The 53,868-nt window shown below is 66.5% G+C and carries 56 protein-coding genes and 2 tRNA genes (1 of these 58 running past the window's edge); 29 read left to right on the forward strand and 29 right to left on the reverse strand.

The window, feature by feature from the left end:
• The 4 genes from HFGMBDPB_RS26025 to HFGMBDPB_RS26040 all read right to left on the reverse strand — a co-directional run.
• Positions 1-182: the beginning of an NADPH-dependent FMN reductase gene (locus HFGMBDPB_RS26025; RefSeq protein ID WP_160853550.1), read on the reverse strand. Its footprint begins 367 nt before the window's first position; only the first 182 of its 549 coding nucleotides appear in the window; its start codon is at positions 180-182; its stop codon lies beyond the left edge, outside the window.
• 84 nt (positions 183-266) lie between these two features.
• Positions 267-1,097, reverse strand: coding sequence for a MetQ/NlpA family ABC transporter substrate-binding protein (locus tag HFGMBDPB_RS26030; protein ID WP_017407338.1), 831 nt, complete (start codon positions 1,095-1,097; stop codon positions 267-269).
• 62 nt (positions 1,098-1,159) lie between these two features.
• Complete coding sequence (locus tag HFGMBDPB_RS26035; RefSeq protein WP_012206396.1) at positions 1,160-1,825, reverse strand: methionine ABC transporter permease; 666 nt, start codon at positions 1,823-1,825, stop codon at positions 1,160-1,162.
• A gap of 51 nt (positions 1,826-1,876) precedes the next feature.
• Positions 1,877-2,758, reverse strand: a complete 882-nt coding sequence (locus tag HFGMBDPB_RS26040; protein WP_212646563.1) for a methionine ABC transporter ATP-binding protein — start codon at positions 2,756-2,758, stop codon at positions 1,877-1,879.
• A gap of 386 nt (positions 2,759-3,144) precedes the next feature.
• Here HFGMBDPB_RS26040 and HFGMBDPB_RS26045 point away from each other — a divergent pair, with 386 nt between their 5' ends.
• From HFGMBDPB_RS26045 to HFGMBDPB_RS26070, 6 genes are all read left to right on the forward strand, one after another.
• Positions 3,145-3,885: an energy-coupling factor ABC transporter ATP-binding protein gene (locus tag HFGMBDPB_RS26045; protein WP_212646564.1), complete on the forward strand. Its 741-nt coding sequence runs from the start codon at positions 3,145-3,147 to the stop codon at positions 3,883-3,885.
• A 17-nt stretch (positions 3,886-3,902) separates the two neighbouring features.
• A complete protein-coding gene (locus tag HFGMBDPB_RS26050; protein WP_016453289.1) occupies positions 3,903-4,496 on the forward strand; it encodes an energy-coupling factor transporter transmembrane component T family protein in 594 nt (197 codons plus the stop codon).
• 74 nt (positions 4,497-4,570) lie between these two features.
• Positions 4,571-5,164 (forward strand): biotin transporter BioY, encoded by a 594-nt coding sequence (locus HFGMBDPB_RS26055; protein WP_016448270.1) that lies wholly within the window; start codon positions 4,571-4,573, stop codon positions 5,162-5,164.
• Entirely contained in the window at positions 5,157-6,659 is a 1,503-nt protein-coding gene (locus HFGMBDPB_RS26060; RefSeq protein ID WP_212646565.1) for an AMP-binding protein, read from the forward strand. Before HFGMBDPB_RS26055 ends, HFGMBDPB_RS26060 begins: the two co-directional genes overlap by 8 nt.
• The gene (locus HFGMBDPB_RS26065) at positions 6,656-7,855 is read left to right on the forward strand and encodes a thiolase family protein (RefSeq protein WP_212646566.1); all 1,200 of its coding nucleotides are present in this window, start codon (positions 6,656-6,658) and stop codon (positions 7,853-7,855) included. The genes HFGMBDPB_RS26060 and HFGMBDPB_RS26065 overlap by 4 nt, the downstream gene beginning before the upstream one ends.
• A 4-nt stretch (positions 7,856-7,859) precedes the next feature.
• Positions 7,860-8,585 (forward strand): nitroreductase, encoded by a 726-nt coding sequence (locus tag HFGMBDPB_RS26070; RefSeq protein WP_154833997.1) that lies wholly within the window; start codon positions 7,860-7,862, stop codon positions 8,583-8,585.
• Positions 8,586-8,769: 184 nt separating this feature from the next.
• On the opposite strand, the gene HFGMBDPB_RS26075 is transcribed toward HFGMBDPB_RS26070, so the two are convergent.
• The 4 genes from HFGMBDPB_RS26075 to ydiJ all read right to left on the reverse strand — a co-directional run bounded on the left by HFGMBDPB_RS26075 (position 8,770) and on the right by ydiJ (position 13,518).
• Complete coding sequence (locus HFGMBDPB_RS26075) at positions 8,770-9,588, reverse strand: MetQ/NlpA family ABC transporter substrate-binding protein (RefSeq protein ID WP_016448274.1); 819 nt, start codon at positions 9,586-9,588, stop codon at positions 8,770-8,772.
• A gap of 134 nt (positions 9,589-9,722) precedes the next feature.
• Positions 9,723-10,073 carry a single-stranded DNA-binding protein gene (locus HFGMBDPB_RS26080; RefSeq protein ID WP_012206405.1) on the reverse strand — a complete coding sequence of 117 codons (351 nt, stop codon included), beginning with the start codon at positions 10,071-10,073 and terminating at the stop codon, positions 9,723-9,725.
• 201 nt (positions 10,074-10,274) lie between these two features.
• A tRNA-Pro gene (locus tag HFGMBDPB_RS26085) sits at positions 10,275-10,351 on the reverse strand.
• A gap of 107 nt (positions 10,352-10,458) precedes the next feature.
• Positions 10,459-13,518, reverse strand: a complete 3,060-nt coding sequence (gene ydiJ, locus HFGMBDPB_RS26090) for a D-2-hydroxyglutarate dehydrogenase YdiJ (RefSeq protein WP_212646567.1) — start codon at positions 13,516-13,518, stop codon at positions 10,459-10,461.
• A gap of 53 nt (positions 13,519-13,571) precedes the next feature.
• Between ydiJ and HFGMBDPB_RS26095 the strand changes: the two genes are divergently transcribed.
• The gene (locus HFGMBDPB_RS26095; protein WP_212646568.1) at positions 13,572-14,570 is read left to right on the forward strand and encodes a LysR substrate-binding domain-containing protein; all 999 of its coding nucleotides are present in this window, start codon (positions 13,572-13,574) and stop codon (positions 14,568-14,570) included.
• 100 nt (positions 14,571-14,670) lie between these two features.
• Here the strand turns inward: HFGMBDPB_RS26095 and HFGMBDPB_RS26100 are convergent.
• The 10 genes from HFGMBDPB_RS26100 to aceA all read right to left on the reverse strand — a co-directional run bounded on the left by HFGMBDPB_RS26100 (position 14,671) and on the right by aceA (position 24,618).
• Positions 14,671-14,747: transfer RNA gene (locus HFGMBDPB_RS26100), tRNA-Pro, on the reverse strand.
• A 30-nt stretch (positions 14,748-14,777) separates the two neighbouring features.
• On the reverse strand, positions 14,778-15,188 hold the full coding sequence (locus HFGMBDPB_RS26105) for a MerR family transcriptional regulator (RefSeq protein ID WP_016453295.1): 411 nt from the start codon (positions 15,186-15,188) through the stop codon (positions 14,778-14,780).
• Between the two features lie 181 nt (positions 15,189-15,369).
• A complete protein-coding gene (locus HFGMBDPB_RS26110) occupies positions 15,370-15,702 on the reverse strand; it encodes an integration host factor subunit alpha (protein WP_016448314.1) in 333 nt (110 codons plus the stop codon).
• Between the two features lie 33 nt (positions 15,703-15,735).
• Positions 15,736-18,183 carry a phenylalanine--tRNA ligase subunit beta gene (pheT, locus tag HFGMBDPB_RS26115; RefSeq protein ID WP_212646569.1) on the reverse strand — a complete coding sequence of 816 codons (2,448 nt, stop codon included), beginning with the start codon at positions 18,181-18,183 and terminating at the stop codon, positions 15,736-15,738.
• A gap of 212 nt (positions 18,184-18,395) precedes the next feature.
• Entirely contained in the window at positions 18,396-19,448 is a 1,053-nt protein-coding gene (gene pheS / locus HFGMBDPB_RS26120) for a phenylalanine--tRNA ligase subunit alpha (RefSeq protein WP_012206411.1), read from the reverse strand.
• A gap of 110 nt (positions 19,449-19,558) precedes the next feature.
• The gene (rplT, locus tag HFGMBDPB_RS26125) at positions 19,559-19,918 is read right to left on the reverse strand and encodes a 50S ribosomal protein L20 (protein ID WP_012206412.1); all 360 of its coding nucleotides are present in this window, start codon (positions 19,916-19,918) and stop codon (positions 19,559-19,561) included.
• 26 nt (positions 19,919-19,944) lie between these two features.
• Positions 19,945-20,148, reverse strand: a complete 204-nt coding sequence (gene rpmI, locus HFGMBDPB_RS26130; RefSeq protein WP_046240115.1) for a 50S ribosomal protein L35 — start codon at positions 20,146-20,148, stop codon at positions 19,945-19,947.
• 203 nt (positions 20,149-20,351) lie between these two features.
• Entirely contained in the window at positions 20,352-20,972 is a 621-nt protein-coding gene (gene infC, locus HFGMBDPB_RS26135; RefSeq protein ID WP_074923479.1) for a translation initiation factor IF-3, read from the reverse strand.
• A gap of 81 nt (positions 20,973-21,053) precedes the next feature.
• Positions 21,054-22,985: a threonine--tRNA ligase gene (gene thrS, locus HFGMBDPB_RS26140; RefSeq protein ID WP_016448317.1), complete on the reverse strand. Its 1,932-nt coding sequence runs from the start codon at positions 22,983-22,985 to the stop codon at positions 21,054-21,056.
• A 301-nt stretch (positions 22,986-23,286) separates the two neighbouring features.
• Positions 23,287-24,618 (reverse strand): isocitrate lyase, encoded by a 1,332-nt coding sequence (gene aceA, locus HFGMBDPB_RS26145; protein WP_016448318.1) that lies wholly within the window; start codon positions 24,616-24,618, stop codon positions 23,287-23,289.
• Positions 24,619-24,980: 362 nt separating this feature from the next.
• On the opposite strand from aceA, the gene HFGMBDPB_RS26150 reads away from it, so the two are divergent.
• From HFGMBDPB_RS26150 to HFGMBDPB_RS26185, 8 genes are all read left to right on the forward strand, one after another.
• A complete protein-coding gene (locus HFGMBDPB_RS26150; protein ID WP_034364552.1) occupies positions 24,981-25,931 on the forward strand; it encodes a DMT family transporter in 951 nt (316 codons plus the stop codon).
• A gap of 216 nt (positions 25,932-26,147) precedes the next feature.
• Positions 26,148-26,447: an SWIB/MDM2 domain-containing protein gene (locus tag HFGMBDPB_RS26155; RefSeq protein WP_012206418.1), complete on the forward strand. Its 300-nt coding sequence runs from the start codon at positions 26,148-26,150 to the stop codon at positions 26,445-26,447.
• A gap of 101 nt (positions 26,448-26,548) precedes the next feature.
• Positions 26,549-27,676 carry an alpha-hydroxy acid oxidase gene (locus HFGMBDPB_RS26160; RefSeq protein ID WP_034364670.1) on the forward strand — a complete coding sequence of 376 codons (1,128 nt, stop codon included), beginning with the start codon at positions 26,549-26,551 and terminating at the stop codon, positions 27,674-27,676.
• A gap of 106 nt (positions 27,677-27,782) precedes the next feature.
• Entirely contained in the window at positions 27,783-28,055 is a 273-nt protein-coding gene (locus tag HFGMBDPB_RS26165; protein WP_016448321.1) for a (2Fe-2S)-binding protein, read from the forward strand.
• A 101-nt stretch (positions 28,056-28,156) separates the two neighbouring features.
• Positions 28,157-28,861, forward strand: coding sequence for an energy transducer TonB (locus HFGMBDPB_RS26170; RefSeq protein WP_016448322.1), 705 nt, complete (start codon positions 28,157-28,159; stop codon positions 28,859-28,861).
• 15 nt (positions 28,862-28,876) lie between these two features.
• Positions 28,877-29,599 carry a MotA/TolQ/ExbB proton channel family protein gene (locus tag HFGMBDPB_RS26175; protein WP_016448323.1) on the forward strand — a complete coding sequence of 241 codons (723 nt, stop codon included), beginning with the start codon at positions 28,877-28,879 and terminating at the stop codon, positions 29,597-29,599.
• A gap of 3 nt (positions 29,600-29,602) precedes the next feature.
• The gene (locus HFGMBDPB_RS26180; protein WP_016448324.1) at positions 29,603-30,016 is read left to right on the forward strand and encodes an ExbD/TolR family protein; all 414 of its coding nucleotides are present in this window, start codon (positions 29,603-29,605) and stop codon (positions 30,014-30,016) included.
• A 212-nt stretch (positions 30,017-30,228) separates the two neighbouring features.
• Complete coding sequence (locus HFGMBDPB_RS26185) at positions 30,229-30,450, forward strand: hemin uptake protein HemP (protein WP_016448325.1); 222 nt, start codon at positions 30,229-30,231, stop codon at positions 30,448-30,450.
• Between the two features lie 265 nt (positions 30,451-30,715).
• Here the strand turns inward: HFGMBDPB_RS26185 and HFGMBDPB_RS26190 are convergent, their stop codons facing one another.
• Entirely contained in the window at positions 30,716-31,123 is a 408-nt protein-coding gene (locus tag HFGMBDPB_RS26190) for a GlcG/HbpS family heme-binding protein (protein ID WP_017405970.1), read from the reverse strand.
• 190 nt (positions 31,124-31,313) lie between these two features.
• Here HFGMBDPB_RS26190 and HFGMBDPB_RS26195 point away from each other — a divergent pair, with 190 nt between their 5' ends.
• The gene (locus HFGMBDPB_RS26195) at positions 31,314-32,006 is read left to right on the forward strand and encodes a Bax inhibitor-1/YccA family protein (RefSeq protein WP_012206426.1); all 693 of its coding nucleotides are present in this window, start codon (positions 31,314-31,316) and stop codon (positions 32,004-32,006) included.
• Positions 32,007-32,074: 68 nt separating this feature from the next.
• Complete coding sequence (locus HFGMBDPB_RS26200; protein WP_016448327.1) at positions 32,075-32,503, forward strand: hypothetical protein; 429 nt, start codon at positions 32,075-32,077, stop codon at positions 32,501-32,503.
• 88 nt (positions 32,504-32,591) lie between these two features.
• On the opposite strand, the gene rlmD is transcribed toward HFGMBDPB_RS26200, so the two are convergent.
• Positions 32,592-34,064 carry a 23S rRNA (uracil(1939)-C(5))-methyltransferase RlmD gene (gene rlmD, locus HFGMBDPB_RS26205; protein WP_046240686.1) on the reverse strand — a complete coding sequence of 491 codons (1,473 nt, stop codon included), beginning with the start codon at positions 34,062-34,064 and terminating at the stop codon, positions 32,592-32,594.
• A 76-nt stretch (positions 34,065-34,140) separates the two neighbouring features.
• Positions 34,141-34,458 (reverse strand): hypothetical protein, encoded by a 318-nt coding sequence (locus HFGMBDPB_RS26210; protein ID WP_013801667.1) that lies wholly within the window; start codon positions 34,456-34,458, stop codon positions 34,141-34,143.
• Between the two features lie 187 nt (positions 34,459-34,645).
• Between HFGMBDPB_RS26210 and HFGMBDPB_RS26215 the strand changes: the two genes are divergently transcribed.
• Genes HFGMBDPB_RS26215 through HFGMBDPB_RS26230 form a run of 4 tightly spaced genes read left to right on the forward strand, consistent with a single transcriptional unit; the run spans position 34,646 to position 36,981 of the window.
• Positions 34,646-35,200, forward strand: a complete 555-nt coding sequence (locus HFGMBDPB_RS26215) for a GbsR/MarR family transcriptional regulator (RefSeq protein ID WP_016453302.1) — start codon at positions 34,646-34,648, stop codon at positions 35,198-35,200.
• A gap of 38 nt (positions 35,201-35,238) precedes the next feature.
• Positions 35,239-36,108: an NAD-dependent epimerase/dehydratase family protein gene (locus tag HFGMBDPB_RS26220; RefSeq protein WP_070080296.1), complete on the forward strand. Its 870-nt coding sequence runs from the start codon at positions 35,239-35,241 to the stop codon at positions 36,106-36,108.
• Entirely contained in the window at positions 36,101-36,505 is a 405-nt protein-coding gene (locus tag HFGMBDPB_RS26225) for a DoxX-like family protein (RefSeq protein ID WP_212646570.1), read from the forward strand. Before HFGMBDPB_RS26220 ends, HFGMBDPB_RS26225 begins: the two co-directional genes overlap by 8 nt.
• Positions 36,502-36,981 carry a DUF2269 family protein gene (locus tag HFGMBDPB_RS26230; RefSeq protein WP_043791520.1) on the forward strand — a complete coding sequence of 160 codons (480 nt, stop codon included), beginning with the start codon at positions 36,502-36,504 and terminating at the stop codon, positions 36,979-36,981. The genes HFGMBDPB_RS26225 and HFGMBDPB_RS26230 overlap by 4 nt, the downstream gene beginning before the upstream one ends.
• 28 nt (positions 36,982-37,009) lie before the next feature.
• Here HFGMBDPB_RS26230 and HFGMBDPB_RS26235 read toward each other — a convergent pair whose 3' ends face one another.
• The 7 genes from HFGMBDPB_RS26235 to HFGMBDPB_RS26265 all read right to left on the reverse strand — a co-directional run bounded on the left by HFGMBDPB_RS26235 (position 37,010) and on the right by HFGMBDPB_RS26265 (position 43,818).
• Positions 37,010-37,225, reverse strand: coding sequence for a TOBE domain-containing protein (locus tag HFGMBDPB_RS26235; protein WP_012206434.1), 216 nt, complete (start codon positions 37,223-37,225; stop codon positions 37,010-37,012).
• A gap of 54 nt (positions 37,226-37,279) precedes the next feature.
• Complete coding sequence (locus HFGMBDPB_RS26240) at positions 37,280-38,260, reverse strand: ATP-binding cassette domain-containing protein (protein ID WP_047218081.1); 981 nt, start codon at positions 38,258-38,260, stop codon at positions 37,280-37,282.
• A gap of 15 nt (positions 38,261-38,275) precedes the next feature.
• The gene (gene ssuC, locus HFGMBDPB_RS26245) at positions 38,276-39,127 is read right to left on the reverse strand and encodes an aliphatic sulfonate ABC transporter permease SsuC (protein WP_074924182.1); all 852 of its coding nucleotides are present in this window, start codon (positions 39,125-39,127) and stop codon (positions 38,276-38,278) included.
• Positions 39,128-39,138: 11 nt separating this feature from the next.
• The gene (ssuD, locus tag HFGMBDPB_RS26250) at positions 39,139-40,299 is read right to left on the reverse strand and encodes an FMNH2-dependent alkanesulfonate monooxygenase (protein ID WP_209672325.1); all 1,161 of its coding nucleotides are present in this window, start codon (positions 40,297-40,299) and stop codon (positions 39,139-39,141) included.
• A 38-nt stretch (positions 40,300-40,337) separates the two neighbouring features.
• A complete protein-coding gene (locus HFGMBDPB_RS26255) occupies positions 40,338-41,393 on the reverse strand; it encodes an aliphatic sulfonate ABC transporter substrate-binding protein (RefSeq protein ID WP_212646571.1) in 1,056 nt (351 codons plus the stop codon).
• Positions 41,394-41,416: 23 nt separating this feature from the next.
• Complete coding sequence (locus HFGMBDPB_RS26260) at positions 41,417-42,418, reverse strand: sulfonate ABC transporter substrate-binding protein (RefSeq protein WP_193615968.1); 1,002 nt, start codon at positions 42,416-42,418, stop codon at positions 41,417-41,419.
• A gap of 377 nt (positions 42,419-42,795) precedes the next feature.
• Positions 42,796-43,818 carry a sulfate ABC transporter substrate-binding protein gene (locus HFGMBDPB_RS26265; protein ID WP_212646572.1) on the reverse strand — a complete coding sequence of 341 codons (1,023 nt, stop codon included), beginning with the start codon at positions 43,816-43,818 and terminating at the stop codon, positions 42,796-42,798.
• 144 nt (positions 43,819-43,962) lie between these two features.
• Here HFGMBDPB_RS26265 and HFGMBDPB_RS26270 point away from each other — a divergent pair, with 144 nt between their 5' ends.
• From HFGMBDPB_RS26270 to HFGMBDPB_RS26305, 8 genes are all read left to right on the forward strand, one after another.
• Complete coding sequence (locus HFGMBDPB_RS26270; RefSeq protein ID WP_012206441.1) at positions 43,963-44,235, forward strand: oxidative damage protection protein; 273 nt, start codon at positions 43,963-43,965, stop codon at positions 44,233-44,235.
• Between the two features lie 172 nt (positions 44,236-44,407).
• Positions 44,408-45,076 carry a trimeric intracellular cation channel family protein gene (locus HFGMBDPB_RS26275; protein ID WP_012206442.1) on the forward strand — a complete coding sequence of 223 codons (669 nt, stop codon included), beginning with the start codon at positions 44,408-44,410 and terminating at the stop codon, positions 45,074-45,076.
• Positions 45,077-45,091: 15 nt separating this feature from the next.
• The gene (gene mnmC, locus HFGMBDPB_RS26280) at positions 45,092-47,041 is read left to right on the forward strand and encodes a bifunctional tRNA (5-methylaminomethyl-2-thiouridine)(34)-methyltransferase MnmC2/FAD-dependent 5-carboxymethylaminomethyl-2-thiouridine(34) oxidoreductase MnmC1 (RefSeq protein WP_212646573.1); all 1,950 of its coding nucleotides are present in this window, start codon (positions 45,092-45,094) and stop codon (positions 47,039-47,041) included.
• Between the two features lie 189 nt (positions 47,042-47,230).
• Entirely contained in the window at positions 47,231-49,285 is a 2,055-nt protein-coding gene (locus tag HFGMBDPB_RS26285; protein WP_212646574.1) for a TonB-dependent receptor plug domain-containing protein, read from the forward strand.
• Between the two features lie 132 nt (positions 49,286-49,417).
• Positions 49,418-49,969 carry a DUF2478 domain-containing protein gene (locus HFGMBDPB_RS26290; protein WP_212646575.1) on the forward strand — a complete coding sequence of 184 codons (552 nt, stop codon included), beginning with the start codon at positions 49,418-49,420 and terminating at the stop codon, positions 49,967-49,969.
• 5 nt (positions 49,970-49,974) lie between these two features.
• Positions 49,975-51,036, forward strand: coding sequence for an iron ABC transporter substrate-binding protein (locus HFGMBDPB_RS26295; protein ID WP_212646576.1), 1,062 nt, complete (start codon positions 49,975-49,977; stop codon positions 51,034-51,036).
• Positions 51,036-52,049, forward strand: a complete 1,014-nt coding sequence (locus HFGMBDPB_RS26300) for a FecCD family ABC transporter permease (protein ID WP_212646577.1) — start codon at positions 51,036-51,038, stop codon at positions 52,047-52,049. Before HFGMBDPB_RS26295 ends, HFGMBDPB_RS26300 begins: the two co-directional genes overlap by 1 nt.
• Positions 52,042-52,875: an ABC transporter ATP-binding protein gene (locus HFGMBDPB_RS26305; protein WP_212646578.1), complete on the forward strand. Its 834-nt coding sequence runs from the start codon at positions 52,042-52,044 to the stop codon at positions 52,873-52,875. Before HFGMBDPB_RS26300 ends, HFGMBDPB_RS26305 begins: the two co-directional genes overlap by 8 nt.
• On the opposite strand, the gene HFGMBDPB_RS26310 is transcribed toward HFGMBDPB_RS26305, so the two are convergent.
• The gene (locus HFGMBDPB_RS26310; RefSeq protein WP_249343714.1) at positions 52,811-53,659 is read right to left on the reverse strand and encodes a hypothetical protein; all 849 of its coding nucleotides are present in this window, start codon (positions 53,657-53,659) and stop codon (positions 52,811-52,813) included. The genes HFGMBDPB_RS26305 and HFGMBDPB_RS26310 overlap by 65 nt on opposite strands.
• Positions 53,660-53,868: the final 209 nt, after the last annotated feature.

Consider the following 53,868-nt stretch of genomic DNA (forward strand, 5'->3'; position numbering starts at 1 on the left):
TGCTTGACCACGTCCGCCTCATTGCCGTCATGGTCCTGGTTGTACAGGGGCAGGTTGTCGATGGCGACCTGCTCGAAGACCAGGCCCTCGGGTGCCAGGCGCGCAATGGCGTCGGCGAATTTGCGGTTGAAGGAATCCTTGCGCAGGCTGCCCACGATGACAGCGACCTTGATCTGGCTCATGCATTGCTCCTGGAGGAAGTGGCGAAAAACGGGCGGGAGGCGTACCTCCCGCAGGCAGCCATTATGTGGCTGCCTGCACGGCGCTTACTGTAGGAAAGTGGGCTTGGCATAGCCCTGGAACTTGCTGTCCACCACGGCCTTGAACTCCGCCGAACGGTAGACCTCGGCCAGGTCCTTGGCCCATGCCGCGCCCTGGTCCTTCTTCTTGATGGCCACCACGTTCAGGTAGTGGTCGGGGGTCTTTTCCAGCGAGACGGCCTCGGTCAGCTTCAGGCCCGAGGAAATGGCGAAGTTGCCGTTGATGATGGCGTATTCGGTATCGCCCAGCGAGCGCGGCAGCTGCGCGGCTTCCAGCGGGATGAACTTGAGCTTGCGCGGGTTCTCGGCCAGGTCCTTTTCGGACACGCGCAGCGGGTCGATGCCGGGCTTGGCCTTGATCAGCCCGGCCTGCTCCAGCAGCACCAGCGCGCGGGCCAGGTTGCTCGGGTCGTTGGGCAGGGTCACGCGGTCGCCTTCCTTGGCCTCGGCCAGGGTCTTGCGGGTCTTGGAATACACGCCCAGGGGGGCGATGGGGCCTTGCACCAGCTCCACCAGGTCCAGCTTCTGGTCGGCCGCGAACTTCTGCAGGTAGACACGGTGCTGGAAGAAGTTGGCATCCAGCGAGCCCTGGGCCAGCGCCAGGTTGGGCTGCACGTAGTCGTTGAACTCCACCAGCTTGACCTGGTAGCCCTTCTTTTGCAGCAGCGGCACGATGCCCTGCTTGAGCTGGTCGATGTTGGAGCCTGCCGTGCCGCCGATCACCAGCTGCTTCTTGTCGGCCTGGGCATGGGCGGGCAGCGCCAGCACGCTGACGGCGGCAAGGGCGGCGGCCGAGGCCAGCAGGTGGCGGCGCACGAAGGAAAGGGATGCGGTCATGTCGGAATCCTTTTTTTGGGAGGGAGCGGGAAGAAAGAAGAAAGCGGGTCTGGACAGCGCGCTCAGCCGCGCTTGTCCAGGCGGCGGGCCGCCGTGTTGCCCACGAACTGGATGACCTGGACCATGGCCACGAGGATGGTCACGGTGAGCACCATCACATCGGTCTGGAAGCGGTAGTAGCCGTAGCGGATGGCCAGATCGCCAATGCCGCCGCCGCCCACCACGCCGGCAATGGCCGAGTACGACAGAAAGCTCACGGCCAGCACGGTCAGCGCCAGCACCAGGCCCGAGCGCGCCTCGACGATGAGCACGCGCCAGACGATCTGCAGCTCCGAGGCGCCCATGGCGTGCGCGGCCTCGATCACGCCGCGCGGCACGTCGCGCAGGCACTGGTCCACAAGGCGTGCCAGGTAGGGAATGGCCGCCACGGACAGCGGCACGGCCGCAGCCAGCGGGCCGATGGAGGTGCCGGCCAGCCAGCGCGTGAAGGGCACCAGCGCGACCAGCAAGATGATGAAGGGGAAGGACCGCACGGTATTGACCGTCCAGTTCAGCACGGCAAAGGCCGGGCGGTTGTCCAGCGACTGGCCGGGGCCCAGCAGGAACAGCAGCACGCCCAGCGGGCCGCCGATCAGCACGGCGGCCGACAGGCCGATGCCCAGCATCAAAAGGGTCTGGCCCATGGCCAGCCACAGCTCGGGCAGGATTTCGACGATGTTTTCAGACATGGGAATGCGGAATCGAAAAGAAGGGGAAAACGGGAAGGGGTGAAGACCCCATCAGTGCTCGGAGCCGCCCACGGCGCGCAGCACCACGGGGCGGGTGGCGCCGCGCTCGCGCAGGGCCTTGTCGGCACGCTCCACGCGCAGGGCCTCGAGTTCGCTGCCCAGCAGCGTGGCGCGCTGCGGCGCCTCGTAGGCACGGCCCTGCGGCAGGGCGGGCAGCGTGAAGCGCTCGGCCACCTGACCCTGCTCGATGATGGCCACCTCGCTGCACAGCGCATCGACCACGGCCAGCTCGTGCGTGACGATGACGATGGTCACGCCCAGGCGGCTGTTGATGTCGGCCAGCGTGGCCAGGATGGAGCGCGTGGTCTCGCTGTCCAGCGCCGAGGTGGGCTCGTCGCACAGCAGCACCTGCGGGCGCGGCGCCAGGGCACGCGCAATCGCCACGCGCTGCTTCTGACCTCCGGACAACTGGGCCGGATAGCTGCCGGCCTTGTCGGCCAGGCCCACGATGTCCAGGCATTCGCGCACGCGCTGCTCGATCTGGGCGCGCAAGTGGCCGCCATGGATGCGCAGCGGAAAGGCCACGTTCTCGAACACGCTGGCGTTCTGCAGCAGGTTGAACTGCTGAAAAATCATGCCGATGTTCTGGCGCGCCTCGCGCAGCGCGCGGCGGCCCAGATCGGTCAGGCGCTGGCCTGCCACCACCACCTCGCCGCTGTCGGGACGCTCGAGCAGGTTGATCAGGCGCAGCAGCGTGGACTTGCCCGCGCCGCTCTTGCCGATCAGGCCGAAGACCGTGCCCTGGCCGATGTCCAACGACACCGAACGCACGGCATCGAAGTGCTTGCCATCGGCTGTTACAAATTTCTTTTGCAGGTCGCGCAGGCGGATCAGCGCGTTTTCCGGGGCGAAATCGGCGGTCTGGACGGTCATGGAGTCTCGGTTCGGCAGTGAAAACGGTCCTGGGATCGACAACGGCAGCCTTTGCACCGCCATCTCCAGGCAATGGCGCGCAATTTCCGGGTCCTGTGCTGAGGAGTTGGACGCAGTTGCAAGCCGATGGGCATGCGTTGTCTTGCGTCGTCGCCAAGCACAGGCGAATCCCCAGGATCTGCCGTCATTAGTGTTCTAACGAGTGTGTTGCAAAACGTTGTTCAAACAAAAGAATAAAAAATACGGTGCTTATATCGATTGCCGTCTTTCAAGCCTTGATGTACGGCCTGGACGGCATTGCTAGAATCCGCCCCCGACAGGCCTGTACAACGGCAAGATTCCTTGTGGTTGCGTGCATTACAGGTAAGTACCCGCTTTCATTCGCCATGCCTGAATCCTCCCGAACTGCCGACTGCCCCGCCTGCGCCGCCAGCCTGCGCGTGGAAGCGGTGCGCCTGCGGCGTGGCATCACAACCGTCTTTGATGGCCTGGACCTGCAGCTGGACGAGCCGCGCGTGGGACTCATCGGCGACAACGGCGCGGGCAAGACCAGTCTGTTCCGGCTGCTGTGCGGCCTGGATGCGCCGCAGGCCGGGCGCGTGCTACTGGACGGCACCGAACTGCACGAGGCCCGCGCCAGGCGGCCGGGCCAGGTCGGGCTGATGTTCCAGAACCCCGACGACCAGATCATCTTCCCCACCGTGGAGGAAGAGCTGGCCCTGGGTCTGCGCCCTTCGGGCATCTCGCGGCGCGAGGCCACGGAGCGCGCCCGCGCCCTGCTGGCCAGCCGCGGCCTGGCCGACTGGGCACCGCGCGCCGTGGCCGGGCTCAGCCAGGGCCAGCGCCAGCAGGTGTGCTGGCTGGCCCTGCTCATTGCCGCGCCGCGCGTGCTGCTGCTGGACGAGCCCTTCGCCAGCCTGGACCTGCCGGGCCAGGCGCGGCTGGCCAGGGACATCGCGGCCGCCGAGCAGCAGGTGCTGGTCTCCACCCATGTGCTGGACCACGTGCGCAGCTTTGGCCGCGTGCTCTGGCTGGAGCGCGGCCAGGTGCGCGCAGACGGCCCCGGCCATGAGGTCTGCGCGGCCTATGAAGCCGACGTGGCCCGCCGGCTGCAAGCGCAGTCCTGACGCAGGAGCCGGCCGCCATGGGAAGCCTCTACAGCGAATACACCAGCTGGCTCCATGCCTGGAGTGCGGGCCGCAAGCTGCTGCTCATGGCGCTGCTGGGAACGGGCCTGTTCCTCATCGATTCACCGTGGCTGCTGGCCATGGCCGGCGCCGCCTGCGGCCTGCTGTGGCTGTCGCTGGGCCGCGCCACCGAGGGCGCACGGCGGCTCATGCTGTCGGTCACCGTGGCCGCCCTGCTGGTGGCTGCCTTCCATGTGTGGATGCAGCATTACGCCCTGGCCGCCGCCAGCGCGCTGCGCCTGGTCTGCGCCTCCACGCTGGGCATGGCGCTGACCGTGAGCACGCGCCCCAGCGATCTGGTCGATGTGCTGGAGCGGCTGCTGGCGCCGCTGGAGCGCATCGGCATCTCCCCCGAACAGGTGGCCCTGCAGCTGGCATTGATGCTGCGTTTCACCGAGCATTTCTTCGTGCAGTGGAAGCGCATGGACGATGCCCACCGGCTGCGCACGGGCCGCGCCGGCGGCCTGCGCCTGATTGCGCCGCTGACCATCCACATGCTGCAGGCCACGCGCCGCGTGTCCGATGCGCTGTGGGCGCGCCTGGGCCGCTGAGGCCCGCCCTGCCGATTTGCCCTTTCGATTTGCCCTGCTGAACTGCCCTTCCTGACCGACAGCGAGAACTCTCCATGACCGCTCCCTCCACCGTCTCACGCGCCTCGGCGCGCTCCATGGCCCAGGTCTCGCTGTTCGCGGCACTGATGGCCGTCATGGGCCTGATTCCCAAGATCGACCTGCCGCTGGGCGTGCCCATCACCATCCAGTCGCTGGGCGTGATGCTGGCCGGCGTGATGCTCGGCCCCTGGCGCGGCATGCAGTCCATGCTGCTGTTCCTTGCGGCCGTGGCCGTGGGCCTGCCCCTGCTGTCGGGCGGGCGCGGCGGCATTGCCGTCTTCATGGCGCCCTCGGCCGGCTACCTGCTGGGCTACCCGCTGGCGGCCTGCATTGCCGGCCTGGTCATGCGTGCGCTGCCCCAGGGCTCTCCCCGGCGCGCGGCGCTCAGCGCCTTTGCGGCCTCGGCGCTGGGCGGGCTGGTGGCCCTGCATGCCTTTGGCGTGCTGGGCCTCATGCTGATGGCCAAGCTCAGCCTGTCGCAGGCCTTCATGGCCACCTTGCTGTTCGTGCCCGGCGATCTGGTCAAGTGCGTGCTGTGCGCCCTGGTGGTGCACACGGTGGCGCGCGGCATGCCGGACTGGCCGTTCGGAGGCCGCCAGCATGGCTGAGCCATCCGCGCGTCATCCGCTGGCCGCGCCGCTGCAGCACCCATGGACCCTGGTCCATGGCCCGCTGGAGCATTGGGCGCGGCAGCGCCCCGATGCGATGGCGCTGCAAAGCGAGGCCGGCCAATGGAGCTTTGCCGCGCTGCATGCCGCCGTGCTGCAGCGCTCGGCCGCGCTGGTGGCCGGCCAGGCGCCAGAGATGCTGCTGGTGGACACGGGCGGCAGCGCCAGCACCGTGGATGCCATCGTCGAATTCCTCGCCATCCTGCACAGCGGCCGCTGCGCCGCCGTGGCCGATCCTGATTGGCCCGATGCCGTGCGCAGCCGTATCGAGGGCTGGCTGCCCACGGCGCCCAGCGCTCTGGCCGAGGCCACGGCCACCGGCGCCTTCTACACCGGCTTCACCTCGGGCAGCACCGGGCTGCCCAAGGGCTTCATGCGCCACCACCGTTCGTGGACAGAGAGCTTTCGCGTCTGCCTGCAGGACTTCGGCGCCGTGGCCGCGCAGCGCACCATGGCGCCCGGGCGCATCTCGCATTCGCTGTTCCTGTTCGGCGTGATGCAGGGCCTGTGGTGCGGCGAAGGCGCCGTGGTGCAGGAGCGGTTCTCGGCAGCACGCTGCCTGGCCAGCCTGGCGCGCGGCGAAGCCCCCTGCCTGGTCGCCGTGCCCAGCCAGCTGCTGCTGATGCTGCAATGGGCCGCACACCGCGCGCTGGCGCCCATCCCCGAGGTGGAGCTGATCATGATCAGCGGCGCGCGCTGGATGCGCGCCCAGACCCCGGCCCTGCGCGCGCTGTTTCCGCGCGCACGCATCATCGAGTTCTACGGTGCCTCGGAGGCCAGCTTCATCGCCTGGATGGAGGCCGACGAACAGGCCCCGCCCCAGGCCGTGGGCCGGCCCTTCAGCAATGTGCAGCTGCAGATCCGCCCCGCCACGCAGCAGCCCGGCGACCAGCCCCTGCAGCCGGGCGAGGACGGCCTGATCTACATGCGCAGCCCCATGCTGTTCATGGACTATGTGGGCGAGGCGCGCGATGGCACGGCCGCGCTGCGCGATGGCGAGTGGCTGTCCGTGCGCGACATGGGCCATATCGATGCCGGCGGCCAGCTGTGCCTGGCCGGGCGCCAGAGCCGCATGCTCGTCACCCAGGGCAAGAACCTGTTCCCCGAGGAAGTCGAAACCCTGCTGGCCGCGCACCCGGGCGTCGCCCAGGTCTCCATCCAAGGCCTGCCCGACGCGCTGCGCGGCATGCAGGTGCACGCCGTCGTGCAATGGCACGGCGCCGCGCCCGCAGGCTCCGCACAGGCGCTGGCGGCCTGGCTGCGCGACCGGCTGGAAAGCTACAAGCTGCCGCGCCAATGGTGGAGCTGCACCGACTGGCCGCAGACCGCCAGCGGCAAGACCGACCACGGCCGGCTGGCGCGTGCACTGGCCGCCACCGCCACGGACACTGGCCGGGCACTGCCCGGCGAACCCGCGCTGCTGCCCCTGCCATGAACCCGCACGACGCCCCCGTCATCCTGGCCTGGGCGCGCAGCCCCGTCGCCCCCGTGGGCGGTGCGCTGCGCGAGCTTGCGGCGCACGAGCTGGGCGCGCCCGTGCTCCAGGCCCTGCTGGCACGCGCTGGCCTGCCGGCCCAGGCCGTGGATGCCGTGGTCTTAGGCAACGCCCTGGGCGCAGGCGGCAACCCGGCCCGCATGCAGGCCCTGGCTGCGGGCCTGCCGGAGCGCTGCGCGGCCCACAGCGTGGATACCCAGTGCTGCTCGGGCCTGGACAGCGTGGCCCTGGCTGCAGGCCTGCTGCTGTCGGGCCAGGCCGATATCGTGGTGGCCGGTGGTGCCGAGGCCTGGAGCCGCGCCCCCATCCGCCAGACACGCCCGCGCCATGCAGACGAGTTGCCCGTGCCCTATGAACGCCCCGCGTTCGCTCCCGACCCCGCACGTGACCCGGACCTGCTGCAATCGGCCGCCGACCACGCGCTGGCCCATGGCATCACCCGCGCCGTTCAGGAGGCCCATGCCATCCACAGCCACGCGCTGGCGCTCGCGCACCGCGACCGGCTGGCCCAAGAGATCGTGCCCCTGGCCGGGCTGGACCACGACGCCTATCCGCGCGCCTTGAACCCGGCCCGCGTTGCCCGCATGCCCGTGGTGGCCGAAGCAGGCGGCGCCGTTGACGCCCATGCACGCCAGCGCCATGCGCTGAGCACGCCCACCATCTCGCCCAAGGCCGATGGTGCCGCCCTGGTGCTGCTGGCCACGCCGCAGGCCTGTGCACGCCTGGGCCTGCAGCCACGCGCCCGCTGGGTGGCCAGTGCCTCGCTGGGCCATGCGCCCGAAACACCGCTGGTCGCCGCCGCACTGGCGGCCCAGCAGGTGCTGGAGCGTGCAGCCGCAGCGCTGCAGCTGCCTGGCCTGACTGCGGCAGAGCTCCAGGCTGTGGAGTTGCACGATGCCTTCGCAGTGCAGGCCCTGGCCTTTGCAGAAAGCCTGGGCCTGCCACTGCAGCAACTCAACACCGGCGGCGGTGGCCTGGCGCGCGGCCATCCCATTGGCGCATCGGGCGCGGTTGCGCTGGTGCGCATGCTCTCAGACCTGCACCGCACGCCAGCAGCCCACAGACCGGCCCTGGGCCTGGCCGCCATTGCAGGGGCTGGCGGCATAGGCGCGGCCTGCCTGGTGCAGGCGCTTTGAATCCATGGACTCCGCATTTCCCATGTCCGCCAACCCACCGTCCGACACCCTTCCCTTTGGCGATGCGCATGAGGCCCTGGTGCACGCGCGCCGCTCCGTGCGCGCCTACCGGTCCGATCCCGTGCCGGACGCGCTGCTGCACCATTTGCTGCAATCGGCCCGCCGGGCGCCCAGCGGCGGCAACCTGCAGCCCGGCCAGTTCATCCAGGTGCGCGGCAGCCTGCGCGGCGCACTCACACAGGCGCTGCTGGCCGACTGGCAAGGCGGAGCACCTGAGCGCGAGGACTACGGCTACTTCCCCCGCCCCATGCCCATGGCGCTACGCAAGCGCCAGGTGGCATCGGCCCAGGCCCTGTACAGCGCCCTGGGCGTGGCCCGCGAGGACCGCGCCGGGCGCGACGCGCAGTTCGGTCGCAACTACCGCTTCTTCGACGCGCCCGTGGCCCTGGTCGTGAGCATCGACGCCCGCTTCGGCGCAGGCGGCTACATGGACCTGGGCATGACCCTGTACGGCCTGCAAATGGCCGCAGCCGCCCAGGGCCTTGGCAGCTGCGCCATCGGCGCCCTGGCCTCCTACCCCGACACCGTGCGCCGCGTACTCGACCTGCCGCCCGGCGAGCACATCGTCTGCGGCCTGGCCCTGGGCTGGCCCGACGAGGCCGCCCCCGTCAACCGCACCCAGACCACCCGCGCACCGCTGACCGAATACTTCAGGGTACTGGGAGAATGAAAAAAAGCTGCCAATGGCAGCTTTTGCAATTCAGCCCTCGCTCGCACTGAACACGGCGACCGAAACCGGCGCAACACATAGCGAGGGACACCGAGCAAGGGCCGCCCCGCAGCGAGGGTGTCGTCCCCCTCCCGCGAAGCGAGAGAGGGGGAAGCGGCGTCAGCCGCTCAGGGGGTGCTTCCTATCAAAACGCAGGAATCACCGACCCCTTGAACTGCACATCAATGAACTGGCGCACTTCATCGGAGTGGTAGGCCTTGATCAGCTGCGCCACCCAGGGCTTGCCCTTGTCGGCATCGCGCGCGACCAGAATGTTCACATAGGGGTTCTTGGCGGCTTCCTGCGCAATGGCATCGGTCTTGGGGTTCAGGCCTGCCGAGATCGCGAAGTTGGTGTTGATGGCCGAGGCATCCAGGTCATCCAGCGAGCGTGGCAGCTGGGCTGCGTCCAGCTCCACGAAGCGCAGCTTCTTGGGGTTGGAGACCACGTCCAGCGGCGTGGCCTTCAGGCCCGCGCTTTCCTTGAGCTTGATCAGGCCCTGGGCCTGCAGCAGCAGCAGCACGCGGCCACCGTTGGTGGGGTCGTTGGGGATGCCGAACTTGGCGCCCTGGGGCAGGTCGGCCAGCTGCTTGATCTTCTTGGAATAGATGCCGATGGGGAAATTCACCGTGTCGGCCACCCAGCCGATCTTGTAGCCGCGGTCGCGCACCTGGGCGTCGAGGTAGGGGCGGTGCTGGTAGCTGTTGGCGTCCAGGTCACCGGCAGACAGCGCGGCATTGGGCTGCACGTAGTCGCCGAATTCAACGATCTGGATCTTCAGGCCGTTCTTCTCGGCGACCTTCTTGACCTGCTCCATGATCTGGGCGTGCGGGCCGGCCGTGACGCCGACCTTGATGGGCTTGTCCTGCGCCTGCGCGGGCATGGCCAGCAGGGTCATGGCGGCGGTGCTGGCAATCGCGGCGGCCGTGAGCGTGCGGCGGAGGAAATGGCGCTTGGTGGGCATGGATGCGGTTCCTTGTAACCTGTCAAAAACACAGGCGCACACTGTAGCGCCAACACAGCGCGCGGCGACCGTACCGGCACACTGCGGCTAGACAGTTTTTTCAGTAGCTCACAACCGGCGCCGCAGCGCGGGCGTCAGCGGTCCTGGAACTCGGGCGTTGCCATGACCTGGTGGGCCACGACATCCAGTACGGGATGGGGTTGCTCCTGGCGGTCTATCCAGACCTTGGGCGTGAAGCTGCCACGCAGCGCCACGGCATCGCCTTCGATCAGATTGCGCAGCACCTCGCAGGCCTGGGCGTCGAATGCAACCACGTTGACCGGGATGGAAGTGCCATCGGATGCCTCGGAACGCACGCGGGCCACCATGAAGGGGCGCCGATTGCGGTCGCTGCGGTGTTCGGGCGTACCGGTGAGTCTGCCGGTAATCAGTCCATCCATCATGTGCGAGACCAGGAAGAAATCGTCAGTTACAAAAGACGCCATTGTAGGTGCAGGTCTTACGCATCCAGACCTGGCGGCGCATCTTCACGGTGCATGGAGTTTTCTGCGCTGGCTGCCCTCGCCATCCGCGAGGGAGCCGCCTGGCGGAACTGCACCCGCCCTTCGCCGCAAGGCACAATCGCGCGCAAAATCGAACGTACAAAGCAAAAAGCTCCTGACGTTTCCGTCAGGAGCTTTGCGTTGTGGTCGGCGTGGCGGGATTCGAACTCGCGACCCCTTGCACCCCATGCAAGTGCGCTACCAGGCTGCGCTACACGCCGAAGCATTGAATTATAGGGACTAAAAACGGGCCTTCAGGGAAAACGCAGAGATTTTTCAAAAATGTCTGCAAATTCCTGAAATGGCGACGATCAGCCCCCGCATCTTCTCACCCCTGATGCGTGGCGCGCACGTGGTCCAGCAAGGCCTCCAACGGATGGCGCAGCTGCCGTGCAGACAGTCGCTTGACCTGGCTGCGGCAGGAGTAGCCGGTGGCCAGCGGCTCGCCCAGCTCCTGCTTGCCTTCGATCTGCCGGGCCCATGACTGGGCATAGATCGTCTTGGAGGTTTCGAGGTTGCGCGCCTCATGCCCGTAGGTGCCCGACATGCCGCAGCAGCCCGTGGCCTCCACGCTCAGGCGCAGGCCCCGTCGCTCGAAGAGCTGTGCCCACTGCTTGCCGCTGTCGGGCGCGTTGGTCTTTTCGGTGCAATGGGGCAGCAGGCGGTACGCAGTGCCTGCACTGCCCTCGTTCGTGCGCGCCTCGGGCAGCACCTGCTGCAGCCATTCCTGGGGCAGCGCCACCTTGGGCACCTCGCCCATGCCCGGCACCTTGAGGTATTCCTGCCGATAGGCCAGCGTCATGGCCGGGTCCAGCCCCACCAGCGCCACACCGGGCTGAGCCAGTTGCGCCAGCTGCGCGGCATTGCGGATGGCCGCCTTGGCAAAGGCGCCCATGAATCCCTGCACATGCAGCGGCTTGCCATTGGGCAGCAGCGGCGCCAGCCAGACCTGGAACCCCAGGCGCGCCGCCAGCTCGATCAGCACCTGCAGCTGGCCGGTCTCGAAGTAGCGGGTGAAGCTGTCCTGCACGATGACCACGCTGCGCGCACGCTGCTCGGGCGAAAGCGCGGCCAGCGCCTGCGCATCGGCCGCGCGCACCTTCCATTGCCGCAAGGTGGCTGCCAGGTCCAGCCGGCTCAGCAGCGGGCCGTCGACCATGCCGATGCGCCGGCTGAGCACATCGCGCATCCATGGCGAGCCCATCACCCCGTTGTAGAGCGCGGGCATGCGCGCCAGCCACGGCATGGTGAATTCCAGCGAGCCGATCAGGTAGTCGCGCACGGGCCGCAGGTAGCGGCGGTGGTACAGCTCCAGAAAGCGCGAGCGGAACTCGGGCACGTTGACCTTGACGGGGCACTGCCCGGCGCAGGACTTGCAGGCCAGGCAGCCGGCCATGGCGTCATAGACCTCGTGCGAGAAATCGGCCTCGCCGCGGCGCGCCGCGCGGCTGTTGCGCCAGCGCGCGGCCAGGCTGGACAGGAAGGGCTGGGGCCGCTGCGCGACCTCCAGCACATTCACGCCTGCCTGCCCCTGCAGGCGCAGCCATTCGCGCATCAGCGAGGCCCGGCCCTTGGGCGAATGCACGCGCTGGCGCGTGGCCTTCCAGGACGGGCACATGGCGTCGTCCGGGTCGAAGTTGTAGCAGGCGCCATTGCCGTTGCAGTGCATGGCCGCGCCATAGCTTTGCCATACGCGCTCGTCGATCTGCCGGTCCAGCTCGCCGCGCGTGGTGACGCCATCCACCTTGAGCAGCAAGGTCTTGCTGGCCGGCGGCGTGGCGATCTTGCCGGGGTTGAGCTGGTTGTGCGGGTCGAAGGCGGCCTTGAGCTGCTGCAGCGAGGGATACAGCTCGCCGAAGAAGGCCGGCACATATTCGGAGCGCAGGCCCTTGCCGTGCTCGCCCCACAGCAGGCCGCCGTGGCGCTGCGTGAGTTCGGCCACCGCGTCGGAGATGGGGCGCACCAGGGCGGCGTCCACGGGGTTCTTCATGTCCAGGATGGGGCGCACATGCAGCACGCCGGCATCGACGTGGCCGAACATGCCGTACTGCAGGCCGTGGCTGTCCAGCAGCGCGCGGAACTCGGCAATGAACTCGGGCAGGTTCTCGGGCGGCACGGCCGTGTCTTCGACAAAGGGCTGGGGCCGCGCCTCGCCCGCCACGTTGCCCAGCAGGCCCACGGCGCGCTTGCGCATGGCATAGACGCGGTGGACCGCTGCATTGCCCGCCGCCAGCGTATGGCCCAGCCGCTCCACGGAGGTATCCGCGCCCAGGTGCGCGATGAAGGCCTGCACGCGGCCGTCGACCTCCTGCGGATCGTCGCCGCTGAATTCCACCAGGTTGATGCCCAGCGTAGGGCGCTGGCCGTCCTGCGGAAAGTACTCGGCCACGCTGCTCCAGACGAAGTCCTTCATGGCCAGCAGCAGCACCTTGGAATCCACCGTCTCGATGGACAGCGGCCGGTGTGCCATCAGCGCGCGCGCATCGCGCAGCGCGTCCATGAAGCCCGCGTAGCACACGTTGACCAGCACCGAATAGCGGGGAATGGGCAGCACGTTGAGCCGCGCCTCCACCACGAAACCCAGCGAGCCTTCGGCGCCGCACAGCACGCTGTTGAGGTTGAAGCGCCCGTCGCCGTCGCGCAGATGGGCCAGGTCATAGCCGGTGAGGCAGCGGTTGAGCTTGGGGAATCTGGCCTCGATCAACTCCGCCTGGTCCTCGCTGATGCGCCGCGCCGTGCGGTGCACCTTGCCGATGCGCCCCGAATCGGCGCACATGCGCTCCAGCGCCTGAGCATCCAGCGGCGCGCTGTGCAGGCGCTCGCCGCCCAGCAGCACGAAGTCCAGCGCCAGCACGTGGTCGCGCGTCTTGCCATAGGTGCAGCTGCCCTGCCCGCTGGCATCGGTGTTGATCATGCCGCCGATGGTGGCGCGGTTGGAGGTGGACAGCTCGGGCGCAAAGAACAGTCCGTATGGCTTGAGCGCGGCGTTGAGCTGGTCCTTGACCACGCCTGCCTGCACGCGCACCCAGCGCTGCTCGGCATTGATTTCGAGGATGCCATTCATGTGCCGCGACAAGTCCATGGTCACGCCATGCGTGAGCGACTGCCCGTTCGTGCCCGTGCCGCCGCCGCGCGGTGTCAGCACCACATCGCGGAACTCAGGCCGCGCCAGCACCTGCGCCGCCCTGGCCACATCCTCGGCGTGACGCGGGTAGATGGCCGCCTGCGGCATGCGCTGGTAGATGGAGTTGTCCGTGGCCAGCACGGTGCGGCTGGCATGGTCCGTGTCCACGTCGCCCTCGAAGCCGGCGGCCTTCAACGCTTCAAGAAACTCAAGGTATTGGGCAGGCACGGGGGCGCTGGCGTGGGGCAGTGGGGCAATCGACATGGAAGGCAAGGTGGGGAGATTTGTTGCTGGCGATCAGCCCAGGAAACCCATGCATGCAATACACGGTTTCAGGCCGACCATGGCCGCAAGTATCTCTACACTCATCCTCTGGAACAAACGAAAATTGCAGCCGCGAACACTGCATAAAACTCATGAATTACCGACGCCTGACGCCCTCCATGTCCCTGCTGCTGGTCTTCGAGGCGGCCGCGCGCCACGAAAGCTATGCGCGAGCGGCCGAGGAGCTGTCGCTCAGCCAGAGCGCCATCAGCCGGCAGGTGCAGACACTGGAGGCGCAGCTGGGCATCAGCCTGTTCCGCCGCGAGGGCCGCACGGTGCGCCTGACTGATGTGGGGCGCCGCTACTTCATCGACCTGGGCGCCGCGCTGGGCCGCATACGCAGCGCCACCCTGCAGGCCATGTCACGCCAGTCCGGCGGTGGCACGCTCAACCTGGCCACCCTGCCCACCTTCGGCTCCAAATGGCTGCTGCCGCACCTGCATGGCTTCTACCAGGCGCAGCCCGGGGTGACCATGCACATCCATTCCCGCATAGGCGACATCGACTTCGACAGCGGCGAGATAGACGCCGCCATCACCGTGGGCACGGGAGACTGGCCCGGGCTGACCGCGCACCGCCTGTACCACGAGTTTCTGGTGGCGGTGGCCAGCCCGCAGGCGCTGCAGCAGGCCGGGCAGGCAGCAGCCTCGCCGGATTGGGTGGGCCAGCAGGTGCTGCTCACGGTGGCCAGCAACCGGCAGGCCTGGAGCGAGTGGTTCACGCACTATCGGCTCGATCACCGGCAGATGCGGATAGGGCCGAGCTTCGAGCTGACCTCGCACCTGATACAGGCCGTGCTGGCAGGCATGGGCGTGGGCCTGGTGCCACGGGTACTGGTGGAAGAGGAGATAGCGCGCGGTGAGCTGCACGTGGTGGGAGACGCCATCCCCAGCCAGCGCAGCTACTACCTGGTCTATCCCGAGAGGAACGCGACACTGCCGGCGCTGGCAGCCTTCCGGCAATGGCTGCTTGAGACCTGCGCCCAGGGTTGATTCCCGCGCAACGGCCGCTCCCCTTCAGCGGTTGGTAGCGGTTGGCGATGGCACAAAGAAAAACGGACCACAGCCAGAAGCTGTGGTCCGTATTCATTTATGGTCGGCGTGGCGGGATTCGAACTCGCGACCCCTTGCACCCCATGCAAGTGCGCTACCAGGCTGCGCTACACGCCGAAGAATTCAATTATATACAGCTTTTTGCTCTCAAATAGAAAGCAGCGCACGAATCTGCAAAAGCTCCTCGCGCACGGCCTCCGGCTCCAGCGGAACGCTGGCCGCGGCATCGCCACCGAGCAGCGGCGCGGCAGCCGGCGCCGACACCGCGACACCGGCCTGCAGCGCGGGAACCACGGCAGACCCCGAGGCCTCACGCAGGCGGTTGCGCGCGCCATTGATAGTGAAGCCCTGCTCGTAGAGCAGCTCGCGGATGCGCCGGATCATCAGCACTTCGTGGTGCTGGTAGTAGCGGCGGTTGCCGCGCCGCTTCATGGGGCGCAGCTGCGTGAACTCCTGCTCCCAGTAGCGCAGCACATGCGGCTTGACGTCGCACAGATCCGCGACCTCACCGATGGTGAAGTAGCGCTTGGCGGGAATCTGGGGCAGAAGTGAAGCCATGGCAAATGTGGATGAAGTCAGGATGTGCAATGCCGCTGGCGCGCGGACGCCGATCCGGGAAGAAGGCCGAGCCTACTGCACAGCTCGCCTGCAGGCCAGCACCCTGTCGTAAAAACAGCCCATCCACCGCGAGGCAGACAGGCTGGCGACAGCTGGCCATGCAGGCCCGGGCAGGCTTTCCTCAGGCCTGGGAGCCCGATGTGCCTTCCTGGATCTGCTCCTTGAGCTTGCTGCTCGCATGGAAGGTCACGACGCGGCGCGCCTCGATCGGAATGGCCTCGCCCGTGCGCGGATTGCGCCCCGGACGCGGCGCCTTGGTGCGGATCTGGAAGTTGCCGAAGCCCGACAGCTTCACATCCTCGCCCGACACCAGGCTTTGCGAGACCAGCTCGAAGAACGCATCCACCATTTCCTTGGATTCGCGCTTGTTCAGGCCGATCTCGTCGAACAGCAGATCCGCCAGCTGCGCCTTGGTCAGCGCAGGCGAATCAAGACTTTCCACCGCCAGTTCCATCACAGGATCTCCTTTCACGGCATGCACCCTCCATCATGCGCGCAGGCGCGCACCCAGACGCTGCTGCAGCTGCTCGAGCACGGCCTGCACGGCCTGCTCGATCTGCACATCCGTCAGCGAGCTGTCGTCATGGCCCAGCGTCAGGCGCACGGCCAGGCTCTTTTCGTCCTGCGCCAGCGCGCCCGGTGCCGCTGCCTCGCCGGCCTTGAGCGCCTTGGGACGGAATACATCGAACAGCACGGCAGAGCGCAGCAGGCCGCCGGTCTGGGCAGCCTCCACCGCCTGCATCAGCTGGGCATGCGTGGTCTTTTCGTTCACGACCACGGCAATGTCGCGCTCCACGGCCTGGTGCTTGGCCACGGGCTTGAACACCGGTACCTCGCGCGCCAGCACGGCATCGAGCTCCAACTCGAACAGCACGGGCGCCTGGGCCAGATCCCATTGCTGGCGCCACTGGGGATGCAGCTCGCCGATGAAGCCGATGGACTGGCCATCGAGCAGCACGCGTGCGCAGCGGCCCGGGTGCATGGCAGGATGCTCGGCCGGCTCGAACACGGGCTTGCGCGGCGCCAGCAGCGCCTCGACATCGCCCTTGACGTCGTAGAAGTCGACCTTGGTCTCGCCACGAGCCCATTGCAGCTGCTCGGCAGCTCCCCAGGCCAGGCCCGCCACGCGCATGGGCTGGTAGAAGCCCTTGACCGTGGTGTCGCTGTCAACAACGCTGTCATCCTTGAGGAAGACACGGCCCAGCTCGAACACGCGCACGCGCTCGGCCTTGCGGTCGGCATTGAACTTGAGCACCTGCATGAGCGAGCCGATGAGGCTGGAGCGCATCACGCTGAGCTGGCTTGCGATGGGGTTGAGCAGCTGGATGGGATTGGCGTTGCCAGCCAGATCCTTCTCCCACGCGGCTTCCACAAAGCTGAAGTTGATGGTTTCCTGGTAACCCAGATCGGCCAGCGCGCGGCGCACGGCGAACTGGCTGCGGCGGTTTTCGGCGCGCAGCTTGGGCGCAATGGGCGCCAGCGGCTTGGTCGTGGGCAGGTTCTCGTAACCCACCATGCGCGCCACTTCCTCGATCAGGTCTTCCTCGATGTTGATGTCGAAGCGGAAGCTGGGCGGCGTGACGGTGAGCACGCCATCGCCCTGCTCCACCGGCAGGCCCAGGCCGGCCAGCGCATCGTGGCATTGCTGCTGCGTGAGCGGCATGCCGATGACCTTGGCCGCACGCGCCACGCGCAGCGTGACGGGCTTGGGCTGGGGCATGTTGGACTTCTGGTCGTCGATGGGGCCGCAGACGGTCTCGGGCGTGCCGCAGATCTGCAGCACCAGCTCGGTGATGCGCTCGATGTGCTCGACCGTCAGTTCGGGATCGACGCCGCGCTCGAAGCGGTGGCCCGCATCGGTGGAGAAGTTGTAGCGGCGCGAACGGCCGGCAATCGACTTGGGCCACCAGAAGGCCGCCTCGATGTAGATGTGGCGCGTGTCGTCGGACACGGCCGTGGCGTCGCCGCCCATGATGCCGGCCAGCGATTCGACTTCGCGCTCATCGGCGATCACGCCCACCTGTCCATCGACGGTGACGGTGTTGCCGTTGAGCAGCTTGAGCTGCTCGCCTTCCTTGCCCCAGCGCACCTGCAGGCCGCCGTGGATCTTGTCCAGGTCAAAGATGTGGGAGGGGCGGCCCAGCTCGAACATCACATAGTTGGAGATGTCCACCAGCGGCGCCACGCTGCGCTGGCCGCAGCGCGCCAGGCGATCGACCATCCACTGCGGCGTCTTCGCCTGGGTGTTGACGTTGCGCACCACGCGGCCCGAGAAGCGGCCGCACAGGTCGGGCGCCTCGATCTTCACGGCCAGCCTGTCCTGCACATCCACCGCAGCAGGCGTGAACGACTGGGGCTTGAGCGGCGCACCGGTCAGCGCAGCCACTTCGCGCGCCACACCATAGACGCTCAGGCAATGCGCCAGGTTGGGCGTGAGCTTGAGCGTGAACAGGGTGTCATCCAGGTTCAGGTATTCGCGGATGTTCTGGCCCAGGGGCGCGTCCAGCGGCAGCTCCATCAGGCCGCCATGGTCCTCGGACAGCTTGAGTTCGCGTGCCGAGCACAGCATGCCGAAGCTCTCCACACCGCGCAGCTTGCCGATCTTGATGAGGAAGGGCTTGCCGTCTTCACCGGGCGGCAGCTCGGCGCCCACCGTGGCGCAGGGCACGCGGATGCCCACGCGCGCGTTGGGCGCGCCGCAGACGATGGTCAGCAGCTCGGGCCCGCCCGCATCGACCTGGCACACGCGCAGGCGATCGGCATTGGGATGCTGCTCGGCAGCCTTGATCTCGCCGACGACAATCTTGGTGAACGGCGGTGCCACGGGCTCCAGCTCCTCCACCTCCAGGCCGGCCATGGTCAGGGTGTCGGCCAGTTCTTGGGTGGTCAGCGGCGGATTGCAGAACTCGCGCAGCCAGGATTCGGGAAATTGCATATCAGACTCTTTGGCGTTGGTTCGGTCCGCGCGCCACGGCGCTGGCGGACCCCATGAACGTATTGACGACTCTCATTCCAAGCCCCCGAACAGCCTGACCATGCGACTGGCGTGGTTCAGGCCGGAGACGCCGAGCAAGAGCCGCCTCGCGGCGAGGGCGTCGTCCCCCTCCCAGGGGGATGGCGCGCAGCGCCTCAGGGGGCGATCCATTTCTAACGGAATTGCGACAGGAAGCGGATATCGCCGTCAAAAAACAGACGCAGATCGTTGACGCCATAGCGCAGCATGGTCAGGCGGTCAGGACCCATGCCAAAGGCAAAGCCGATGTACTTCTCGGGGTCCAGCCCCATGTTGCGCACCACGTTGGGGTGCACCTGGCCGGAGCCGGCCACCTCCAGCCAGCGGCCGGCCAGCGGGCCGCTCTGGAACTGGATATCGATCTCGGCGCTGGGCTCGGTGAAGGGGAAGAAGCTGGGACGGAAGCGCAGCACCAGGTCATCGCTCTCGAAGAAGGTCTTGCAGAAGTCGGTGAAGACCACCTTCAGATCCTTGAAGCTGACGTTCTCGCCGATCCACAGGCCTTCGCACTGGTGGAACATGGGCGAGTGCGTGGCATCGCTGTCCACGCGGTAGGTGCGGCCCGGCGCGATCACGCGGATCTCGGGCATGCCCTGGCCGGCGTCCAGCCGCTCACGGTATTTCTTGACGTGCTGCACGGCATGGCGCACCTGCATGGGGCTGGTGTGCGTGCGCAGCAGATTGGGGGCCTGTTCCGTGCCGCCTTCCACGTAGAAGGTGTCGTGCATGGAACGGGCGGGATGGTCTTCGGGCGTGTTCAGCGCCGTGAAGTTGAACCAGTCGGACTCGATCTCGGGGCCCTCGGCCACATCGAAGCCCATGGAGCCGAAGATGCCCTCGATGCGCTCCAGCGTCAGCGACACGGGGTGCAGGCCGCCCTGGCCACGGCGACGGCCCGGCAAGGTCACATCCAGCACCTCGGCCTTCAGGTGGGCCTGCAGTTCGGCATCGGCCAGGGCCTTGCGGCGCGCGGTCAGCGCGGCCTCGATGCCTTGCTTGGCCACGTTGATGGCGGCTCCGCGCGACTTCTTCTCTTCGACGGAAAGCTGCGCCATGCCCTTCATGAGCTCGGTCACCTTGCCCGACTTGCCCAGAAACTGCGCCTTGGCGTTTTCCAGATCAGCGGGGGTTTGTGCCTGCGCGAACAATTGCTGCGCGCTTTCGACCAGAGAATCCAACTCGTTCATATCGACTCTTTATCGACTGTGAAAAGAAACAAGGGCTAGCAGCCTTTTCAAGCCCTAGCCCTTGCTGTTTGCGCTGCAAGCCATCACGAGGATGGCCACAGACCGTTATCTCAAGCAGCCAGCTTGGCCTTGACTTGATCAACGATGCTGCTGAAAGCAGCCTTGTCGTGCACCGCGATATCGGCCAGCATCTTGCGGTCGATCTCGATGGCTGCCTTCTTCAGGCCGTTGGCGAACTGGCTGTAGGTCAGGCCCAGTTCACGTGCAGCGGCGTTGATACGGGCGATCCACAGACGGCGGAACACGCGCTTCTTGGCACGGCGGTCACGGTAGGCATATTGCCCAGCCTTCATCACCGCCTGCTTGGCGATGCGGAAGACATTGCCGCGGCGGCCGCGGAAACCCTTGGAAAGGGCCAGAACTTTTTTGTGACGGGCGCGGGCCGTTACACCACGTTTGACGCGAGGCATGTGTTTTCTCCTTGTTCGTCAGTGAATTACAGGCCAGCCATCGGCAGCATCTGTGCGATCGAGCCCATGTTGGTCTCATGCACAGCCACTGCACCACGCAGGTGACGCTTGTTCTTGGTGGTCTTCTTGGTCAAGATGTGACGCTTGAAGGCTTGACCGCGCTTGACGGTGCCACCGGGACGAACGCGAAAACGCTTCTTCGCGCTGCTCTTGGTCTTCATTTTGGGCATTTGAATGCTCCTGTTGTTTGTGCTCGTGAGGCGGCTCGCAACACTGCGCGCACTTGCTGGCCCCGAGACACTTCTGTGCCAGCCCGGAGGCCGGCAAGAACAAGGGACATGGATACCATGTCCCTTGCATCACACGCCCCGCGCAATCGACTAGCGCAAGGCCTGCAAATTCTGTCGCCCCTCAGCGAAGGGCGAAACCGCGATTATGCCTTATCAGCCACCGCAGGTGCAGCAGAAACCTCTGCTTGCGGTTTGCCACCGGTGGTGGGCTTCTTGCGCGCAGGGGCGATCATCATCACCATCTGGCGGCCTTCGAGCTTGGGGAACTGCTCCACCTGGATGGAGTCCGCCAGATCGTCACGCAGACGGTTCAGCAGGTCCAGACCGATCTGCTGGTGCGTGATTTCACGGCCGCGGAAACGCAGCGTGATCTTGCACTTGTCACCATCGGCCAGGAATCGGCGGATGTTGCGCAGCTTGATGTTGTAGTCGCCGTCGTCGGTACCAGGGCGGAATTTCACTTCCTTGATTTCGATGACGGTCTGCTTGGCCTTGGCTTCGGCAGCCTTCTTCTGTTCAAGGTACTTGAACTTGCCATAGTCCATCAACCGGCAGACAGGCGGAGTGGCCGTGGCGGCGATTTCCACCAGGTCCACGTCCAACTCGCCCGCCATGCGCAGCGCTTCCTGCAGAGGCACGATGCCCAGCGGCTCGTTCTCCGGGCCGGACAGACGCACTTCAGGCGCCATGATTTCACGGTTGAGACGATGCTTGCGCTCTTCACGGTGGCGCCGATCACGAAATTCAGTAGCTATGGTTCTCACCCTTGGATTTAAGTTGCTACAACAGCGTAGCCGCTTGTGTGCAGTACACGCCAAACGGCTAACGCCTTTGGAGATGCTCCGTCAGGCCTTCGCCGCGATGTCCTTGGCCACAAGTTCAATGAACGCGTCGACCGACATCACTCCGAGGTCCTTGTTGCCCCGTGCGCGCACTGCCACTGCACCAGCGGCCTTCTCCTTGTCGCCTGCAACAAGGATGTAAGGCAGCTTTTGCAACGAATGCTCCCGTATTTTATACGTAATCTTTTCGTTGCGCAGATCTGTCGCCACCCTAAGGCCTTGATTCGGAAATGCTTTTTGCAGCTTTTGCGCGACTTCCCGCACATAGTCCGCCTGCGCGTCAGTGATATTGAGCACGGCCGCCTGAACAGGAGCCAGCCATGTCGGCATGGCACCGGCATGCTGCTCGATGAGGATGCCGATGAAACGCTCAAGGCTGCCGACGATGGCACGGTGCAGCATCACGGGGCGATGGCGATCGCCGTCTTCGCCCACGTATTCCGCATCCAGGCGCTCGGGCATGGAGAAGTCGACCTGGATGGTGCCGCACTGCCACTGGCGACCGATGGCGTCCTTGAGCGTGTACTCGATCTTGGGACCGTAGAACGCGCCATCGCCGGGCGAGATCACGTACTCGCAGCCCGAAGCCTCCAGGCTGTTGATCAGCGCGGCCTCCGCCTTGTCCCAGCTTTCATCGGAGCCGATGCGCGCCTCGGGGCGCGTGGCAACCTTGTAGATGATGTCGCTGAAACCGAAGTCCGCGTAGACCTTTTGCAGCAGCGTGGTGAAGGCCAGCACTTCGGGCTGGATCTGGTCTTCGGTGCAGAAGACGTGGCCGTCATCCTGCGTGAAGCCGCGCACGCGCATGATGCCGTGCAGGCCGCCCGTGGGCTCGTTGCGGTGGCACTGGCCGAACTCGCCGTAGCGCAGCGGCAGGTCGCGGTAGCTCTTGATGCCCTGCTTGAAGATCAGGATGTGGCCGGGGCAGTTCATCGGCTTGAGCGCGTAGTCGCGCTTTTCCGACTCGGTCGTGAACATGTTCTCGCGGTACTTGTCCCAGTGGCCGGTCTTCTCCCACAGGGTCTTGTCCAGGATCTGCGGACCCTTGACCTCCTGGTAGCCGTTGTCGCGGTACACGCGGCGCATGTACTGCTCGACCTCTTGCCACAAAGCCCAACCCTTCGGATGCCAGAACACAGTGCCTGGCGAATGCTCGTCGATGTGGAACAGATCCAGTTCACGGCCCAGCTTGCGGTGGTCGCGCTTTTCGGCCTCCTCCAGCATGTGCAGGTACTGCTGCAGGTCGTCCTTGGTAGCCCAGGCCGTGCCGTACACGCGCTGCAGCATCTCGTTGCGATGGTCACCGCGCCAGTAGGCGCCAGCCACCTTCATCAGCTTGAAGAACTTGAGCTTGCCGGTGCTCGGCACGTGCGGGCCGCGGCACAGATCCTCGAAACCGCCTTCGCGGTACAGGCTCACATCCTCGTTCGAGGGGATGCTGGCGATGATCTCGGCCTTGTAGTTCTCGCCCATGCCCTTGAAGTAGGCCACGGCCTCGTCGCGCGGCAGCACGCGGCGCACCACGGGCTCGTCCTTGGCAGCCAGCTCGGCCATGCGTTTTTCGATGGCAACCAGGTCCTCGGGCGTGAAAGGACGCTTGTACGAGAAGTCGTAGTAGAAGCCATTCTCGATGACGGGGCCGATGGTGACCTGGGCGTCAGGAAACAGATCCTTGACGGCGTAGGCCAGCAAGTGGGCCGTCGAATGACGGATCACGTCCAGGCCATCTGCATCCTTGGCCGTCACGATGGACAGGGGCATGTCCTTGTCGATCACAAAGCTGGTGTCCACCACCTTGGCGTCGTCGCCCGTGCCAACCTTGCCAGCCAGTGCAGCCTTGGCAAGGCCCGTGCCTATCGATGCAGCCACTTCGGCCACGGTGACCGGACCGGGATACTCGCGTTGCGAACCATCGGGAAGCGTAATGTGGATCATGGGATTCCTAAAAATATTTCTCAGGGGGTGCGCCATCCCCCAAAAGCAAAAAAGCGCGGAGCCGGGTCCGCGCTTTGTTGGGGTCGAGTGAATCTCGTGCAGGCGCGAACCGCCAGCCGCTAGCGGCCGGTGTACATCTCCGATGTAGTTCGCGGTGTCATAACCATGATGCCTTTCTCGCCCTTGTCAGTTGAAAACTCCTTGCATTTTAACCCCAGCAAAGAAAAAGCGCCCGAAGCACAAGGCCCCGGACGCTTTCTCACCCCTATCTACCTGAAGTTGCACTTACCGAAGCCGCGCTTCAGTGGAATTGCTCCTCTTCCGTGGAGCCGGTCAGTGCCTTGACGCTGGACGAGCCACCCTGGATCACCGTGGTCACATCGTCGAAGTAGCCTGCACCCACTTCCTGCTGGTGCGACACGAAGGTGTAGCCTTGTTCGCGGGCTGCGAATTCGGGCTCCTGCACCATGTTCACGTAGTGCTTCATGCCTTCGCCGTTGGCGTAGGCGTGGGCAAACTTGAAGGTGTTGAACCAGTTGATGTGGATGCCGGCCAGCGTGATGAACTGGAACTTGTAGCCCAACGCAGACAGCTCTTCCTGGAAAGAGGCAATCTGGCTGTCGTTGAGGTTCTTCTTCCAGTTGAACGAGGGCGAGCAGTTGTAGCTCAGCAGCTTGCCTGGGCAGGCACCATGCACGGCCTGGGCGAACTCGCGGGCAAAGCCGATGTCAGGCACGCCGGTTTCGCACCACACCAAGTCTGCATAGGGTGCGTAGGCCACGCCGCGGCTGATGGATTGCTCCATGCCGTTCCTGACCCGGTAGAAGCCTTCCTGCGTGCGCTCGCCGGTCAGGAACGGCTTGTCGTTGGCGTCATGGTCGGAGGTGATCAGGTTGGCGGCTTCAGCATCGGTACGGGCCAACACGATTGTGGGCACGCCCATCACGTCGGCGGCAAAGCGTGCGGAGATGAGCTTCTCGACGGCTTCCTGGGTAGGCACTAGCACCTTGCCACCCATGTGGCCGCACTTCTTCACGGCGGCCAGTTGGTCCTCGAAGTGCACGCCTGCCGCGCCAGCGGCAATCATGTTCTTCATCAGCTCGAACGCGTTGAGCACGCCGCCGAAGCCGGCTTCGGCATCCGCCACGATAGGCAGGAAGTAGTCGATGAATTCCTTGTCGCCGGGGTTGATGCCACGGCTCCACTGGATTTCGTCGGCGCGCTTGAAGGTGTTGTTGATGCGGCGCACCATGGTGGGCACCGAGTCATAGGCGTACAGCGACTGGTCGGGGTACATGGTTTCGCTGGTGTTGCCGTCGGCAGCCACCTGCCAGCCCGACAGGTACACCGCTTCCAGGCCGGCCTTGGCCTGCTGCATGGCCTGGCCCGCAGAGATGGCGCCAAAGGCATTCACGTAGCCTTTCTTGGCACCGCCGTTGATCCTGTCCCAGAGCAGTTCCGCGCCGCGCTGGGCCAGCGTGTATTCAGGCTGCAGGCTGCCGCGAAGACGCACCACGTCAGCGGCGCTGTAGCCACGCTTGACACCCTTCCAACGGGGGTTCTGCGCCCAGTCTTTCTCAAGGGCGGAAATCTGTTGTTCGCGGCTCAGTTGCTGGGTCAGGGATTGGGGCATGTTGCTCTCCTGGGAGGTTGTTGAAACAAGCGGCTTTCTTGCGTCGGCCTTGGGATCAAATTTAAGTCTTATAGAAGACCCGATCAACATCTTGTGTCTTATACAAGACTAAATTTTTCGTCATAAAAATCAACAGCTTATTTTCATATTTTTCAATGTGAAATTGCATTTCTCGTATTGAGAAAAAATGGCGCAACGCAGCAATTCAATTTTTCATAATGCAAAACAAAGATTCCATGCAGTGAAAAATTGCCACAGCATGGCAAGCATTCGCGACACAGGTATGTCACGGGTGCCTGCCGTGCTCGCAGGTACCATCGCGCGTTCAGGCAGCGCCACCGCCGCCCCAAACTCCACAAGCCGTGAACACCTCCCATCGCAGATCTGCCTATGCCTGCCTGGCGCTGAGCATGTCCCTGGTCGGCAGCTATGTCGCCCTATCCAAGCCCTTGGCCGCCATTTTTCCGGTGCTGTTGCTGGCCTGGCTGCGCTTTGGCATAGGAGCCATCGCCATGCTGCGATGGCTGCGCAAGCCGGCCGACGAGGCTCCCTTGCCGCGCCGCACACAAGGACTGCTGTTCCTGGAATCGTTGTTCGGCAACTTCCTTTTCACCATCTGCATGGTTACCGGCGTCAGCCTGACCAGCGCCGTCACGGCAGGCGTGACCATGGCCGCCATTCCGGCCGCCGTGGCCTTGATGAGCTGGCTGTTCCTGCGCGAGCGCGTGGCCGCGCGCACCTGGCTGGCCATTGCACTGGCTGTGACCGGCATAGGCTTGTATGCACTGTCGCGCCCCGACGCGGGCACCGCGGCAGCCTCTTCGACCTCGTCGCAGGCATGGCTGGGGCAGATGCTGCTCGTCGGCGCCGTGCTTTGCGAGGCGTTTTACGCCGTGATCGGCAAGCGCCTGACCACATCCCTGGGGCCCAAACGCATCACATCCATCGTCAACCTCTGGGGATTTGCGCTGTCAACTCCCTTCGGGCTGTATCTGGCCTGGCACTTCGACTTCGGCAGCGTGCAATGGAGCATCTGGGGACTGCTGCTGTTCTACGCCCTGGCTGCCTGCGTGTGGACCGTATGGCTGTGGATGACGGGCCTGCGCAGCGTGCCAGCCTCGCAGGCGGGCACTTTCACGGTTTTGCTGCCGATCAGCGCCGCCTTGGTCGGCATGTGCGTGCTGGGCGAACGGGTCACATCCATGCAGGCACTGGCCTTCGCGATCGCCCTGCTGGGCATTTTTGTGGCTACCTGGCCCGCCCGAAAACTCTCTTCGGAACCTTCGTCCACAAGCGAAGTCCGCCCCCTCTGAAAGCGCTGGCTCCGACGGCCCTCCAGCCATGGCGGCCCCCGAAAGGGAGCAGGAATGCAAAAACTCTTCAAAAAACAGCGCCACAGCAACAAATCGAGGCAAAAATTTGACGGGTGAGCTTGGAAGACCGTTTTTTTCCCATTAGCATCAGCCTGCCAGTGGATAGCGACGGTTTTTCGCTGGTAAAGAATCCACTCCATACTAGGAACAAGCAACATGGCAACTGCAAAGAAGGCAACGGCTGCTCCGGCAGCTCCCGCAAAGAAGCGCACTCCCAACGCCGCCTTCATGAAACCCCTCACCCCCAGCCCCGCTCTGGCTGCCGTGGTGGGTTCCACCCCCCTGCCCCGCACCGAGATCATCAGCAAGCTGTGGGTCTACATCAAGGCCAACAAGCTGCAAGACGCTGCCAACAAGCGCATGATCAACGCTGATGCCAAGCTCAAGGAAGTGTTCGGCAAGCCCCAAGTCTCGATGTTCGAGATGGCTGGCCTGATCGGCAAGCACGTCAAGTAATCCCCGGGCCTGCCCCACGGATGAAAGCCGGCCCATGGGCCGGCTTTTCTTTTTTCCGGATGTCTGCCACCGGCGATGCGCCATCGCCCCCCTCCAATGCCATGAGCCAAGTGCCCGCACTGCAAGCCGTTCCCGACGGCATCATCAATCTGGCCGACCACGAGATCCAGGCGCGGCAGCGGTTGGACGACAACGCCTGGGCCTACTTCTCGGGCGGCGCGGCCGATGAGCACAGCCTTGCCGCCAACCGCAGCGCCTGGGATGCGCTCACGTTGTGGCCACGCGTACTCAGGCCTCTTGCAGGGGGAAACACACGGCTGCAACTGCTGGGGCGAGAGCTGGCCTGCCCCCTGCTGGTCGCCCCCATGGCCTTCCAGCAAATGGCGCATGCCGACGCAGAGCTTGCAACAGCCTATGCGGCTGCGGCGCTGGGCGCGGGCATGGTGCTCAGCACCCAGGCCAGCCTGCCGCTGGAGACTGTGGCGAAGGCCGCACAGCTCACGCCGACCCGCGGGCCGCTATGGTTCCAGCTGTACCTGCAGCACGACCGGGGCTTTACCAGGCAATTGATCGAACGGGCCGAGGCGGTAGGCTACGAAGCGCTGGTGCTGACGGTGGACGCCCCCGCCAGCGGCGTAAGGGACCGTGAACGCCGCGCGCGCTTTAGCCTTCCCGCCGGCATTTCTGCCGTCAATCTGCAGGGCCTGGCTCCATCTCCGGCCGTCCGGCTCACACCGGACCAGAGCGCACTGTTCGACGGCCTGCTGCAGCATGCGCCCACCTGGGATGACGTCGCCTGGCTGCAGCAGCAGACACGCCTGCCAGTGCTGCTCAAGGGGGTGCTGCATCCGGCTGACGCGCTGCAGGCGGCGAGATCGGGCGTGGCAGGCATCATTGTTTCCAACCACGGGGGACGCACGCTGGATACCGTTCCCGCAACGGCCACCGCACTGGCGCGCGTCACCAAGGCCTTGCGCAACTCGGGCCATGCGCTCCCTGTGCTCGCCGACGGCGGCATACGGCGAGGCACCGATGTGCTCAAGGCCATCGCTCTCGGTGCAACGGCTGTGCTGATAGGCCGCCCGATAATCTGGGGTCTGGCCAATGCAGGTGCCGCTGGCGTGGCCCACGTACTGAGGCTGCTGCGCGACGAACTGGAGGTCGCCATGGCCCTGACAGGCTGTGCAACCCTCGCGCAGGCCACTGTGGAGCTACTGGATACCGAGTAAAGCGCAAGGCCATACAGCCCTACAGACAACCAAGAATTGCAAATGCGATGAATTCTCATTTATAATTTTTCATCTCATCAATAGCCAGCCATTACTGCCTGTAGCCATGATCGTCTGTGTATGTCGCCGGGTTTCCGACCGTGAGATCGCACGCCACGCTCACGCTGGCATGAGCTTTGACGAAATCCAATTCGAATTGGGTATCGCCATGCAGTGCGGCCGGTGCGAGAGTTGTGCCCGGGATGTGGTGGCGCAATGCTGCGCAACCCAGCCCGTGGCGGCCATACACAACGAGATCGCGGCCCAGACCGTCCAGCTTGCCAACAATATCCTGGAGAGCAAAGCATGGTCCTCCTCTCAGCACTTGTCGGCAGCCTGATCCTCGTCGTTACATGCACCTGGTGGATCCTGCGCAGCTGATACTCCGTCTTCCGAGCGACAGCACCCGGCACCTATCCGCTGTCAGCTCCTTCTGTCTCTATGTCCCAGTCTGATCGTTTTGGCCCCCCCGGGGGCCTTGGCCGTAACGTGGCCATCGCGGGTTCGGTCGTGGTCTTGCATGCAGCAACCCTCTGGGCGATGCAGCATGGCCTGCTCCAGCGCGCCCCCGAAGAGGTCATCGTGCCAGCCCAGGTGATCGCGGAATTCATTTCGCCACCCGCGCCCGAGCCCGAGGCCCCCAAGCCACCTCCGCCGCCACCGCCCCCCCCCAAGCCACAGCCGGTCGTGAAGAAGGCGCCGCCTCTGCCCAAGGCCATTGCCGATCCCAAGCCGGCACCTGCGGCGCCGCGAGGCACGCTGGAAGACGAGCCCAAGCCCGTGGTGGAGGCGCCGCCGGCCCCCCCGGCACCGCCCGCCCCACCTGCCCCGCCCGCGCCTCCTGCCCCTCCGGCACCGCCCAAGATCGAGCTGCCATCCAACAATGCCGCCTACCTGAACAACCCGGCGCCCAACTACCCTGCCATCAGCCGGCGCATGGGCGAGCAGGGAACCGTGATGCTGCGCATCTTCGTGGATGCGCAAGGCCTGCCTCAGAAGATCGAGGTCAGCAAATCCAGCGGCTACGACCGTCTGGACCAGCAGGCCGTGGACGGCGTCAAGAACTGGAAGTTCGTCCCCGGCAAGAGCAACGGCACGCCAACCCCCATGTGGGTTACGGTCCCGGTCAAATTCACCCTCAATTGATTCTCAGGAGTATCCATGGATTCCCAATTCGGCATTGCCCACGTCTGGACGCAGGGAGACTTCGTCACCCGTGCCGTCGCCGTCATCCTGCTGGCCATGTCGGTGGCCTCTTGGCTGGTGATGATCATCAAGGCCCTGGACATCGTGAAGTTCAAGAAGTACGCCCGCAACGCCCAGGACTTCTGGCACAGCCCCGACCTGGCCAGCGGCCTGGAAAAGCTCGGCAATGACCGGTCTAACCCCTTCCGCTACCTGGTGCTCGAAGGCCGCGAAGCCACTGCCCACCACCGCAAGACCAGCGCCCACCTGCACGACACGCTTGACATCAGCGACTGGGTGACCCGCTGCATGCGCAACGGCATCAGCGAGTTCACGGCCCGCCTGCAATCGGGCCTGGCCATTCTGGCCTCCGTGGGCTCTACAGCTCCCTTCATCGGCCTGTTCGGCACCGTCTGGGGCATCTACCACGCACTGGTCGCCATCGGCCTGTCGGGCCAGTCCTCCATCGACAAGGTGGCAGGCCCCATCGGCGAGGCGCTGATCATGACGGCCCTGGGTCTGGCCGTGGCCATTCCGGCCGTGCTCGGCTACAACGCCGTGGTGCGTGGCAACAAGTCCATCCTCAACGCACTCAACAGCTTTGCCCACGACATGCACGCCTACTTCGTGACCGGCGCCCGTGTGTCCATCGACGGCAAGGAAGCCGGCAATGTGCTGCCGCTGAAGAAAGGCGCGTAAGCCATGGCATTCGGAACAATGGATGATGACGGCGAAGAGGTGATGAACGAGATCAACATGACGCCGCTGGTCGACGTCATGCTGGTGCTTCTGATCATCTTCATCATCACCGTGCCGGTGATGAAGCATTCGGTGAACGTGGACCTGCCCCGCGCCACCAACCAGCCCGAAGACGTCAAGCCCGCCACCGTGCGCCTGGCCGTGTCCGCTGATGGCCAGTACCACTGGAATGGCGTGGCCGTGAGCGATACGCAGTTCGAGGAAAACCTCAAGGCCGAGGCAGCCAAGGAGCCGCAACCCGACCTGCACATCCAGGGCGACAAGGAAGTGCGCTACGAGCGTGTTGCCCAGGCCATGGCCGCCGCCCAGCGTGCCGGCGTGCGCAAGATCGGCTTTGTGACGGACCCCGTCAAGTAGGCCGCGAGAGCGGCATTCGTTGCCTGGCGCTCAGCGACAACGGCCCTTCGGGGCCGTTTTCCATTGCGGCCCGCTCTTGGAACAAGCTCGCGAGGTGATCAGGCGTTCGGTCGTTCGGGGGCAGAAACCACAATGAGAGTAAGTCTCACTTGATTTTCAATTGAGAATTGTTATCATTCACAAAACTTTCCAATTTTTGAGGAATTCCCTGCATGTCTGCCACTTCCGCCGCCACCTCGCATCTGTCCGGCAACTCCACAGCCCAGGCCTTTGCAGCGCTGCAGGCCGCAGCATCCGCAGCCCTCAGCGGGGCCGCCAGCGGACTCGACAGCACCTTGCTGCTCAATGGGCAAAAGGCTGTGACCATCGTGCACAACGGCACACCCTATCGTCTGCAGGCCACCAAGCTGGGCAAGCTCATCCTGACCAAATAACCAAGATTGCAGCCGTCGGCGGGTCATGTTCGGGTCCGCTGACCGCTTCTTTGTTTCATCGTGGGGCGACCTTGGGGCTTCCAGTCCCAAAGGTCGATTAGCCAGCCAACAGAATCTTCGGATTTTGCGTAGCCAAGCATTTTTTCCCTGCGCTGCAATGTGGATCGCTTCAAAGAAAAAGCCCCTGTACCTCAGTACAGGGGCTTTTTCTTTGCCTCATGAATCGGCCCAAAAGGCAGATTCATGCAGGGTGCATCAGGGGCTTTTACAGACCCAGAGCCGCAATGCCGGCGCTGGCCACCTGGGCATCCTCATTGGCCTTGACGCCGCTGACGCCCACGGCGCCCAGGCACTGGCCGTCCTTCATGATGGCCACGCCGCCTTCGAGCAGGCCGTCCACCGTGGGGGCGCTCAGGAAGGCCGTACGGCCGTTGTTGATCATGTCTTCATAGCCCTTGGTGTCGCGGCGGCCCAGGGCAGCCGAACGGGCCTTGGACGGAGCGATATGGGCCGAGACTGCGGCGGCGCCATCGAGGCGCTGCAGCCACAGCAGGTGACCGCCGTCATCGACGATGGCAATGGTCACGGCCCACTTGTTCTTCAGCGCCTCGGCCTCTGCGGCGGCGGCAATGGCCTTCACGTCGGCCAGTTCGAGTTCATGCTTGGTCTTCATAAGATTGCAGTTATCCATTCCATCACAAATGTCCTATAAGCATAGCAATCGTATGAGGACTGACAATGCATGCGCAGAACAAAACATTCGAAACCAAACCATGGCAGCGGCTCGGGGTATTGCAAGCGGCGCGCGAGCCGCCACCTAGAATGGGCAAGTCGCAACAACACTCCTTCGGAGGACTGGCCACATGAATGATCAAGTCACCACACTGGGCTCTGCGGGCTACGGTGTCTCGCAGCAAGAGCGCAATCGCGTATTGCGCAACACCTACTGGCTGCTGGCCCTGAGTCTTCTCCCCACCGTGCTGGGCGCTTGGCTGGGCGTGGCCACGGGCATCACGCGCTCGCTGAGCGGCGGTCTGGGGCTCATCGTCTTCCTGGGCGGCGCCTTCGGCTTCATGTTCGCCATCGAGAAGACAAAGCACTCGGCAGCCGGCATTCCCGTGCTGCTGGGCTTTACCTTCTTCATGGGCCTGATGCTGTCGCGCATGATCGGCATGATCCTGGGCTTCAAGAACGGCTCCGAGCTGATCATGACCGCCTTTGCAGGCACGGCCGGCGTGTTCCTGGTCATGGCCTCGCTGGCCACGGTGATCAAGCGCGACCTGTCGGGCATGGGCAAGTTCCTGTTCGTGGGCGTGCTGGTGCTGTTCGTGGGCTCCATCATCAACGTCTTCATCGGCTCCACGGCCGGCATGATGGCGATCTCGGTGGCGGCCATCGGCATCTTCAGCGCCTACATGCTCTATGACCTCAAGCAGATCATGGACGGCGGCGAGACCAACTACATCAGCGCCACGCTGGCCCTGTACCTGGACCTGTTCAACGTGTTCCAGAGCCTGCTGGCCCTGCTGGGCATCATGGGCGGCGAACGCGACTGATGCCGCACGCGCCAAGGCTGCGCCTTGCGTGCTGCAACACCAAAGGCCTCCTTCGGGAGGCCTTTTGCATGTCCGGGATCATCATTCGTGCAAGGCGGGCTCAACTTTTTCCGGGTCGTGCCGATAATCTCGTCAAGATGACCATGCCTAATCTTCCCCGCACCTTCGCCATCCTGCTGCTGCCCACGCTGCTTGCCGGCTGCAAGCTGGATGATATTCCGGGCCTGGGGCCGGACCCCCGCGCCGTCGCCAAGGAGGCCGAGGCCAAGGCCATTGGCGGGGCCTGCCGCCATGCCCTGCGCGGGCTGGAGGATTGCTACACGCTCAACCCCAAATCGCCCAAGGCCCTGGTGTTCGCAGGCTGGAAGGATATGGACGAATACATGCGCGCCAACAAGATCGAGGGCACGCCTTCGGTCCTGGGCCAGAGTGACCGCCGCCGCAGCGACAAGGAAGATGTGCCTGCCGAGCCTTCGGCAGGACGCAATCGCAGCTGATCCGGCAGGCATCCGGATCCGGCCGCAAAAAAGCCGTGGCGCCCTCAGGCGGCCACGGCTTTTTCATGCAGGGCCTGAGGGGCCGCCGTCAGTCCACGCGACGCTCGAACACCGCCATGCTCTCCACATGGGCCGTGTGCGGGAACATGTTGACCACGCCGGCCGAAACACAGCGATAGCCGGCCAGGTGCACCAGCAGACCGGCATCGCGCGCCAGCGTGGCGGGATTGCAGCTGACATAGACGATGCGCTCTGGAAAGCGCCAGTCCTCATGCCCTGCCGGCAGGGGCTCGGCGCCTTCGGCGCCGATGCGCGCCTGGTGGATGTCGGCCAGGGCCTTGGACAGCGCAAACGCTCCTTCGCGCGGCGGATCGACCAGCCACTTGCCGGCGACGCCGTCGGCGAACAGCATCTCGGGCGTCATCTCGAACAGGTTGCGCGCCACAAAGCGCGTGGGCGCGAGCTTGTCGCCCTCCGCCCGCTGCGCGTTGTTGGCCGCGTAGTTTTCATGGGAACGCTTGACCAGGGTGTCGCTGCCCTCGATGCCCAGCACCTCGCGCGCCTGCGTGGCCAGGGGCAGGGTGAAGTTGCCCAGACCGCAGAACCAGTCGATCACCCGCTCATCCTTCTTGACATCCAGCAGTCGCAGCGCGCGCGTGACCAGCACGCGGTTGATGTGCGGATTGACCTGGGTGAAGTCCGTGGGCTTGAACGGCATGGTGATGCCGAAATCAGGCAGGCCGTAATCGAGCTGGGCGCCTCCCTGCTCCATGAGGTGCACGGTGTCCGGGCCCTTGGGTTGAAGCCACCACTGCACGTTGTGCTCGGCCGCGAAAGCGCGGAGCCGGGCCTGATCGTCCTCGGACAGCGGCTCCAGGTGGCGCAGCACCAGGGCCGTGACGGAGTCGCCGCAGGCGACCTCGATCTGCGGGCAGGTTTCGCGCGCATCCATGGAGGCGATCAGCGCGCGCATGGGCAGCAGCATGGCATCCACATGGGGCGGCAGTACCTTGCAGGTTTCCATGTCGGCGATGTAGCGGCTCTTGCGCTCGTGAAAGCCCACCAGCACCTTGCCCTTCTTGGCCACGTAGCGCACCGACAGGCGCGAGCGGAAGCGGTAGCCCCACGACGGACCTTCGATGGGGCGCAGCAGCGTCTCGGGCCTGACCTTGGCCAGATGCCAGAGGTTGTCCTCCAGCACGCGCTGCTTGATGGCCACCTGGGCAGCGACGTGCAGATGCTGCATCTTGCAGCCGCCGCAGGCGCCGGCATGCAAGCCGAAGTTGGGGCAGCCGGGGCGCACGCGCTGGGAGGATTCGCGGTGGATGGCCGTCAGGCTGGCGGCTTCCCAGTTGTTTTTCTTGCGATGGGTATTGGCGCTGACCAGCTCGGTCGGCAGTGCGCCGTCGATGAATACCACCTTGCCATCGCTCTTGCGGGCCACGCCCTGGGCGTCCATATCCATGGACAGCACCTGCAGCCAGCCTTCGGGCAGTGCAGGGGCGTCGGCGTCGGCTTCGGGCAGGTTGTCGGGGATCTTGTTGTCGCGGGGTTCACTCATGGGGCACGATTGTCTCAGGCTCTCCCCTTGCCCCGTTGGCGGCTCCCCAAAAAAGCCCCCAACTCGCTTTTGCCTCTCAGGACCGCGGAGTGCTGCTGCGGCCCAGGTCCCGCTGGCGCTCCTGGCGCGCCCGGGCCAGTTGCTCGCGTTCGGCCAGCAGGTTGATTTCGGTGATGCAGTTGAACTCGTCCAGCGTGAACACCATGGTGGCGCCGCGCTCGATCTTGTCCACGGTCTGGTGCAGCGGCAAGGTCAGGTCCACCGGCGGGCGGTTGGAGCGGTAGATCAGTTCCTGCTCGGGCGTGTAGACGGAATAGCAGGCGGCAGACGCGGCCTGCGCCAGCGCGCAGGCGGCCAGCACGGTGATGGCACGCAGGTTTTGCACAGCAGTCATGGTGTTCCCCTCAAAACGGCGGCCCGCCTGTGTATGTACTGGGTGGCAGGCCAGGCTGCCCAGCATTATGGAGCAGCACATGCCGCGCCCCGCCAGGTGCCGCCTCCGCGCTGCAGCCGGTTTTGATTTTTCAGTTTTCTCAAATTTCTCTCTTGACAGAAATTTCAGGCATGCAGACACTGAGGCCATGCAACTGAGTCCCATCGCACACCGTTTCATCCACCATTGGGGCGACATGGGCAGCTCCTGGGGAGTGAACCGCACGGTCGCCCAGATCCACGCCCTGCTGTTTTTCCATGGCCGCCCGCTCAACGCGGAAGAGATTGCCGACACGCTGGGCGCCGCTCGCTCCAACGTGAGCAACAGCCTCAAGGAACTGCAAGGCTGGGAGCTGATCCGCACCAGCCGCAGGCCTGGCGACCGCCGCGACTACTTCGAGACCTCGTCCGATGTCTGGGAGCTGCTGCGCACCATCGTGCGAGAGCGCAAGCAGCGCGAATTCGACCCGACCTCCGAGATGCTGCGCGAACTGATCGCCGAGCCCGGTTTCGATGCCGAATCCCCCGACACCCAGGACCGCGTGCACGAGACGCTGCGCCTCATGGAGTCGCTGGGCATCTGGACCGACGAGATGCTGCGGCTGTCGCCCTCCACGCTGGACAAGCTGCTGCGCCTGGGCGCCAGCGTGCAGCGCTTCGTGCGCTCAGAGGCCGCTGACACCCGTGTCAAGCGCGGACGCTGAGCCTGAAATTTCCGTCACAAGAGAAACTGGAGGTCACCATGCGCATTCTGGTCTGCGGCGGCAACGGCTTCATCGGCCGCCATATCGTCAACCTGCTGGCACTGGCCGGCCACGACCCCGTGGCGCGCAGCCGCCATTCACTGCCTGCGCTCGACTACGCCAAGGCCACCACGCCCGACGCCTGGCTGCCGCACCTGGCGGGCGTGGATGCCGTGGTCAATGCCGTGGGCGTGCTGCGCGACAGCGCCTCCCGGCCCATCGATGCCATGCATGCCAAGGCCCCCATCGCCCTGTTCGATGCCTGCGCGGCAGCCGGCGTGCGGCGCGTGGTGCAGATCTCTGCCCTGGGCATAGAAGGCAGTGCCACGCGCTACGCCACCACCAAGCGCGCCGCTGACGAGCATCTGCTGGCACTCACGGCAGCCGGACATCTGCAAGGCTGCGTGGTCCGCCCCAGCGTGGTGTTCGGCGCTGGCGGCGCCAGCAGCGAGATGTTCCTGTCCATGGCGCGCCTGCCGGCGCTGCTGCTGCCGCGCCCCGTGCTGCAGGCCCGCGTGCAGCCCGTGGCCGTGCGCGACCTGGCCGAGGCCGTGGCCGGCCTGGTGACGCGCCCCGAGCCCGTGGGCATGATCGAGATCGGTGGCCCCCTGCCTTTGCCGCTGGCCGCACTGATTGCCAGCCTGCGCGCGCAAATGGGCCGCGCCCCCGCCCGCGTGGGCACGCTGCCCGGCTGGCTCACCCGCGCCAGCGCACGCGCTGGCGACTGGGTCAGCGCCTCGCCCTGGTGCAGCGAGACACTGGCCATGCTGGCCAGCGACAACGTCACTGATCCGGCGGGATTGCAAACCCTGCTGGGCCGGCCCGGCATTGCACCAGCCCAGCTGCTGGCCACGCTGCGCCATGGGTGAGCACCGCCTGCGCCAGGTTCCCCCTTCACAGCGCACCATGCACTTGAGCCTGATCGCCGTCTGGCTGGGCACGGCCCTGGTCAGTGCCATCGAGCACCGGGGCCTGAGCGTGCAGGTGCTGGCCGACGCCGGCATCCACGATGCGCGCTGGCAGACGTTCCTGATCTGGAGCGGCCTGCTCGCCGACCTGGCCGTGGGCCTGGCGCTGTGGCTGCGGCCGGGCCGGGAGAGCTATCTGGCGGCCTTGCTGCTGATGGCTGCCATGACCGTGCTGGCCACGGCGCTGCAGCCCACGCTGTGGCTGCACCCGCTGGGGCCGCTGCTCAAGAACCTGCCGATCGCAGCCATGCTGCTGCACCTGATGCAGGCACCTGTCACGTCCAAGGAGTCCGCATGAATCTCTACCTGTTGCTCAAGACGCTGCATATCGCGTCCAGCGTGCTGCTGGTCGGCACCGGCCTGGGCTCGGCCTTCTACATGTTCTTCGCCAACCGCAGCGGCAGCGTCGCTGCCCAGGCCGTGGTCAGCCGCCTGGTGGTGCGTGCGGACTGGTGGTTTACCACGCCCTGCGTGGTCATACAGCCTGTGAGCGGCATTGCCCTGGCCCATATGGCGGGCTGGCCGTTGACCACGCCGTGGCTGGCACTGTCGCTGGGCCTGTACCTGCTGGCCGGCGTCTGCTGGCTGCCCGTGGTCTGGCTGCAGGTGCGCATGGCCGCCATGGCGCGCGGCGCGCACGCAGCGCAGGCCGCCCTGCCCGCGCTGTATGCCGTCTACGCCCGGCGCTGGGAGGCGCTGGGCTACCCGGCCTTCATCGCCATGGCCGTGACCTACTACCTCATGGTCAACAAGCCGATGCTCTGGGGCGGTTGAGCATCGGCAGTGCCTTCAGTGCCTGGCCTCAGAGCTTGGCAATGGACACTTCGGTGGATTTGACCAGGGCCACCACGTCGGAGCCCACGACCAGGCCCAGCTCGTCCACCGAGCGCGTGGTGATCACCGAAGTGACCACGCCCCAGGGCGTCTGCACATCGACTTCGGAGACGACATCGCCACGGATGATTTCGCGCACCTGGCCCTTGAACTGGTTGCGCACGTTGATGGCTTGAATGGACATGTTTTTCTCCTGGGGATCAAAAGGAATCAAAGGAAGGTGGGGGAAAACGAAAAGTCAGACCGCCCAGCGCAGGCCATGGGCCGGCACGCCGGGCCAGGCCGTGGTGTCGGTCAGGGGGTTGGAGTCGGGCTCGGCGGCGGGCTTTTGCAGCACGCGGTCGAGAATGCGTTGCTCGATGGCCGCCAGCGCCACGCTGCCGTGCACGCGCGGCCGTGGCAGGGCAATGCGTTCGTCCAGCGCGATACGGCCGTCCTCGATCAGCACTACGCGGTCGGCCAGGGCCACGGCCTCCTGCACGTCATGCGTGACCAGCAGGGCCGTGAAGCCGTGGCGCTGCCACAGGCCTTCGATCAGGCGGTGCATCTCTATGCGGGTGAGCGCATCGAGCGCGCCCAGCGGCTCGTCCAGCAGCAGCAGTTGCGGGCGATGCACCAGGGCGCGTGCCAGGGCCACGCGCTGGCGCTGGCCCCCGGACAGGCGCGCCGGCCATTCGCCCTCGCGGTCGGCCAGGCCGACCTGGGCCAGCACTTCGCGGCCACGTTCCTGGGCCGAGGCGGGCAGGCCCAGCGTCACGTTGGCCAGCACGCGCCGCCAGGGCAGCAGGCGCGCGTCCTGGAACATGATGCGCGTGCCGCCTTGCGCGCCCTGCACGGCGCGGGCGGGCTCGCCGTCCAGCAGCAAGGTGCCGGCCGTGGCCTGCTCCAGGCCTGCGACCAGGCGCAGCAAGGTGCTCTTGCCGCAGCCGCTGCGGCCCACGATGGCGACGAATTCGCCAGGCTCCACCTGCAGCTGCACTTCGTGCAGCACCTCGCGCTGGCCGTAGCGCTTGGTCAGCCCGCCGGCCTGCAGGCGCACGCCACGGCGCGGTGCGGATTGGGGGGATGCGGACTGCGGCGCATCGTCGTTCTGGGCCAGGCGGTCGCTGACGTCCAGGCCATCGGCGTCGAACGAGGCCTCCCAGGCCATCGCCGGCGCGGTGGTGTTCAGCTCCACGGCCTGTGCCAGCGTGGTCTTCATGCGGTTCCATCGGCTCATGTCGTGCTCCTTGTGTCACTTGGGCTGGTAGCCCGGATGCCAGCGCAGCCACCAGTGCTCCAGCGCACGCGCAAACCAGTCGGCCAGCTTGCCCAGCAGGGCGTACAGCAGGATGCCGACCAGCACCACGTCGGTCTGCAGGAACTCGCGGGCGTTCATGGTCAGGTAGCCGATGCCCGACTGCGCCGAGATGGTCTCGGCCACGATCAGGATCACCCACATCAGGCCCAGCGAAAAACGCAGGCCGACGAGGATGGAGGACAGCGCGCCCGGCAGGATGACCTCGCGGTACAGCTGCCAGCGCGTGAGGCCGTAGCTGCGCCCCATCTCGATCAGCGCGGGGTCCACATTGCGTATGCCGTGGAAGGTGTTCAGGTAGATGGGAAAGAACACCGACACGCTGATCAGGAACAGCTTGGCGCTCTCGTCGATGCCGAACCACAGGATGACCAGCGGAATCAGCGCCAGCGCGGGGATGTTGCGCACCATCTGGATGGTGGAGTCCAGCAGCGTCTCCGCCCAGCGCAGCGAGCCCGTGAGCAGGCCCAGCGCCAGGCCCAGCCCGCCGCCGATGGCCAGGCCACCCAGCGCGCGGCCCGCGCTCACCTGCACATGCTTGAGCAGCTCTCCCGACTCGGCCAGCGCCTGCGCGGCGCGCAGCACATCCAGCGGCGCGGGCAGCACCCGCGTGGACAGCCAGCCCCACGCCGAGGCGGCCTGCCAGACGGCGATCAGCGCCAGCGGCACCAGCCAGGGCACCAGGCGGCGGCCCACGCCGGCCGCAAAGCGCAGCAGCGGCGACCAGGAATCGCCGGCCGGGGGGGCCGAGGAGGCCGGCAGCGCAGAAACGGTACGTGCATCGGACATGCGTGACTCCCTCAGCTTTGCGACGCGCGCGGCGAGTACAGGTTGGCAACGGTCTCGCCCAGCGGCCCGCCCACGCCGCCAGCCAGCCTGTCGCGCACGGACAGTGGCAGCAGCGGGAAGACCAGTTCGGCAAAGCGGTAGGCCTCCTCCAGGTGCGGATAGCCGGACAGCACGAAGGTGTCTATGCCCAGGTCCGCGTACTCCTTGATGCGGTCGGCCACGGTCTGCGCATCGCCCACCAGGGCCGTGCCCGCGCCGCCGCGCACCAGACCCACGCCGGCCCAGAGGTTGGGGCTGATCTCCAGCTCGGCCCGCGTGCGGCGGCTGCCGCCGGCATGCAGGGCGGCCATGCGGCGCTGACCTTCCGAGTCCATGCGCGCGAAGGCGGCCTGGGCCTGGACCACGGTCTCGTCCTTGAGGCGGCTGATCAGGCGATCGGCATCGGCCCAGGCCTCCTCCTCGGTCTCGCGCACGATGACGTGCAGGCGGATGCCGAACTTCACGCTGCGGCCATGGCGCGCCGCCTTCTCGCGCACATCGGCAATCTTTTTGGCCACCTCGGCCGGGGGCTCGCCCCAGGTCAGGTAGGCATCGACCTGCTCGGCGGCCAGGTCGTGCGCGGCTTCGGACGAACCGCCGAAGTACACGGGCGGATACGGCTTTTGCAGCGGCGGGAACAACAGCTTGGCGCCCTTGACCGAGAGGTGTTCACCTTCGTAGTCGAGCGTGCCGCCTTCATGGCTGCGCTCAAGGATCTCGCGCCAGATGCGGATGAACTCGGCCGATTGCTCGTAGCGCTGGGCATGGTCGAGGAAGACGCCATCGCCCTCCAGCTCGGCGCGGTCGCCGCCCGTGACCAGGTTGATCAGCAGCCGCCCGCCCGACAGGCGGTCGAACGAGGCCGCCATGCGCGCCGCCAGGCTGGGCTGATGCAGGCCGGGCCGCACGGCGACCAGGAACTTCAGGCGCCTGGTGACCGGAATCAGGCTGGAGGCGACGACCCAGGGGTCCTCGCAGGAGCGGCCCGTGGGAATCAGCACGCCCTCGTAGCCCAGGCTGTCGGCCGCGATGGCGACCTGCTTGACATAGTCGTGGCTGAGCGGGCGGGCGCCCTCGGCCGTGCCGAGGTAGCGGCTGTCGCCGTGGGTGGGAATGAACCAGAAAACCTGCATGCGCTGCTCCAGTCAGGGGACGGAATCGAGGAAGGAAATCAAAGGGCGGAAGAAGGCCGCGCCGCCACCGGCTCGGCCAGCCGCGCGTACTCGGCCGCCGAGGGCCGCCAGACGATGTCGGCCACCTGCACCTGGCGCGGAATCAGGCCCAGCCGAAAAAACGCATCGGCCACGCGCTGCTGGTCCACCACGGTCTGCGCAGCCAGCAGGCCCACGGGGGAGCTGGGCCGGCGCGCAATGAAGCGGCTGACCACCGCCGCATCCAGGCCGCTGAAGCCGGCCACCAGGGCCACGGCCTCCTGGCGTGCGCTCTGGGCCAGGCGATCGGCGCGCGTGAGCTCGTCGAACAGCGCGCGCAGCACCTGCGGATGGCGCTCCACCAGGCCGCGCGCGGCTAGGTAGAACGAGGCGTTGCCCGACAGGCCTTCGCCATTGGCCAGCACGCGCGGGCGAATCGCCAGCTCGGTGGCCGCGTAGAACGGGTCCCAGATGGCCCAGGCGTCCACGCTCTTGCGCTCGAAGGCGGCGCGCGCATCGGCCGGGGCCAGGTACACGGGCTGGATCTCGTTCCAGGCCAGGCCCGCCTTGTCCAGCGCACGCACCAGCAGGTAATGGGCGCTGGAACCTTTTTGCAGCGCCACGCGCCGGCCCTTGAGGTCGGCCAGGGCGCGCAGCGGCGAGTCCGACGGCACGAGGATGGCCGAGCTTTCGGGCTTGGGCGGCTCGGCGCCCACGTACAGCAGGTCGCGGCCCGCGGCCTGGGCAAAGACCGGGGGTGAATCGCCGGTCAGGCCGAAATCCAGGCTGCCGGCGGCCAGGGCCTCCAGCAGCTGGGGGCCGGCCGGAAACTCCAGCCAGCTGACCTTGGTGCCCGCAAAGCGCTTTTCCAGCACGCCTTGCTGCTTGAGGATGACCAGGTTGACGGCCGACTTCTGGTAGCCGATGCGCAACTGCTCGGGCCCGGCCACGGCGGCCGGCGTCTCGGCGCGTGCGTACTGGCCGGCCAGGCTCCAGCTGAAGGCGGTGGTGCCCAGCAGTTGCAGGGCCTGGCGGCGCACGCGGTCCAGGCGGGGCTTCTTGGAATTGGCATTCATGGTGCGGACTCCTTGCAGTGGGCTCAGGGGCGCGACGCGATCAGGTCCACCGGCGCGGCATGCAGCAGGTTGAGCTTGCGGGGGATGAGCTTGAGCTCGAAGAAGGTGTCGGCGATCTGCTGCTGCTCGGCCAGGATCTCGCGCGTCACGGACGAGGTGCCGAAGCGGGCACGGCTCAGGTACAGCTCGGTAATGGACTTGTCCAGGCCCAGGATGCTGGACAGCTCGGCGGCCGCCGCCGTCTGGTTCTTCGAGGCCCAGCGGTCAATCCCATCGACCTCTTCGATGGCAATGCGCAGCACATCGGCATTGCGCGTGGCGAAATCGCGCGAGGTGAAGTAGTAGGCGCGGTTGTTGACTACGCCCGTGGCGTCGGCCAGCAGGCGGGCGTCCAGCGTCTTTTGCGCGGCAGCCAGGAAGGGGTCCCAGATCAGCCAGGCATCGACGGAGCCGCGCTCGAAGGCGGCACGCGCATCGGCCGGCGCCAGGAAGACGGACTGCACATCGCCGTACTTCAGGCCGTGCTTTTCCAGCAGCTTGACCAGGAAGTACTGCACGTTCGAGCCCTTGTTGTAGGCCACGCGCTTGCCCTTGAGGTCCTGCACGCTGCGGATGGGCGAGTCCTTGGGCACGATCACCGCCTCCAGCCCGGGGCGCGGCACGGTGGCGCCCGCATAGACCAGGGGTGCGCCTGCGGCCTGCGCAAAGATGGGCGGGGCCTCGCCCACATCGCCGAAGTCGATGGAGCCCACGTTCAGCGCCTCCAGCTGCACGGGGCCGGCGTTGAACTCTATCCAGCGCACGGATACGCCCAACGGCGCCAGCCGCTTTTCCAGCGTGCCCCGGCTCTTCAGGATGGACAGCCAGCCCTTTTGGTGGCCCACGCGCAGCACGCGGTCACCCGCCTTGTCCTGGGCCAGGGCCGGGCCGCCCAACGTGGCGGCTGCTGCGGCAAGGCCCGCGCCCAGCAGCTGGCGTCGGCGCCAGTTGGCTGTGTGTCGGGGGAAAGAATCAAACGAGACCATGACGGACATCCTTGGAAGAGTGGTGCGTGGTGCGTGGTGCGTGGCGCAGGCAAAGCGCTGCCCATGCATGCGCGCGGCATGCAGCCAGAAAACAAAAAAAGGGAAGGCGGAGCAAGGGGCAGCCGACTGCAGGGCCAGGCCTGCAGGCGCGCCGCACGGAGTCGTCAGGTGCTACATCGCCGGCTGGCGAAGGCCATGGTCTCGAAGCGAGGAAAAGAGCTGGATGCCACCACGCCTGCCTGCGCCGTGCGGCGCGGGGCCTGCAAAGAGTGGCGGGAAGTCAGCAAGATGGACATGGCGGATCGTGGTAGTTGGCAGAGATCTGGGAAAGCGGGTGAATTCAGTGGGTGGGCGCCGGCCAGGCCGGCGCGCCGCACTCACTTCTTGGTGTAGATCTGGTCGAAGCTGCCGCCGTCGGCAAAGTGGTCCTTGTCGGCCTTGGCCCAGCCGCCAAAGGCCTGGTCGATGGTGACCAGCTCCAGCTTGGGGAACTTGTCCGCGAACTCGGCCTTGACCTTGGCATCCGTGGGACGGTAGTAGTTGCGGCCGGCGATGCGCTGGCCTTCCTCGGAGTACAGGTACTTCAGGTACTCCTCGGCCACGGCGCGCGTGCCCTTCTTGTCCACGACCTTGTCGACCACGGCCACCGAAGGCTCGGCCAGGATGGACAGCGAAGGCACGACGATCTGGAATTTGTCGGGACCGAACTCCTTGAGTGCCAGGAAGGCCTCGTTCTCCCAGGCCAGCAGCACATCGCCCACGCCGCGCTGCACGAAGGTGATGGTGGCGCCGCGCGCGCCCGTGTCCAGCACGGGCACGTTCTTGAACAGCTTGCCGATGAAGTCCTTGGCCTGTACATCGCCGCCGTACTTGCGCTTGGCGAATTCCCAGGCGGCCAGGTAGTTCCAGCGCGCACCGCCGCTGGTCTTGGGGTTGGGCGTGATCACCTGCACGCCGGGCTTGACCAGGTCGTCCCAGTCCTTGAGGTTCTTGGGATTGCCCTTCTTCACCAGGAAGACGATGGTGGAGCTGTAGGGCGCCGAGTTGTGCGGCAGGCGCTTTTGCCAGTCGGCCTTGAGCAGGTTGCCGTTCTTGACCAGGGCGTCGATGTCGCCGGCCAGCGCCAGCGTGGCCACGTCGGCGTCGATGCCGTCGATGATGGAACGCGCCTGCTTGCCCGAGCCGCCATGCGACTGCTTGACGCTCACGTCCTGGCCGCTCTTGGCCTTCCAGTGCTTGGCGAAGGCCTGGTTGTATTCCACGTACAGCTCGCGCGTCGGATCGTAGGAGACATTGAGCAGTTGCACCGACTGGGCCAACGCCGGCAGAGCCGACAGGGTCAAGCCCGCGATCAGGCCGGCGGCGACAGGAAACTTGATAAAGTGGCGGCGAATTTTCATTGGAGTGTCGGTAGAGAGTGGAGACGACGGTCTGGTGCCGTGGAAAGCATTCTCAAAGCCAACTCTTAAAACTCAAACCAATAAGATTTCAGTTTGTTATTCCCAAAACATCTGAATCTCTGCAAGACAAGGACTCAATTCCCCATGGCACGTACCGTTCACTGCATCAAGCTTGGCGTTGACGCTGAAGGCCTGGATTTCCCGCCCTACCCCGGCGAGCTGGGCAAGCGCATTTTTGAAGGCGTGAGCAAGCAGGCCTGGGCCGACTGGCTCAAGCACCAGACGATGCTGGTCAACGAAAACCGCCTGAACCTGGCCGACGCACGCGCCCGCCAGTACCTGGCCCGCCAGATGGAAAACCACTTCTTCGGCGGCGGCGCCGATGCGGCGGCCGGCTACGTGCCTCCTACGGCCTGAGCCGCTTCGTGCCCTTTCACCGCCCCCGTCGCACCGCGCCGGGGGCGGTTTCATTTGCGGTGCCGCAAACGGCCGCCGCCCAGAGACCGCCTACAATGCCCGCCTTCTTGCGCTGGACGGCGCAGTGGCCGCACACCCTGCGGCGCGGGCCGGTCTTCATCCGAGGTTTTCCGTGCTTCCATCCGTCTCCCTGCTGGAATCGTTCCAGGCATCGCAGTTCACCGTCATGCTGGTGATCTACCTCGTGGCCATCACGGCCGAAGCCATGTCGGGCGCGCTGGCGGCGGGCCGGCGCAACATGGACATCTTCGGCGTGGCCGTGATCGCCTTCGTCACCGCGCTGGGCGGCGGCACCATCCGCGACATGGTGCTGGGCCACTACCCCATCGGCTGGACGCAGCACCCTGAATATGTCTACCTGGTCATCTCGGCCGGGCTGCTGACCATCGTCGTGGCGCGCCACATGCACCATCTCAAGCAGGTCTTTCTGCTGCTGGACGCCATGGGGCTGATCGCCTTCTCGCTGATCGGCTGCAACGTGGCGCTGGAGCTGGGCTACCCGCCCGTGGTGGTGGTGATGTCGGGCATGTTGACCGGCATCAGCGGCGGCATTCTGCGCGACGTGCTGTGCAACCAGGTGCCGGTCGTCTTCCGGCGCGAGCTGTACGCCAGCGTGTCCCTGGCCGTGTGCCTGCTGTTCCTGGGGCTGCGCACGCTGGAAGTGGGCTCCAACCTCAGCACCGTCGTCTGCTTTGCCGGCGGACTCACGCTGCGCCTGGCCGCCATCCGCTTCAAGTGGCGCCTGCCCGTGTTCTCCTACCAGCAGCGCTGGGAGGAGTAGTTCTGCCCCTTGCCCATGTCCGAACCCATTGAATGGCTGCCCGATGGCACGCCCTACAGCCCGCGCTTCGGCGACCGCTACCACAGCGAACTCGGCGGCCTGGACCAGGCCCGCCACGTCTTTCTGGGCGGCTGCGGCCTGCCGGCGGCCTGGGCCGATGCGCCGCAATGGCGCATCCTGGAGACCGGTTTCGGGTTCGGGCTGAATTTCCTCGTGGCCTGGGAAGCCTGGAAGGCCGATCCCCGGCGCCCGAGGCTGCTGCATTTCGTCTCGGCCGAAGCCTTTCCCGTCAGCGCCGACGCCATGCGCCAGGCCATGCCGCGCAAGCCAGGATTGCGCCTGCTGGCCGAGGAGCTGGCCACCCGGTTCCAGGGCCTGCTGCCCGGCGTGCACCGCCTCGCCTTCGAGCAGGGCCGCGTGCTGCTGACGCTGTACATCGGCGATGCCCAGGCCATGCTGCGGCGCCAGCAGCTCACGGCCGACAGCATCTACCTGGACGGCTTCACGCCGGAACTCAACCCCGACCTCTGGAGCGCCGATACCCTGCGCGCGCTGGCGCGCCATTGCCGGCGCGGCACGCAGCTGTCCACCTGGTGCGTGGCGCGCACGGTGCGCGATGGCCTGGCACAGCACGGCTTTCAGGTGCGCAAGGTCGATGGCGTCCCACCCAAGCGCCACAACCTGCATGCCGTCTTCGACCCGGCCTGGCAACCGCGCGGGCCGCGCGGGCCGCGCGGGCCGGGTGCACAGCCGCAGGAACCCATCACCCCACGGCGCTGCATGGTGCTGGGTGCAGGCATCGCCGGTGCGGCCGCCGCCGCCAGCCTGTCGCGCCGTGGCTGGCAGGTCACCGTGCTGGATGCTGCCGACGCGCCTGCAGCGGGCGCCTCGGCCCTGCCCGCGGGCCTGTTCTGCCCCCATGTCTCGCCCGATGACAGCCTGCTGTCCCGCCTGAGCCGCGACGGCGCACGCCTGACCCTGGCGCAGCTGCAAATGCTCTCCGGCCAGGGCCTGCTGCAACCGGGCACGGACTGGTGCGATACCGGCGTGCTGGAGCACGGCGTGGAAGCCGCCCCGCGGCTGCCGCGCGACTGGCAATCCCCCGGCCCGGGCGACCACTGGAGCCGGCCCGCAAGCGCCGATCAACTCTCGGCGGCCGGCCTGCCCGCCGACGCCCCGGCCTGCTGGCATGCGCAAGCTGGCTGGGTACGCCCGGCGCGGCTGGTGCAGGCGCAACTGGCTCTGCCGGGCGTGCGCTGGCAGGGCCGCGCCTGCGTGGCGCGTCTTGCACGCACCGACACAGCCGGTGGCGCGCCCGTCTGGCAGGCCCTGGATGCACAGGGCAATCTGCTGGCCGAGGCTGAACTGGTCGTTCTCGCACTGGGCCCCGCAACCAATGCGCTGCTGGAGCACAGCCTGGGTGCGCAGGCCGCCTGGCCGCTGCAGCCCATTCGCGGCCAGGTCAGCTGGGATGTGCACACCCCGGCCAGCGCACAGGCCATGCCGCCCTTTCCCGTCAACGGCCATGGCAACCTGGTGCCTGCCATGCCGCTGCCCGGCGATGCAGCCGGGCCAGGCTGGGTCATGGGATCGACCTTCGAGCGCGACCAGACCGCGCTGCCGCCCAGCCCCGGAGACCAGGCCGCCGCCCATGCAGCCAATGGCGCCAAGCTGGCGCAGCTGCTGCCACGTGCCTACCAGGGCCTGCAAGGCTTCTTCGACGCGCCACCGCGCGCCACCTGGGGCGCCGTGCGCGTGGCCTCGCCAGACCGGCTGCCCGTGGTCGGACCGGTGTCCGACCAGGCTCCCGGCCTGTGGGCGCTGACGGCCATGGGCTCGCGCGGGCTCACGCTGTCGCTGCTGTGCGGCGAGCTGCTGGCAGCACGCCTGCACGACGAACCGCTGCCCCTGGATGCCAAGCTGGCGGCTGCCCTGGCCAGCGAACGCCTGGGCCGCAGGCGCTGAGCCGTTGAACCGCCCGGCTGCTGAACGGCCGGGCATTCACACAACGGCCTGAAAGAAAACCCGAGTCTTCCCGCAGACGGTTTTTTGTCACTCGTTATGTTTATCAGTACATATCGCTAGAATCCGGAACCTGTTTTCAAAAGGAAACAACCAGCCGCCCCGCGTCCACTCACACAACCACCGAAAATCGTGCCTCTCCAGCCCCGCTACAGCGCCCCAGCCTCCTCCCCTGCCTTCCGCCTGCAATCCACGCTGGCCCACGCCCTGCTGCTTGCGGGCCTGGCCGCCAGCACCCAGGCACAAGCCCAATCGGGCACGTCTGCAGCACAGTCTTCGCAGACCTTCCAGCTGGGCACGGTCGATGTGCGCGATGATCGTGAAGAGCGCGACGCCATATCTAACTATGAACAACGAACGGACGCCGCCGAGATGCGCCGGCGCAATGCAGACACCGTGGCCGATGCCGTGCGCCTGCTGCCGGGCGCCACGCTGTCGCGCAACAATCGCAACGAGGAAATGATCTACCTGCGCGGCTTCGATCCGCGCCAGGTGCCGGTCTTCGTGGACGGCGTGCCCCTGTACGTGCCCTATGACGGCTATGTGGACTTCGGCCGCTTCACCACGTTCGACCTGTCCGAGATCCGCGTGGCCAAGGCTGGCGCCTCGCTGATGTATGGCCCCAATACGCTGGGCGGCGCCATCAACCTGGTCACGCGCAAGCCGGTCAAATCCGTCGAGGGCGATGCGCGCATCGGCGCAGGCGCAGGCGGCGAACGCAAGGCCGCCGTGAACCTGGGCGGCAATCTGGGCTCCTGGTACTACCAGCTTGGCGCCTCCTACCTGGACGCGGACAGTTTTCCGCTGCCCAAGGGCTTCAAGGACTTCAAGAAGCAGCCCACCGACACGGGCAACTACCGCGACAACGCCTACCGCACGGACAGGCGGCTGTCGTTCAAGCTGGGCCTCACGCCCAATGCCACGGACGAATACGCGCTGGGCTATGTGCGCCAGGAAGGCGAGAAGGGCAACCCCGTGTATACCGGCAGCGCCACGGGCAAGAACGTCATCCGCTACTGGCGCTGGCCCTACTGGGACAAGGACAGCGTGTACTTCCTGAGCACCACGCGCATCAATGCCGACAACCTGCTCAAGACGCGCATCTACCACGACACCTACCAAAACGGCCTGGACATGTACACGGACGCGAGCTACACGCGCCATGACCCCACCAGCAGCTACAAGGACGTGAGCCAGGGCGCCAGCATCGAGTGGGCCAACTACAGCTTCAAGGGCCATGCGCTGCGCCTGGGCGCGCACTACAAGATCGACGAGCACACCGATGCCGCCTCGGCCAAGGACCCCAGCAAGCACTACCGCGACGTGACGCGCTCGCTGGTGATCGAGGACACGATCTCCCTGGCCGAACGCTGGAGCCTGAACCTGGCGCTCAGCCACGACCAGCGCGATGCGCGCGAGGTCTACCAGTGGCCCACGGGCTCGGCCAGCGCCACCAATGGCGTGGCCAAGCTCGGCTATGCGCTGGGCGGTGGCAGCGAGGCGTATTTCATCGCCTCGCACAAGACGCGCTTTCCCACCATCAAGGACCGCTACTCGGCACGCATGGGCACGGCCCTGGCCAACCCCGACCTGCAGCCCGAGACGGCCAACCACCTGGAGCTGGGCGTCAGCGGCTCGCCCTGGCAGGGCGGCCAGGGCCAGGCCGCGCTGTTCTACAGCCGCGTGCGCAACCAGATCCAGACCGTGGTCGTGGCCTCGGCCGAATGCGGCGGCACCACCTGCAACCAGGCGCAGAACGTGGGGCGCACGCGCAACATCGGCATGGAGCTGTCCCTGGCCCAGCAACTGTCCGCGCAATGGGGCGTGAACGCCGGCTACACCTACCTGAACCGCCGCAACACCAGCGACTCCAGCATCACGCTGACCCACACGCCACGCCACCGCCTGCTGGCCGGCGTTCAGTGGCGTCCGCTGGCGCAGTGGGAATTCAATGCCGAGGTCGAGACCGAGAAGGGCCGCTACGTGCCGCTGTCGGGCAGCGGCCAGCTGCAGACGCTCAAGCTGCCCGGCTACGGCATTGCCAACCTGCGCGCACGCTACAAGCCGCGCAGCGACATCACCGTGGACTTTGGCGTGGCCAATATCGGCGACAAGTGGTACCAGTTCGATGACGGCCTGCCCATGCCGGGCCGCAGCTGGTATGTCAACCTGGGCTATCACTTCTGAGGAGCGGACCTGGCGCGAAGCGCCCGCCCACGCCTGCCTGCGTTCCGGGTCCAGCCAAGCTGCCCATGGTCAACGACACCGGGGTCGGGCAGGAGTACAACAGCCCCATTGATACGCATCAACCTGCATGCCATGAACCCGCCCTTCACCACCCTGCCCCTGGCCGCCCTGGTCCATCCCGACGACGAGCATGCAATGGAGCTGCTGCTCGAACGCGTGGCACGCCGCCTGCAAGGCGCGGGCTGGCGCGTGGGCGGGCTGGTGCATCGCCAGGACCGCTATGCCAACGGCAACAAGCGCATGCAGCTGTTCGACCTGCGCAGTGACCGCCAATTCGAGCTATCCCAGGACCTGGGCTGCGCCTCGCGCGCCTGCAGCCTCAACCCCCAGGCCCTGGCCCAGGCCAGCGCCGTGCTGCGCCAGGCGCTGGACGATGGCGTGGATCTGGTGGTGATCAACCGCTTCGGCATCGTCGAGGCCTCGGGGCAAGGCTTTGCCGCCGAATTCGCGGCCTTTGTCCAGGCCGGCACGCCTGTGCTCACGGCCGTCGCGGCCCGCCATCTTGAAGACTGGCGCAGGTACACCGGCAGCCTGCATGCCGAGCTGGCAGCCGATGAGGTGCAGATCGAGCAATGGTGCCAGGCACAGCTTGAGCACCGTGGCTGCGCCAGCCCCATCCCCTGACTTTCATGACCGATCTTCTGTTCACCCGCCGCCGCTGGCTGGGCCAGGCCATGGCGGCACTGGCCTCATCGGCTCTTGTTCCCGGCCATGCCCAGGCAACCACGATTGCCGCCCGCATGGGACAGATGCCGGACCCTGCCAGGCTGCGCCGCGTATTCGCGGCCGGACCGCCCGCAGGTGTGCTGGTGGCCACGCTGGCACCGCACAAGCTGCTGGGCTGGCCCCAGCAGCTGGACGATGTCTCGCGCGCCTACCTGGGCCCCACGCTGCAGGCCCTGCCGCATCTGGGCCGCCTGTCCGGGCGCGGCAGCACCATGCCGCTGGAGTCGCTACTGAAGCTGCAGTCCGACCTGGTGCTGGACGCCGGCACGGCCGATGCCACCTATATCTCTGCCACCGAGCGGCTGGCGCGCCAGACCGGCCTGCCCTGCGTGCTGATCCAGGGCTCGCTGGCCGACCACCCACGCCAGTTGCGCGAGGTTGGCGCCCTGCTGGGCGAGGCTGCGCGTGGCGAGACGCTGGCCCGCCATGCCGATGCCGTGGCGGCGCTGGCGCAGCGTGCCACCCAGGGCCTGGCACCGGCCGAGCGCCCGCGCGTGTACTTCGCGCGCAGCGCCAACGGCCTGGAAACGGGGCTGGCGGGCTCCATCAATGTGGAAGCCGTCGAATATGCGGGCGGGCGCAATGTGGCGACGGATGCAGGGCGTGGCGGGCTCACGCGCGTGTCCATGGAGCAGATCCTGGCCTGGGACCCGCAGGTCATCGTCACGCAGGAACCCGGCCTTGCCGAGCGCATGCGCCAGGACCCGCTGTGGCGCGGCGTGGCCGCCGTGCGCTCGGGCCGCGTGCACTGCGCGCCGGTCTGGCCCTTCGGCTGGCTGGATGGTCCGCCCGGCGTCAACCGGCTGATCGGTGTGCGCTGGCTGCTGGAAAAGCTCCACCCGCAGGCGCCGGCCCTGCAGGCACTGCCGCCGTTGGAACGCGAGGTGCGCGACTTCTACCGCCTGTTCTACGGCGCCGACCTGTCGTCCGCAGCGCTGGGCAGGCTGATGGAGACTGCGCGTTGATGCCTGCCACAGGCCGCCGCATGGGGTGGGTGCTCACACTAGCCTTGCTGGCCGCTGTGCTGCTGGGGGCGCTGGCGGCGGGTCAGTTCTCCATCACGCCGCAGCAGCTTTGGCAGTCGCTGCTGGCGCGCGCAATGGGCACGGCGTCCCCCTTGTCCGCCAGCGCCGAGACCGTGCTCTGGAACATCCGCCTGCCGCGCATCGCCGCAGGCCTGGCCGTGGGCGCCACGCTGGCGGCGGCAGGCGCGGCCTACCAGGGCATGTTTCGCAACCCGCTGGTCTCGCCCGACATCCTGGGCGTCTCGGCCGGTGCCGGCCTGGGCGCGGTGCTGGGCATCTTCCTGGGCTGGTCCATGGCGGCCGTGCAGGCCCTGGCCTTTGGCGGCGGGCTGGCCGCCGTGGCCGTGGTGGTGGCCATCAGCGCCAGCGTGCGCCGCCATGACCCGGTGCTGGTCCTGGTGCTGGCCGGCATTGCGCTGGGCGCGCTGCTGGGCGCGGGCATCGCCCTGGTCAAGACGCTGGCCGACCCCAATACGCAGCTGCCATCCATCACCTTCTGGCTCATGGGCGGCCTGAGCGCCGTGACCCTGCCCGAGCTGGGTGCCACGGCACCCGTGATGCTGTGCGCCCTGCTGCCCCTGATGCTGCTGCGCTGGCGCATCAACCTGCTGGGCCTGCCTGACGAGGAGGCGCTGGCCCTGGGCGTGCCCGTGGCACGCCTGCGCCTGCTGCTGGTGGCCTGTGCCACGCTGGGCACGGCGGCCGCCGTATCGCTGGCCGGCATCGTCGGCTGGGTGGGGCTGGTGGTGCCGCATGTGGCGCGCCTGCTGGTCGGCCCCAATTTTGTGCGCCTGCTGCCGGCCTCGGCGCTGCTGGGCGCGGGCTTCGTGGTGGCGGCCGACACCCTGGCGCGCAGCGCGGCGCGCATCGAGCTGCCGCTGGGCATTCTCACGGCCCTGGTCGGCGCGCCCTTCTTTCTCTACCTGCTGTCGCGCACGGGGCGCAATGACTGAAGTGCAGGCCCCACCCGTGCTGCAGACGCTGGCCCTGGCCACGGGCCATGGGCGCCGGCGCGTCAGCCAGGGGCTGGACCTGGCCATCACCGCAGGCGAGGTGCTGTGCCTGCTGGGCCCCAACGGCTGCGGCAAGACCACGCTGTTCCGCACCGTGCTGGGCCTGCTGGCGCCGCTGGCCGGAGAGGTGCGCGTGCAGGGCCAGCCCGTGCACAGCTGGCCGCGTGCCGAGTTTGCGCGGCGCGTGGGCTATGTGCCCCAGGCTCAGGCCGGCGTCTTCGGCTTCGAGGCGCTGGACATGGTGCTCATGGGCCGTGCCGCGCGCCTGCCTGCGCTGGCCCGGCCTTCAAGTGCCGACCGTGCCCTGGCGCTGGGCTGCCTGGAGCAGTTGGGCATCGCCCATCTGGCGCTGCGCCCCTATACCGAGCTGAGCGGCGGCGAGCGCCAGCTGGTGCTGATCGCACGCGCCCTGGCCCAGGAGCCCGCGCTGCTGGTCATGGACGAGCCCACGGCCAGCCTGGACTTCGGCAACCAGATCCGCGTGCTGGACCAGATTGCCGCGCTGCGTGCACGCGGCATGGCCGTGCTGCTGTCCACCCACCAGCCCGAGCATGCGCTGCAGGTGGCCGACCGCATCGCGCTGCTGGGCCGCGGCGGCCTGCAGGCCTGCGGTGCGGCGGCGCAAGTGGCGACACCGGCCGCGCTGGCTGCGCTCTATGGGGTGAGCGAGGCGGCGGTGGCGGCGCGGCTGCCGGCAATCCCTAAGGTCTGGGCGGGCGCCACTTCCAACACGGCGGCGGCGTCAAGGGCCGGCCTGCATCCTTGAGCAAGCGCTGCAGCAATTGCTGCTCGCTGTGGATGGAAGGATCGGCCAGCAGCCGGGCAAACTGGGCTCCTCCGTCCTGCATGCCGAGCGGGGCGGACGCTTGCATCAGCCACTCCAACTGGCGGCGCCGGGCCTGGGCCGCGGCGCGCTCGGTCGGGGTTTTGGCCAGCCGGCGTTGAATCGCCAGCCCAAAGCCCTCGTCCAGCACGGTCGATGAGCGCTGCGTCAGCAGGTGGGCTACATGCAGGCAGTCGGCCTCGCGCGCCGGGGTTTTGCCCATCGCTTCGGGTTTGCAGGTATCCAGCAGCGCCTTGTAGCCCGTCAAGGGAAAGGCTGTCCAGATACCTATTGCAGTGATCACCGCGCCTTCCTCGAGCCGGTAGTTCGGACTGCCACCCAGCGCCTGCAGCTCCTGTGCCGTGGGCGGATGGCGCAGCAAAGCGGACTGCATCCAGCGCACGCCGTCATACATGTGCAGGTCCGCGTAGCGGCTTTCGCGCGCTGCAACCAGCAGTTCCTGCGGTCCCAGCGCCTGCTGCATCAGCGCAGAGAAATTGCTGGGCTCCAGCGCCAGCCAGCGGCGGGCAGCCTCGGAGCGCACTTCGCCTTCGTCCTCAGGGGCCTTGGAGGCCAGCAGTTGATAGGCCAGCGCATCCTGCCCTGCCCGCTCCAGCGCGTCCTGGCGCCAGCCCTCGGCCTGGCTGACAGCTCTTTTGTCGCGGGGCGACAGATTGATCAGGATGGCCGCAAAGGCCAGATCGCGCCCGCTGCCGGAACCGGCCAACTGCGCCGCCACGCGGTGCAGATACGCATCCCAGGCTGATTCCCGTGCGGATTCGTCGGGTTCAGGCGCGTCAGCTGTGTGCGTTGCTGACAACGGAGACGGCGGCTGTGCCGGCTGCTGGGCCTGCGACTGAGCAGCAGTTGCCAATGCCAAGAACAGCCCGATGGCAACCAAGCGGTTTCGCATTCTGAAATCCTCCCTCTGGCCGG

The organism is Delftia sp. PE138, assembly GCF_018320755.1.
Lineage (GTDB): Bacteria > Pseudomonadota > Gammaproteobacteria > Burkholderiales > Burkholderiaceae_C > Comamonas > Comamonas tsuruhatensis.

What these genes read in the sequence shown, in the direction of transcription:
- HFGMBDPB_RS26155 (WP_012206418.1), top strand. Translation starts at nt 26,148, where the DNA reads ATGGCAACTGCAAAGAAGGCAACGGCTGCTCCGGCAGCTCCCGCAAAG.
- HFGMBDPB_RS26110 (WP_016448314.1), bottom strand. Translation starts at nt 15,702, where the DNA reads ATGGAACTGGCGGTGGAAAGTCTTGATTCGCCTGCGCTGACCAAGGCG.
- HFGMBDPB_RS26030 (WP_017407338.1), bottom strand. Translation starts at nt 1,097, where the DNA reads ATGACCGCATCCCTTTCCTTCGTGCGCCGCCACCTGCTGGCCTCGGCC.
- HFGMBDPB_RS26290 (WP_212646575.1), top strand. Translation starts at nt 49,418, where the DNA reads ATGAACCCGCCCTTCACCACCCTGCCCCTGGCCGCCCTGGTCCATCCC.
- HFGMBDPB_RS26300 (WP_212646577.1), top strand. Translation starts at nt 51,036, where the DNA reads ATGCCTGCCACAGGCCGCCGCATGGGGTGGGTGCTCACACTAGCCTTG.
- HFGMBDPB_RS26055 (WP_016448270.1), top strand. Translation starts at nt 4,571, where the DNA reads ATGACCGCTCCCTCCACCGTCTCACGCGCCTCGGCGCGCTCCATGGCC.
- HFGMBDPB_RS26080 (WP_012206405.1), bottom strand. Translation starts at nt 10,073, where the DNA reads ATGGCGTCTTTTGTAACTGACGATTTCTTCCTGGTCTCGCACATGATG.
- HFGMBDPB_RS26170 (WP_016448322.1), top strand. Translation starts at nt 28,157, where the DNA reads ATGTCCCAGTCTGATCGTTTTGGCCCCCCCGGGGGCCTTGGCCGTAAC.
- HFGMBDPB_RS26095 (WP_212646568.1), top strand. Translation starts at nt 13,572, where the DNA reads ATGCAATACACGGTTTCAGGCCGACCATGGCCGCAAGTATCTCTACAC.
- HFGMBDPB_RS26175 (WP_016448323.1), top strand. Translation starts at nt 28,877, where the DNA reads ATGGATTCCCAATTCGGCATTGCCCACGTCTGGACGCAGGGAGACTTC.
- HFGMBDPB_RS26295 (WP_212646576.1), top strand. Translation starts at nt 49,975, where the DNA reads ATGACCGATCTTCTGTTCACCCGCCGCCGCTGGCTGGGCCAGGCCATG.
- HFGMBDPB_RS26060 (WP_212646565.1), top strand. Translation starts at nt 5,157, where the DNA reads ATGGCTGAGCCATCCGCGCGTCATCCGCTGGCCGCGCCGCTGCAGCAC.
- HFGMBDPB_RS26105 (WP_016453295.1), bottom strand. Translation starts at nt 15,188, where the DNA reads ATGGCTTCACTTCTGCCCCAGATTCCCGCCAAGCGCTACTTCACCATC.
- HFGMBDPB_RS26225 (WP_212646570.1), top strand. Translation starts at nt 36,101, where the DNA reads ATGGGTGAGCACCGCCTGCGCCAGGTTCCCCCTTCACAGCGCACCATG.
- rpmI (WP_046240115.1), bottom strand. Translation starts at nt 20,148, where the DNA reads ATGCCCAAAATGAAGACCAAGAGCAGCGCGAAGAAGCGTTTTCGCGTT.
- rlmD (WP_046240686.1), bottom strand. Translation starts at nt 34,064, where the DNA reads ATGAGTGAACCCCGCGACAACAAGATCCCCGACAACCTGCCCGAAGCC.
- HFGMBDPB_RS26045 (WP_212646564.1), top strand. Translation starts at nt 3,145, where the DNA reads ATGCCTGAATCCTCCCGAACTGCCGACTGCCCCGCCTGCGCCGCCAGC.
- HFGMBDPB_RS26050 (WP_016453289.1), top strand. Translation starts at nt 3,903, where the DNA reads ATGGGAAGCCTCTACAGCGAATACACCAGCTGGCTCCATGCCTGGAGT.
- HFGMBDPB_RS26265 (WP_212646572.1), bottom strand. Translation starts at nt 43,818, where the DNA reads ATGAAAATTCGCCGCCACTTTATCAAGTTTCCTGTCGCCGCCGGCCTG.
- thrS (WP_016448317.1), bottom strand. Translation starts at nt 22,985, where the DNA reads ATGATCCACATTACGCTTCCCGATGGTTCGCAACGCGAGTATCCCGGT.
- HFGMBDPB_RS26160 (WP_034364670.1), top strand. Translation starts at nt 26,549, where the DNA reads ATGAGCCAAGTGCCCGCACTGCAAGCCGTTCCCGACGGCATCATCAAT.
- mnmC (WP_212646573.1), top strand. Translation starts at nt 45,092, where the DNA reads ATGTCCGAACCCATTGAATGGCTGCCCGATGGCACGCCCTACAGCCCG.
- pheT (WP_212646569.1), bottom strand. Translation starts at nt 18,183, where the DNA reads ATGCAATTTCCCGAATCCTGGCTGCGCGAGTTCTGCAATCCGCCGCTG.
- ssuC (WP_074924182.1), bottom strand. Translation starts at nt 39,127, where the DNA reads ATGTCCGATGCACGTACCGTTTCTGCGCTGCCGGCCTCCTCGGCCCCC.
- aceA (WP_016448318.1), bottom strand. Translation starts at nt 24,618, where the DNA reads ATGCCCCAATCCCTGACCCAGCAACTGAGCCGCGAACAACAGATTTCC.
- ssuD (WP_209672325.1), bottom strand. Translation starts at nt 40,299, where the DNA reads ATGCAGGTTTTCTGGTTCATTCCCACCCACGGCGACAGCCGCTACCTC.
- HFGMBDPB_RS26075 (WP_016448274.1), bottom strand. Translation starts at nt 9,588, where the DNA reads ATGCCCACCAAGCGCCATTTCCTCCGCCGCACGCTCACGGCCGCCGCG.
- HFGMBDPB_RS26195 (WP_012206426.1), top strand. Translation starts at nt 31,314, where the DNA reads ATGAATGATCAAGTCACCACACTGGGCTCTGCGGGCTACGGTGTCTCG.
- ydiJ (WP_212646567.1), bottom strand. Translation starts at nt 13,518, where the DNA reads ATGTCGATTGCCCCACTGCCCCACGCCAGCGCCCCCGTGCCTGCCCAA.
- HFGMBDPB_RS26230 (WP_043791520.1), top strand. Translation starts at nt 36,502, where the DNA reads ATGAATCTCTACCTGTTGCTCAAGACGCTGCATATCGCGTCCAGCGTG.
- HFGMBDPB_RS26065 (WP_212646566.1), top strand. Translation starts at nt 6,656, where the DNA reads ATGAACCCGCACGACGCCCCCGTCATCCTGGCCTGGGCGCGCAGCCCC.
- HFGMBDPB_RS26235 (WP_012206434.1), bottom strand. Translation starts at nt 37,225, where the DNA reads ATGTCCATTCAAGCCATCAACGTGCGCAACCAGTTCAAGGGCCAGGTG.
- HFGMBDPB_RS26190 (WP_017405970.1), bottom strand. Translation starts at nt 31,123, where the DNA reads ATGAAGACCAAGCATGAACTCGAACTGGCCGACGTGAAGGCCATTGCC.
- HFGMBDPB_RS26165 (WP_016448321.1), top strand. Translation starts at nt 27,783, where the DNA reads ATGATCGTCTGTGTATGTCGCCGGGTTTCCGACCGTGAGATCGCACGC.
- HFGMBDPB_RS26035 (WP_012206396.1), bottom strand. Translation starts at nt 1,825, where the DNA reads ATGTCTGAAAACATCGTCGAAATCCTGCCCGAGCTGTGGCTGGCCATG.
- HFGMBDPB_RS26305 (WP_212646578.1), top strand. Translation starts at nt 52,042, where the DNA reads ATGACTGAAGTGCAGGCCCCACCCGTGCTGCAGACGCTGGCCCTGGCC.
- pheS (WP_012206411.1), bottom strand. Translation starts at nt 19,448, where the DNA reads ATGAACGAGTTGGATTCTCTGGTCGAAAGCGCGCAGCAATTGTTCGCG.
- HFGMBDPB_RS26200 (WP_016448327.1), top strand. Translation starts at nt 32,075, where the DNA reads ATGTCCGGGATCATCATTCGTGCAAGGCGGGCTCAACTTTTTCCGGGT.
- HFGMBDPB_RS26180 (WP_016448324.1), top strand. Translation starts at nt 29,603, where the DNA reads ATGGCATTCGGAACAATGGATGATGACGGCGAAGAGGTGATGAACGAG.
- HFGMBDPB_RS26210 (WP_013801667.1), bottom strand. Translation starts at nt 34,458, where the DNA reads ATGACTGCTGTGCAAAACCTGCGTGCCATCACCGTGCTGGCCGCCTGC.
- rplT (WP_012206412.1), bottom strand. Translation starts at nt 19,918, where the DNA reads ATGCCTCGCGTCAAACGTGGTGTAACGGCCCGCGCCCGTCACAAAAAA.
- HFGMBDPB_RS26255 (WP_212646571.1), bottom strand. Translation starts at nt 41,393, where the DNA reads ATGAATGCCAATTCCAAGAAGCCCCGCCTGGACCGCGTGCGCCGCCAG.
- HFGMBDPB_RS26220 (WP_070080296.1), top strand. Translation starts at nt 35,239, where the DNA reads ATGCGCATTCTGGTCTGCGGCGGCAACGGCTTCATCGGCCGCCATATC.
- HFGMBDPB_RS26215 (WP_016453302.1), top strand. Translation starts at nt 34,646, where the DNA reads ATGCAACTGAGTCCCATCGCACACCGTTTCATCCACCATTGGGGCGAC.
- HFGMBDPB_RS26040 (WP_212646563.1), bottom strand. Translation starts at nt 2,758, where the DNA reads ATGACCGTCCAGACCGCCGATTTCGCCCCGGAAAACGCGCTGATCCGC.
- HFGMBDPB_RS26240 (WP_047218081.1), bottom strand. Translation starts at nt 38,260, where the DNA reads ATGAGCCGATGGAACCGCATGAAGACCACGCTGGCACAGGCCGTGGAG.
- HFGMBDPB_RS26270 (WP_012206441.1), top strand. Translation starts at nt 43,963, where the DNA reads ATGGCACGTACCGTTCACTGCATCAAGCTTGGCGTTGACGCTGAAGGC.
- HFGMBDPB_RS26260 (WP_193615968.1), bottom strand. Translation starts at nt 42,418, where the DNA reads ATGGTCTCGTTTGATTCTTTCCCCCGACACACAGCCAACTGGCGCCGA.
- HFGMBDPB_RS26185 (WP_016448325.1), top strand. Translation starts at nt 30,229, where the DNA reads ATGTCTGCCACTTCCGCCGCCACCTCGCATCTGTCCGGCAACTCCACA.
- HFGMBDPB_RS26070 (WP_154833997.1), top strand. Translation starts at nt 7,860, where the DNA reads ATGGACTCCGCATTTCCCATGTCCGCCAACCCACCGTCCGACACCCTT.